The organism is Rhizobium sp. TRM96647, assembly GCF_025780115.1.
Taxonomy (GTDB): domain Bacteria; phylum Pseudomonadota; class Alphaproteobacteria; order Rhizobiales; family Rhizobiaceae; genus Mycoplana.
In genome coordinates, this window is record NZ_JAOXHF010000015.1 from 1 (window position 1) to 55,211 (window position 55,211).

General features: G+C 61.7%; 54 protein-coding genes, 7 pseudogenes and 1 other annotated feature. Of the genes and pseudogenes, 20 read left to right on the forward strand and 41 right to left on the reverse strand.

Going from position 1 to position 55,211, the window contains the following annotated elements; translation table 11 throughout:
* Nucleotides 1-164, forward strand: a pseudogene (locus OCK02_RS26250) (nucleotidyltransferase); the annotation flags it as partial.
* A 205-nt stretch (nt 165-369) separates the two neighbouring features.
* Here OCK02_RS26250 and OCK02_RS21970 read toward each other — a convergent pair.
* From OCK02_RS21970 to OCK02_RS22035, 14 genes are all read right to left on the reverse strand, one after another.
* Nucleotides 370-585: a hypothetical protein gene (locus OCK02_RS21970; RefSeq protein WP_263814881.1), complete on the reverse strand. Its 216-nt coding sequence runs from the start codon at nt 583-585 to the stop codon at nt 370-372.
* A 135-nt stretch (nt 586-720) separates the two neighbouring features.
* Nucleotides 721-1,059, reverse strand: coding sequence for an XRE family transcriptional regulator (locus OCK02_RS21975; RefSeq protein WP_318530160.1), 339 nt, complete (start codon nt 1,057-1,059; stop codon nt 721-723).
* A gap of 166 nt (nt 1,060-1,225) precedes the next feature.
* A complete protein-coding gene (gene trbI, locus OCK02_RS21980) occupies nt 1,226-2,536 on the reverse strand; it encodes an IncP-type conjugal transfer protein TrbI (RefSeq protein WP_263814882.1) in 1,311 nt (436 codons plus the stop codon).
* Nucleotides 2,537-2,550: 14 nt separating this feature from the next.
* On the reverse strand, nt 2,551-2,988 hold the full coding sequence (gene trbH, locus OCK02_RS21985; RefSeq protein WP_263814883.1) for a conjugal transfer protein TrbH: 438 nt from the start codon (nt 2,986-2,988) through the stop codon (nt 2,551-2,553).
* A gap of 3 nt (nt 2,989-2,991) precedes the next feature.
* Entirely contained in the window at nt 2,992-3,804 is an 813-nt protein-coding gene (trbG, locus tag OCK02_RS21990; RefSeq protein WP_263814884.1) for a P-type conjugative transfer protein TrbG, read from the reverse strand.
* Nucleotides 3,805-3,820: 16 nt separating this feature from the next.
* A complete protein-coding gene (locus tag OCK02_RS21995) occupies nt 3,821-4,483 on the reverse strand; it encodes a conjugal transfer protein TrbF (RefSeq protein WP_062428114.1) in 663 nt (220 codons plus the stop codon).
* Between the two features lie 21 nt (nt 4,484-4,504).
* On the reverse strand, nt 4,505-5,683 hold the full coding sequence (gene trbL / locus OCK02_RS22000) for a P-type conjugative transfer protein TrbL (RefSeq protein ID WP_263814886.1): 1,179 nt from the start codon (nt 5,681-5,683) through the stop codon (nt 4,505-4,507).
* Nucleotides 5,677-5,880 (reverse strand): entry exclusion protein TrbK, encoded by a 204-nt coding sequence (gene trbK / locus OCK02_RS22005; protein WP_263814887.1) that lies wholly within the window; start codon nt 5,878-5,880, stop codon nt 5,677-5,679. The genes trbL and trbK overlap by 7 nt, the downstream gene beginning before the upstream one ends.
* Nucleotides 5,877-6,680 (reverse strand): P-type conjugative transfer protein TrbJ, encoded by an 804-nt coding sequence (gene trbJ / locus OCK02_RS22010; protein ID WP_263814888.1) that lies wholly within the window; start codon nt 6,678-6,680, stop codon nt 5,877-5,879. Before trbJ ends, trbK begins: the two co-directional genes overlap by 4 nt.
* Complete coding sequence (locus OCK02_RS22015) at nt 6,652-9,108, reverse strand: conjugal transfer protein TrbE (RefSeq protein WP_263814889.1); 2,457 nt, start codon at nt 9,106-9,108, stop codon at nt 6,652-6,654. The genes trbJ and OCK02_RS22015 overlap by 29 nt, the downstream gene beginning before the upstream one ends.
* A 9-nt stretch (nt 9,109-9,117) precedes the next feature.
* Entirely contained in the window at nt 9,118-9,402 is a 285-nt protein-coding gene (locus OCK02_RS22020; protein ID WP_263814890.1) for a conjugal transfer protein TrbD, read from the reverse strand.
* Nucleotides 9,399-9,776 carry a TrbC/VirB2 family protein gene (locus OCK02_RS22025; protein ID WP_263814891.1) on the reverse strand — a complete coding sequence of 126 codons (378 nt, stop codon included), beginning with the start codon at nt 9,774-9,776 and terminating at the stop codon, nt 9,399-9,401. Before OCK02_RS22025 ends, OCK02_RS22020 begins: the two co-directional genes overlap by 4 nt.
* Complete coding sequence (gene trbB, locus OCK02_RS22030) at nt 9,766-10,737, reverse strand: P-type conjugative transfer ATPase TrbB (protein ID WP_263814892.1); 972 nt, start codon at nt 10,735-10,737, stop codon at nt 9,766-9,768. Before trbB ends, OCK02_RS22025 begins: the two co-directional genes overlap by 11 nt.
* A 2-nt stretch (nt 10,738-10,739) precedes the next feature.
* The gene (locus OCK02_RS22035; RefSeq protein WP_263814893.1) at nt 10,740-11,204 is read right to left on the reverse strand and encodes a hypothetical protein; all 465 of its coding nucleotides are present in this window, start codon (nt 11,202-11,204) and stop codon (nt 10,740-10,742) included.
* 355 nt (nt 11,205-11,559) lie between these two features.
* Here OCK02_RS22035 and repA point away from each other — a divergent pair, with 355 nt between their 5' ends.
* The 5 genes and pseudogenes from repA to OCK02_RS22060 all read left to right on the forward strand — a co-directional run.
* On the forward strand, nt 11,560-12,774 hold the full coding sequence (repA, locus tag OCK02_RS22040) for a plasmid partitioning protein RepA (RefSeq protein ID WP_263814894.1): 1,215 nt from the start codon (nt 11,560-11,562) through the stop codon (nt 12,772-12,774).
* Nucleotides 12,771-13,793, forward strand: coding sequence for a plasmid partitioning protein RepB (gene repB / locus OCK02_RS22045; RefSeq protein WP_263814895.1), 1,023 nt, complete (start codon nt 12,771-12,773; stop codon nt 13,791-13,793). Before repA ends, repB begins: the two co-directional genes overlap by 4 nt.
* A 155-nt stretch (nt 13,794-13,948) precedes the next feature.
* A complete protein-coding gene (gene repC / locus OCK02_RS22050; protein ID WP_263814896.1) occupies nt 13,949-15,163 on the forward strand; it encodes a plasmid replication protein RepC in 1,215 nt (404 codons plus the stop codon).
* Between the two features lie 56 nt (nt 15,164-15,219).
* Complete coding sequence (locus OCK02_RS22055; RefSeq protein ID WP_263814897.1) at nt 15,220-16,179, forward strand: 3'-5' exonuclease; 960 nt, start codon at nt 15,220-15,222, stop codon at nt 16,177-16,179.
* A 46-nt stretch (nt 16,180-16,225) separates the two neighbouring features.
* A pseudogene (locus tag OCK02_RS22060) lies at nt 16,226-17,140 on the forward strand (tyrosine-type recombinase/integrase); the annotation flags it as partial.
* Between the two features lie 98 nt (nt 17,141-17,238).
* Here the strand turns inward: OCK02_RS22060 and OCK02_RS22065 are convergent.
* Both OCK02_RS22065 and OCK02_RS22070 read right to left on the reverse strand, forming a co-directional pair.
* Nucleotides 17,239-21,843: an Ig-like domain-containing protein gene (locus OCK02_RS22065; protein WP_263814898.1), complete on the reverse strand. Its 4,605-nt coding sequence runs from the start codon at nt 21,841-21,843 to the stop codon at nt 17,239-17,241.
* Between the two features lie 374 nt (nt 21,844-22,217).
* On the reverse strand, nt 22,218-22,997 hold the full coding sequence (locus OCK02_RS22070; protein ID WP_263814899.1) for an outer membrane protein: 780 nt from the start codon (nt 22,995-22,997) through the stop codon (nt 22,218-22,220).
* Nucleotides 22,998-23,717: 720 nt separating this feature from the next.
* On the opposite strand from OCK02_RS22070, the gene OCK02_RS22075 reads away from it, so the two are divergent.
* The 3 genes from OCK02_RS22075 to OCK02_RS22085 all read left to right on the forward strand — a co-directional run bounded on the left by OCK02_RS22075 (nt 23,718) and on the right by OCK02_RS22085 (nt 24,548).
* On the forward strand, nt 23,718-23,888 hold the full coding sequence (locus OCK02_RS22075) for a hypothetical protein (RefSeq protein WP_263814900.1): 171 nt from the start codon (nt 23,718-23,720) through the stop codon (nt 23,886-23,888).
* Between the two features lie 94 nt (nt 23,889-23,982).
* Complete coding sequence (locus OCK02_RS22080) at nt 23,983-24,237, forward strand: type II toxin-antitoxin system VapB family antitoxin (RefSeq protein WP_263814901.1); 255 nt, start codon at nt 23,983-23,985, stop codon at nt 24,235-24,237.
* A 113-nt stretch (nt 24,238-24,350) separates the two neighbouring features.
* Nucleotides 24,351-24,548 carry a hypothetical protein gene (locus OCK02_RS22085; protein WP_263814902.1) on the forward strand — a complete coding sequence of 66 codons (198 nt, stop codon included), beginning with the start codon at nt 24,351-24,353 and terminating at the stop codon, nt 24,546-24,548.
* Nucleotides 24,549-25,525: 977 nt separating this feature from the next.
* Here OCK02_RS22085 and OCK02_RS22095 read toward each other — a convergent pair.
* The 3 genes and pseudogenes from OCK02_RS22095 to OCK02_RS22105 all read right to left on the reverse strand — a co-directional run.
* Nucleotides 25,526-25,790 (reverse strand): annotated as a pseudogene (locus OCK02_RS22095) (integrase); the annotation flags it as partial.
* Between the two features lies 1 nt (nt 25,791).
* Complete coding sequence (locus tag OCK02_RS22100) at nt 25,792-26,232, reverse strand: type II toxin-antitoxin system VapC family toxin (RefSeq protein ID WP_412178890.1); 441 nt, start codon at nt 26,230-26,232, stop codon at nt 25,792-25,794.
* Nucleotides 26,204-26,455, reverse strand: a complete 252-nt coding sequence (locus tag OCK02_RS22105) for a FitA-like ribbon-helix-helix domain-containing protein (protein WP_263814904.1) — start codon at nt 26,453-26,455, stop codon at nt 26,204-26,206. Before OCK02_RS22105 ends, OCK02_RS22100 begins: the two co-directional genes overlap by 29 nt.
* Nucleotides 26,456-27,225: 770 nt before the next feature.
* Between OCK02_RS22105 and OCK02_RS22110 the strand changes: the two genes are divergently transcribed.
* Complete coding sequence (locus OCK02_RS22110; RefSeq protein ID WP_263814905.1) at nt 27,226-27,417, forward strand: hypothetical protein; 192 nt, start codon at nt 27,226-27,228, stop codon at nt 27,415-27,417.
* Here OCK02_RS22110 and OCK02_RS22115 read toward each other — a convergent pair.
* The gene (locus tag OCK02_RS22115) at nt 27,404-28,321 is read right to left on the reverse strand and encodes a recombinase family protein (RefSeq protein ID WP_263814906.1); all 918 of its coding nucleotides are present in this window, start codon (nt 28,319-28,321) and stop codon (nt 27,404-27,406) included. The genes OCK02_RS22110 and OCK02_RS22115 overlap by 14 nt on opposite strands.
* 701 nt (nt 28,322-29,022) lie before the next feature.
* Nucleotides 29,023-30,690, reverse strand: a complete 1,668-nt coding sequence (locus tag OCK02_RS22120) for an IS66 family transposase (RefSeq protein WP_263814907.1) — start codon at nt 30,688-30,690, stop codon at nt 29,023-29,025.
* Between the two features lie 358 nt (nt 30,691-31,048).
* Between OCK02_RS22120 and OCK02_RS26255 the strand changes: the two genes are divergently transcribed.
* On the forward strand, nt 31,049-31,321 hold the full coding sequence (locus OCK02_RS26255; protein ID WP_412178891.1) for a GFA family protein: 273 nt from the start codon (nt 31,049-31,051) through the stop codon (nt 31,319-31,321).
* 122 nt (nt 31,322-31,443) lie between these two features.
* Here the strand turns inward: OCK02_RS26255 and OCK02_RS22130 are convergent, their stop codons facing one another.
* A complete protein-coding gene (locus tag OCK02_RS22130) occupies nt 31,444-31,701 on the reverse strand; it encodes an Ig-like domain-containing protein (RefSeq protein WP_210300445.1) in 258 nt (85 codons plus the stop codon).
* Between the two features lie 351 nt (nt 31,702-32,052).
* Here OCK02_RS22130 and OCK02_RS22135 point away from each other — a divergent pair, with 351 nt between their 5' ends.
* Together OCK02_RS22135 and OCK02_RS22140 are read left to right on the forward strand one after the other, a co-directional pair.
* The gene (locus tag OCK02_RS22135; RefSeq protein ID WP_263814909.1) at nt 32,053-32,856 is read left to right on the forward strand and encodes a hypothetical protein; all 804 of its coding nucleotides are present in this window, start codon (nt 32,053-32,055) and stop codon (nt 32,854-32,856) included.
* Nucleotides 32,857-32,867: 11 nt separating this feature from the next.
* A complete protein-coding gene (locus OCK02_RS22140; protein WP_263814910.1) occupies nt 32,868-33,683 on the forward strand; it encodes a hypothetical protein in 816 nt (271 codons plus the stop codon).
* 75 nt (nt 33,684-33,758) lie between these two features.
* Here OCK02_RS22140 and OCK02_RS22145 read toward each other — a convergent pair whose 3' ends face one another.
* From OCK02_RS22145 to OCK02_RS22170, 7 genes and pseudogenes are all read right to left on the reverse strand, one after another.
* Nucleotides 33,759-35,246, reverse strand: coding sequence for a SulP family inorganic anion transporter (locus OCK02_RS22145; protein WP_183808141.1), 1,488 nt, complete (start codon nt 35,244-35,246; stop codon nt 33,759-33,761).
* A 69-nt stretch (nt 35,247-35,315) separates the two neighbouring features.
* Nucleotides 35,316-35,371: a sequence feature (sul1 is cis-regulatory element that is thought to sense ions involved in sulfur or methionine metabolism; They are found in Alphaproteobacteria), on the reverse strand.
* 90 nt (nt 35,372-35,461) lie between these two features.
* A complete protein-coding gene (locus OCK02_RS22150) occupies nt 35,462-36,832 on the reverse strand; it encodes a chloride channel protein (RefSeq protein WP_263814911.1) in 1,371 nt (456 codons plus the stop codon).
* 104 nt (nt 36,833-36,936) lie between these two features.
* A complete protein-coding gene (locus OCK02_RS22155; RefSeq protein WP_412178892.1) occupies nt 36,937-37,422 on the reverse strand; it encodes a DoxX family protein in 486 nt (161 codons plus the stop codon).
* Nucleotides 37,412-37,846, reverse strand: a complete 435-nt coding sequence (locus tag OCK02_RS22160; RefSeq protein ID WP_318530149.1) for a hypothetical protein — start codon at nt 37,844-37,846, stop codon at nt 37,412-37,414. Before OCK02_RS22160 ends, OCK02_RS22155 begins: the two co-directional genes overlap by 11 nt.
* A 67-nt stretch (nt 37,847-37,913) precedes the next feature.
* Nucleotides 37,914-38,054, reverse strand: a pseudogene (locus OCK02_RS26170) (DUF2063 domain-containing protein); the annotation flags it as partial.
* 9 nt (nt 38,055-38,063) lie between these two features.
* The gene (locus OCK02_RS22165; protein ID WP_263814912.1) at nt 38,064-38,918 is read right to left on the reverse strand and encodes a DUF692 domain-containing protein; all 855 of its coding nucleotides are present in this window, start codon (nt 38,916-38,918) and stop codon (nt 38,064-38,066) included.
* A gap of 73 nt (nt 38,919-38,991) precedes the next feature.
* Complete coding sequence (locus tag OCK02_RS22170) at nt 38,992-39,219, reverse strand: DUF2282 domain-containing protein (protein WP_183808137.1); 228 nt, start codon at nt 39,217-39,219, stop codon at nt 38,992-38,994.
* A gap of 41 nt (nt 39,220-39,260) precedes the next feature.
* Between OCK02_RS22170 and OCK02_RS22175 the strand changes: the two genes are divergently transcribed.
* Nucleotides 39,261-39,662: a DUF1109 domain-containing protein gene (locus OCK02_RS22175; RefSeq protein ID WP_263814961.1), complete on the forward strand. Its 402-nt coding sequence runs from the start codon at nt 39,261-39,263 to the stop codon at nt 39,660-39,662.
* On the opposite strand, the gene OCK02_RS22180 is transcribed toward OCK02_RS22175, so the two are convergent.
* The 3 genes from OCK02_RS22180 to OCK02_RS22190 all read right to left on the reverse strand — a co-directional run bounded on the left by OCK02_RS22180 (nt 39,634) and on the right by OCK02_RS22190 (nt 43,022).
* On the reverse strand, nt 39,634-40,893 hold the full coding sequence (locus tag OCK02_RS22180) for a mechanosensitive ion channel family protein (RefSeq protein WP_412178899.1): 1,260 nt from the start codon (nt 40,891-40,893) through the stop codon (nt 39,634-39,636). The genes OCK02_RS22175 and OCK02_RS22180 overlap by 29 nt on opposite strands.
* An 81-nt stretch (nt 40,894-40,974) precedes the next feature.
* Nucleotides 40,975-41,346, reverse strand: coding sequence for a helix-turn-helix domain-containing protein (locus OCK02_RS22185; RefSeq protein ID WP_263814913.1), 372 nt, complete (start codon nt 41,344-41,346; stop codon nt 40,975-40,977).
* A gap of 92 nt (nt 41,347-41,438) precedes the next feature.
* Nucleotides 41,439-43,022 (reverse strand): BCCT family transporter, encoded by a 1,584-nt coding sequence (locus tag OCK02_RS22190; protein WP_263814914.1) that lies wholly within the window; start codon nt 43,020-43,022, stop codon nt 41,439-41,441.
* Between the two features lie 66 nt (nt 43,023-43,088).
* Between OCK02_RS22190 and OCK02_RS22195 the strand changes: the two genes are divergently transcribed.
* Nucleotides 43,089-43,388: a hypothetical protein gene (locus OCK02_RS22195; protein ID WP_263814915.1), complete on the forward strand. Its 300-nt coding sequence runs from the start codon at nt 43,089-43,091 to the stop codon at nt 43,386-43,388.
* Between the two features lie 560 nt (nt 43,389-43,948).
* On the opposite strand, the pseudogene OCK02_RS22200 reads toward OCK02_RS22195, so the two are convergent.
* Nucleotides 43,949-44,952: pseudogene (locus OCK02_RS22200) on the reverse strand (IS110 family transposase).
* A gap of 225 nt (nt 44,953-45,177) precedes the next feature.
* Between OCK02_RS22200 and OCK02_RS22205 the strand changes: the two are divergent.
* The 3 genes from OCK02_RS22205 to OCK02_RS22215 all read left to right on the forward strand — a co-directional run bounded on the left by OCK02_RS22205 (nt 45,178) and on the right by OCK02_RS22215 (nt 46,464).
* Nucleotides 45,178-45,630 (forward strand): hypothetical protein, encoded by a 453-nt coding sequence (locus OCK02_RS22205; RefSeq protein ID WP_263814916.1) that lies wholly within the window; start codon nt 45,178-45,180, stop codon nt 45,628-45,630.
* Between the two features lie 127 nt (nt 45,631-45,757).
* Nucleotides 45,758-46,033 (forward strand): hypothetical protein, encoded by a 276-nt coding sequence (locus tag OCK02_RS22210; protein ID WP_230804326.1) that lies wholly within the window; start codon nt 45,758-45,760, stop codon nt 46,031-46,033.
* Nucleotides 46,034-46,209: 176 nt separating this feature from the next.
* Nucleotides 46,210-46,464 carry a DUF1488 domain-containing protein gene (locus tag OCK02_RS22215; protein WP_263814917.1) on the forward strand — a complete coding sequence of 85 codons (255 nt, stop codon included), beginning with the start codon at nt 46,210-46,212 and terminating at the stop codon, nt 46,462-46,464.
* 748 nt (nt 46,465-47,212) lie between these two features.
* Here the strand turns inward: OCK02_RS22215 and OCK02_RS22220 are convergent.
* Nucleotides 47,213-47,395: pseudogene (locus OCK02_RS22220) on the reverse strand (ATP-binding protein); the annotation flags it as partial.
* Between OCK02_RS22220 and OCK02_RS26260 the strand changes: the two are divergent.
* Nucleotides 47,375-47,546: pseudogene (locus OCK02_RS26260) on the forward strand (IS5/IS1182 family transposase); the annotation flags it as partial. The pseudogenes OCK02_RS22220 and OCK02_RS26260 overlap by 21 nt on opposite strands.
* A gap of 453 nt (nt 47,547-47,999) precedes the next feature.
* Here the strand turns inward: OCK02_RS26260 and OCK02_RS22225 are convergent.
* The 5 genes from OCK02_RS22225 to OCK02_RS22245 all read right to left on the reverse strand — a co-directional run bounded on the left by OCK02_RS22225 (nt 48,000) and on the right by OCK02_RS22245 (nt 52,544).
* The gene (locus OCK02_RS22225) at nt 48,000-48,617 is read right to left on the reverse strand and encodes a class I SAM-dependent methyltransferase (RefSeq protein ID WP_263814918.1); all 618 of its coding nucleotides are present in this window, start codon (nt 48,615-48,617) and stop codon (nt 48,000-48,002) included.
* Nucleotides 48,618-48,667: 50 nt separating this feature from the next.
* Nucleotides 48,668-49,309, reverse strand: a complete 642-nt coding sequence (locus OCK02_RS22230; RefSeq protein WP_183808130.1) for a DedA family protein — start codon at nt 49,307-49,309, stop codon at nt 48,668-48,670.
* A gap of 136 nt (nt 49,310-49,445) precedes the next feature.
* Nucleotides 49,446-50,240, reverse strand: a complete 795-nt coding sequence (locus tag OCK02_RS22235) for a MipA/OmpV family protein (protein WP_183808129.1) — start codon at nt 50,238-50,240, stop codon at nt 49,446-49,448.
* Nucleotides 50,241-50,472: 232 nt separating this feature from the next.
* Nucleotides 50,473-50,943, reverse strand: a complete 471-nt coding sequence (locus tag OCK02_RS22240; protein ID WP_412178893.1) for an SDR family NAD(P)-dependent oxidoreductase — start codon at nt 50,941-50,943, stop codon at nt 50,473-50,475.
* Nucleotides 50,944-51,227: 284 nt separating this feature from the next.
* Complete coding sequence (locus OCK02_RS22245; protein ID WP_263817263.1) at nt 51,228-52,544, reverse strand: MFS transporter; 1,317 nt, start codon at nt 52,542-52,544, stop codon at nt 51,228-51,230.
* A gap of 164 nt (nt 52,545-52,708) precedes the next feature.
* On the opposite strand from OCK02_RS22245, the gene OCK02_RS22250 reads away from it, so the two are divergent.
* Entirely contained in the window at nt 52,709-53,632 is a 924-nt protein-coding gene (locus tag OCK02_RS22250; protein WP_183808127.1) for an AraC family transcriptional regulator, read from the forward strand.
* Nucleotides 53,633-53,761: 129 nt separating this feature from the next.
* On the opposite strand, the gene OCK02_RS22255 is transcribed toward OCK02_RS22250, so the two are convergent.
* Both OCK02_RS22255 and OCK02_RS22260 read right to left on the reverse strand, forming a co-directional pair.
* On the reverse strand, nt 53,762-54,577 hold the full coding sequence (locus OCK02_RS22255) for an NAD-dependent epimerase/dehydratase family protein (protein ID WP_183808126.1): 816 nt from the start codon (nt 54,575-54,577) through the stop codon (nt 53,762-53,764).
* A complete protein-coding gene (locus OCK02_RS22260) occupies nt 54,574-55,035 on the reverse strand; it encodes a MarR family winged helix-turn-helix transcriptional regulator (RefSeq protein WP_263814919.1) in 462 nt (153 codons plus the stop codon). The genes OCK02_RS22255 and OCK02_RS22260 overlap by 4 nt, the downstream gene beginning before the upstream one ends.
* Nucleotides 55,036-55,211: the final 176 nt, after the last annotated feature.

Genomic DNA, 55,211 nt, shown 5'->3' on the forward strand with positions numbered 1-55,211 from the left:
TCAACGTGATCAACGAAGCCTATGTGAAGGCACGCTATTCGCCGCATTTCGAGATTTCCGGGGAAGCGTTGCAATGGCTTGTCGAGCGAACCGAACTGCTCATCTCCAGGATCGAGAAGGTCTGCCAGCAGCATCTGATACAGATTGCTCCCGCGGAAGAATGATCGAAAACGTCACAGGGGAAGGCCCAAGATCTTGAGGCACGGCAAGATGTAGCGTGTCTTCTCGACAACCCGGCCCTCGCATTGCATGCAATTGCTCCGCGGAAATGCTCGCGCGGTCGCCAGCTATTCGCACGCGAATCTCGCGGCCCACCCTCGACTGATACCTGTCTGTCCGAATGGCAAACTTGTCAGTATGCTGCGATCGTCATTCGTCGCCGGGCGGCAGATATTTTCGTTCCATCTCAATCGCCATGCTTTGGCCGACGCAGGTTAGGGGTTTTGTACTTGCAGAGAGCCCCCAACGCGCCGAAACAGTGCGACAAACAAAAAACGCACAGACGACCGGCGCGAGACCGTTCTGAAGGTGAGCGTCGAAGCCAAGGCCGACGGCACCGGCTCCGGCTGCGAACAGAAAGCACATATTCGCATCCAACCCAGGGCGGCGGTACGCGGATGACTGCGCAGCACTACAGGGGCAGAGAGGCTCGCCCCGGATCTGCGATCTTGGAGACCGCATCGTTTCTTTCAGGAAGCGCCGTTCTGTTCGACCGGGAGTTCAAGGAACATCGTCGCTTGCCACAACGCCGCCTTCGCCTTCAAGGGTTGCGATCCGACGCGTCTCCGAGCGATTGAACTTTAGCCTTACGCCTATCCCGCCAGTGTCGTCATCGGCCATGAACACGGCACCGGCCTTCTCCAAGGCAGACTGAATCCTTGCGACCGATTCCTGGTCAGGAACGTCCAGTTTCCCCTCGAATTTTGCAATGACATCAACGTCAATGTGGGAAGATGCGGCCAATCGATCCCTGCCAAATTCGACAAGCGCCCGTGCGGCGCGGCATTGAGACCCTGTAATCATGTGCTTCTCCAATGCTTCTGCAGAGGTGACGGTCAAACAAACCTGATCCCTTTGCCCTTGGCAAGACGGGGAGTATTTGCTGTCGGGCAGCCTGGACACGCCGTTCGGGACAAGTGAAAGCGCGTTCTGGGATGCATGGCTGGCGTTCGCATATCGTTTCCCCAGATTGAGGATTGTCGTTCTCAGTCGGTCGAACCGCCGCCTATCGAGACACATGACTCTCTCGATTGGATGGAAAAATGATATCCTGGTCCACCAGCACGTTGAACTTGTAGCCTGGGCGGATCCTGATTGTCGGCTGAACATTCAGATTCTTCGAGATGGTCTGCTCCGCCACCCGGCCGAATGATTCGGCAAAATTTCGCCGCGCGGCGTCTGAGGCCGTATCCTGTGTTGCGAGGGTCGAGCTTTCAGGCATCGACATGTCGATCCCCGTGCCGATGATGGCGACGAGCGCCGCAGAGCCGAAGGTGCGCCAGAGTTGTCGATCGACCTTATCCTTGAAACCTCCATATCCCTCGGCATCCGTGCCGGACATGCCGCCGATCTGAAGTCTCGACCCGTTCGGGAAAATCAGGTCGGTCCAGACGACCAGCACGCGCTCCTGCCCGAACGACACCTTGGAATCGTAACGGCCAAACAGCTTCGCCCCCTGCGGAATGAGCAGTTGGTAGCCGGTTGCGCTGTCATAGACATTCTGGCTGACCTGTGCCGAAATCCTGCCTGGAAGGTCGGAGTTCAATCCCGTGATCATCGTCGCCGGAATAACGGATCCCCGCTTCAACTCGTAAGGCGAGAGTTGCGGAACGACCTGGTTCGGCAGGTAGCCAAGATCCTTGATGTCCTGATTAAAGAAGTCCTCCTTCGACGTCTGGCCGTTTTGGTCGCCGTTCTGTCCGAGCAGCCCGGACTTCATCGCAGCGCTGTAGAGGTCGGATGCACTGTTCGCCGTGGCATTGAGCGGTTGGCGGGGGTCGGCCCTTGTTTCGGAAGCGCTCTTCTGGACTTCGGAAACGTCGACCTTGAGCGGGGAATCAAGGGCTGTCGCCCGCGCCTGCAGACTTGCCATCCTCTGACGCTGCGCTTCGCGGAGAATCTGCTCGTGCTGTTCCCGCTTCAGCCGCGCCTTCCACTCGGCTTCTGGCTCGAGTTGCGATCGCCGTTCCGTCCGGACCTCGTTCTGCCGCCCCACGACGGCCTCTCTCGCCGGCTCGCGCTCGACAACGACAGGCGTCGGCTGAAACACTTCGCGTTGCTCCGGTTCGCCTATGATCCCGTCCGACACGCCTCTTTTCAGTTGATCGCCAAACGTGGTCGCGGGTGACGCGGAGGTGGTGTCGAGTTCATTTCCACGGTTGAAGGAAAGACCACGCCACGACAGGCCGATGATGACGACGCCGAAGAACAGAACGATGATGACGATCGCGACGATGATCGGTAGGCGATTGAGGCGTCGCATGCTCTGTTGGTCGTCAGCATTGCCCGCCGTGCCGAGCTGGAGCGATTGAACCATGGTCTCCCCTCCCCTCAGTTTCGCTGCATGATTGAAAGTGGGCTGGCCGGTGTCGCACCCGCCAACGTCACGGTGTAGGCACGACCGAGCGCAATGGCAGGTGTGGTGACCCGTGCCAGGACCTGTCCGTCGAAACTGTCGATCGACCACGTGACCTCGACAGGTTTCTGATCCTTGCCGATTTTGCCATCGGCAATGACCGTGTATCCCCACCCCTTCAGTGCGGCCTCGAGCGCGGCCGCGTATTCGGACGTGTCTTTGTCCATCTTGAGGGTTGTATTACCGGCTCGTCCGATCTGTTCGGCAAGTCGGCTCGCCATGTCGCCGGCGATGGCGCTGGCGGTCGCGCCGGTGACGGCAATCGGGGTGGAACTTGTGGTCAGCGTCTCATCCGCGGTCTGGCAACTGGAAAGGATGGAGGTGATGATGATGGCGGCGATGGTCTTTCTCATCGGTCAGCCTCCCCGCCGGATCGCGATTTTCTGCTGGCGCCAGCCAACCCCGGAGACGAGCACGGCCTTGTCGACAGCGTAGTCGACGATCATCATGTCGTTCTTCATGCGATAGTTGACGATGCGGTTCTGGCCGCCGCTGACCACGAACAGGACCGGTGCGTCCTGCCCGGAGATGGACCGGGGAAACTGGATATAGGTCTTGGCGCCATCGGAATAGACGCGTTTCGGCCGCCATGAGGCGCCACCACTGACCGAATAGGAGAAGTTCAGCCTGTCCGGAGCGGTTCCCGGAATCCCACCGGTCTCGAGACGTGCGTTGATATCGGCCAGCTTGGTCGATACATCCTCCGGATACTCGAAACCGATCCGGGCCATGTACTGATTTGGATGGGATTTGAGCTGCATATGGTAGGTCCGCCGAGAGGTCGTGACGACCATGGACGTGACGAGGCCGGCCTCCGACGGCTTTACGATCAGGTGGATCGCCTGCCCGCCGGTCGCCCCTGACGTCGCCGGCTCTACCTTCCAGCGGACCGTGTCACCGACAAGCACGTCGCGGACGATCTCGCCGCCCTGCAGCTCGATGTCGCAAACCTGAAGCGGTGAGCAGACAACGGAGGGCTGGGTCTCACCGAACAGGAAGATCACTTTCCCGTCTGGCCCGGTCGTCACCAGACCTGGTGTTCCCCGCCACTTTCGCGAGATGTTGGTCCCCTTCACCTCGTTCGATGTCATGCTCTGTGCCATCGCGCAGTCCGCAAGGACGAGCCCGGCCATGCAGCCGACGGCCGCGATCAATCCTGTTCTGTGCATGTAAATTCCCCTGCCCTTAAAGCTGTGCGGTCCAGTCGAAGTCCTGGACATAAAGACCGATCGGGTTGAGGCGGATGATCGCCTCGTCCTGTGGCGCGGTGAGCGCGACCGTCGCGATGCCACGAAACCGGCGTGTGCCGGTCTCCTTGCCCTTGCGGTCGCGTTCGTATTCGGTCCAGTCAATCTGATAGGTCTGGTTGGAGAGGGCGACGATGTTGTTGACCTCGATGGCGACGGTCGACGTCTTGGCCTTTTCAAACGGCGAGTTGCCGCGGAACCAGGCATTGATTTTCTGGGTCGAGGGATCGGACGTCCTGAGAAGCGCGTAGGTCCGGTCGATGTATTGCTTCTGCACGACCGCGTCGGGTGTGATCGACTTCAGGCTGGTGATGAAGTTGCCAAGAGTTGCGCGGACGACGCGAGCATCGGCATACTCGATCTGCTGGGGGAAGCCGGCCGTAACCGACGTCCCGAGCTTGTCGACCTCGACGATGTAAGGCACCAGCTTGACCTGCGTGCTGAGATACATGGCATATGTGAAACCGATCACGGCCATCGATAGTCCGAGAATGCCGACGATCCGCCATGCGCGGGCGGCCTGGACATAGGAACCATATCGTTCCGTCCATTCCTGCCGCGCGGCAAGGTAAGGGCTGTCGGGTGGCCGGTTTGCTGCCATCGTTTTCTGCCTTTCTGAGGATTATGTGTCGTGTCGTTCTGGCGGTGTTTTGGGGCCGCTTTGTCCGGTGCGGCTCTGATCGAGCTTGGCGTTGGCGAGCCCCATGATCGAACCCGCATAAGCACCGGGTGAACCGATCGCCTTCTCCTTGGCAGCCGAGCCGGCGGCCTTTCCGGCTGATCCTATCCCGGCGCCCATGCCGCGAAGCGCTGCACCCGCCACAGAGGATCCTGCTGCGCGTGCCGACTGAGCAGCAGCGGCGCCGGCCCCGACGGCGCCGGCCGCGAGCGACGCTGCGCCAAGCGCAAATGATGCGGCCTGCCCGCCATGCCGGATGGTTTCCATTCCGCCAGAGACAGACGCCCCTTGAACGACGCCTTGGATGATCGTCGGCACGTACATGGAGATGATAAATACAACCACCGATATGCCGGCGATCGCCAGTGTCGTGATGAACTGATCGTTTTCCGCTGACGGCGCTTGCGCCAGGCCGAGAAGGACCTCCGAACCAATTTTCGCGATCATGACCAGTGCCATGAGCTTCATTCCGACGCCGAAGGCGTAGACCAGATAGCGGACGGCAAAATCCTTCGTAAAGGACGAGCCACCCAAGCCGAGCATGATCATGCCGGCGAGGAGCCCGACATACATCTCGACCATAACCGCGACGAAGATCGCTGCGACCAGGGAAAAGCATATGACGACGACGCCCATGGCAAGGACGGCGGCGATCGCAAGCGCGTTGTCCTCGAATAGGCCGAACTTGGCTTGCTCGGACATCTGCGATGCGACCCGAATACCAGCATCGAACACCTCGGCCGGTGAGGCGGATCCGCCGCCGGCGCCGATCTGGTAGAGACTGTTGACGACGTCCCTCGCAAGCGTTGGTCCCTGGGTCAGAACGAACGCGAAGAAGCCGATGAACATGATGCGTCGAACGAGTTCTGCGAACCAGCTATCAAGGGATGCGGCCTGTATGGCAAGCCAGACGGCGGCGATCCCGACCTCGATCCCGGCGAGGATCCAGAACAGCGACCTCGCAGCGTCCATGATGGTGGTCTCCCATCCCTTGGCGGCCGCCGAGACTTGGTTCTCAAGCTCTGTCAGGACCTGACCCTGCTCTGCGATGGCTGGGGTGGCCAGGATCAGGCAGGCTATTCCCCCAAGTATGAAAGCCTGTTCAAGATTTCGCTTCACCATCGCGGGCGCATCTCCTGGCCTTTTTCGATCGGAGGCAGCTCCTTGGCTGTGCCGAAGAATTTCTCACGGGCGATGCGTTGCTCTTCGCTCATCTCGGGTGATGCCGGGGCGTTCACCGGGACGAGATAGAAAGTGACGCCGGAAGCCGCCGCAGCTACTATGGCCAGCACCACGACGATCAGGACCGGGCGGCTCACCAGCGTGGCTCCATCTTCTGACCGCTCGGGATCGTGGAAACGTCGGCATTGAAGAATTTTTCTCGCCGGGCCTGCGCGAGATCCTTGTCCGTCTGCTCGGTCTGCAGCCATGTTCCCATCATCGTCATTTGTTGGGAGACAAGACCACGCAGCTTCTGCATCTGGGAAACCTGCTGTGCAGCGATCTGGTGTCCGACTTGCAGCGCCTTCATCTGGCCGTCGGCCGACTCCGACATCGTTCGCAGCGAACTCATCGTTCCCTCCTCCGTGTCGAACTGGTCCGCTGTCAGGCGCGCCGCCTTCAGCGTGCTACCGATCGTGTCGCGGTTCGTGTCCGACCAGCTCTGGTAGGTGCTCGAGAAGGTCTCGGCGTTGGGCAGGTTCGTCTTCAGGTCAGCATAGCTCTTGAACCGCTGCTGCAGGACGTCGTCTGCATTGCTCATCGAAAACGAGATGCTCTGCCCTTGATCGACAATGCTTCGCAGACGGTTGAGATCGCTCTCGACCTGACCCCAGATATGATCAGGGAGCTGCGCCGTGTTCTGCAACATGTTCTCGTAGATCTTCAGCTGGTTCTGGATCTGCTCGGCTAGCTGAGTGATCTGCGTCAGCTGGTTATCCACCTGCAGGCCGGAGCTTTTCAGAAGGTCGATGAGCTGCGCGTTATTGGCGAGCTGTGTCCATTCGGTAGCAGCGCCCGTCGCGGATCCCGCGCGGGCGGAGGCAATCGGCGAGAGCGCAATCGCAGCGCTCATCGTGGCGATGATCCAGTTACTGGACATTGAGGTGCGACGTGGCATCGTGAACTCCTCTCGATTCAAGCCAATGGGCAGGCCAGTCCTGGCCGTGTTCCGCCTTCAGCGCGCGGATCCGCTTCAGGTCTTCCTTTCCGGATGCGCCGACGAAGCTCAGCGCCACCGGCCCGAGTGACATATCGAAGAGCCGCCGTCCGTCTGGCGTGGCGACGTAATATTCGCGCTTGGGGATGGCGCCCGAGACGATCTCGATCTGGCGCTCGTTGAACCCGATCCGCTCGTAGAATTCTCGCGTTCCTGGCTCGCGTGCGGCGCCGTTCGGGAGGCAGATCTTCGTCGGGCAGGATTCTTTCAGCACGTCGATGATGCCAGAGCGCTCGGCGTCTGAGATCGATTGGGTCGCGAGTACCACAGCGCAATTTGCTTTGCGGAGCACCTTCAGCCACTCCCGGATCTTGTCGCGGAACACGGGATGCCCGAGCATCAGCCAGGCTTCGTCGAGGAGGATGAGGCTCGGAGAGCCATCGAGCCGCTTCTCGATCCGGTGGAAGAGATAAGTGAGGATGGGCACGAGATTGCGCTCGCCCATGTTCATGAGTTGCTCGATCTCGAAGCACTGGAACGCACGAAGCGTCAGACCGTCCTCTTCCGCGTCGAGAAGCTGACCCATAGGACCATCGACGGTATAGGGATGGAGCGCATCCTTGATCTCGCGCATCTGTACGCCGCTGACGAAGTCCGACAGCGACTTTCCAGGCGCCGTCGCCATCAGCCCGATCTGGCGTGAGATCGCATTGCGATGGTCGGGCGTGATCGTAACGCCCTGCAGGGCGACCAGCATTTCGATCCATTCGGTCGCCCAGGCCCGATCACCATCTGTCGAAAGATCGAAAAGCGGGCAGAATGCCAGCGCTCTCCCCTCCCCGCTCTGTTCGTTGCCGATCTCATAGTGATCGCCGCCGGCAGCGAGCGTCAGGGGAAGGAGCGAATTACCCTTGTCGAAGGCAAAGATCTGCGCGAACTCATAGCGCCGGAATTGTGCCGCGATCAGCGCGAGAAGCGTCGATTTACCCGAGCCCGTTGGTCCAAAAATGAGCGTGTGGCCGACATCGTCGACATGCAGGTTGAGACGAAACGGCGTTGATCCCGAAGCAACCTGCATCAGCGGCGGTGAGTTCGGCGGATAGAAGGGGCACGGCGCCACCGGATTGCCCGACCATACCGAGTTCAACGGAACGAGGTCCGCCAGGTTGCTCGTGTTGATCAGTGGCTCACGGATGTTGGCGTACCAGTTCCCGGGCAGGCTGCCGAGAAACGCATCTGTCGCGTTCAGGGTCTCGACGCGTGCACCGAAGCCCTCCGCCTGGACCAGTCGACGGATGGCTTCCGCCTTCTCCTGCAGGGCGTCGCGGTCTTCGTCGAACAGGATGACGACCGGTGTGTAATAGCCATAGGCAACAAGCTGGGACGAAGCCTGAGCGATGGCGTCTTCGGTCTCCGCCACCATGGTCATGGCGTCCTGATCGACTGATCTGCTCTGCGTCTGGAAGAGCTGATCGAAAAATGGCCGAACCTTCTGTTGCCATTTTTTCCGGGTGCGCTCGAGCTTCTGGCGCGCCTCTTCCGCATCGAGGAAGATGAATCGCGATGACCAGCGATAGGTCAGTGGCATCAGATCGAGATTGTTGAGGATGCCGGGCCAGCTCTCGGCTGGCAGGCCATCGATAGCGACGACAGCGAGAAACCGGTTCTCGACCTTCGGTGTCAGACCATGCTCCAACTCCGCTGTCGCCAGCCAGTCGAGATACATCGGGACATCAGGCAAGCGGATTGGATGGCTCTCCCCTGTAATGCAAAATCGAACGAACTGCAGGAGATCGTCATAGCGTGCGGTGCGCTCCCCTCCCCTCTCGCGGACCTCGCGGGTCAGCATGCGGGCGATCGACAGGGTGTTGGCCAGGTACTGTTCGATTTCCCGGATCGCGTTGCGGAAAACGAACAGCACTGTGTCCGCATAGGATTTCTTCCGGCTTTCCTCGTCCGAATAGATGTATTTGCTGAGCGCCGTCTTCTTCGACTCGAGCGGTCGATAGGTGAGGATGATCGCGTGCTTGCTCTCGAAATGCCCCTGTTCGCGCCCGAAATGGCTCCGGCGCTCGTCATCGATCGCGCGGGTGACAGAGTCCGGAAAATGGCACTGGTCCGGTGTGGGATAGTCGATCGTCGGCACCCGGATGGCTTCGACCTGAATCATCCACCCCGTTCCCAAGCGCGACAGGATCGCATTGATCTGCCGGGACAACTCATTGCGTTCGAGGTCGGTGGCGCTTTCGGAGTCAGGACCGGCAAAGTACCAGCCGGCCATCAGGCTTCCGTCCTTCAGAAGCAGAACACCGTTGTCAACCAGGCCGGCATAGGGAACGAGTTCAGCGAACGATGGACCGGTCGCGCGGAAACGTTTGAGGGCAGCCATTGGACACCTCTAGTATCTACGCCACGGCGCGGCCGTCGGCCGGTAGTGGGGCTTGTAGGAAATGTGACGGGCATAGACCTGCCGCATCAGTGGATCGGCCTTGGCCATCATTCGGAGTAGACCGACGATGACAATCCAGATGGCCACGCCAAAAAGCGCAGAGTAGACGGTCAGCACGACAAAGATCAGGATCACGGCGGCAAGCCCGGTGATCAGCACCAGCTCGCGGTCAGCACCCATCAAGAGGTTCGGCCGCGACAGCGCGCGATGGATGCGGTTGCGGTGGAGGCTCATGACGCCCCCTCCCCTTCCCTGTGCTGATCGAGTCGTGTGACCGGCTCGGCCGGCAAGCCGATCGAAGCACCGGTGGCGCCGAACAGGCCGACGATTGTGGTGGCACCAAGCAGGATGCCGGCGACCAGGACCACGTACATCAGCCTTCGAGCGAAATCGTTGAGCTCGCCGCCGAAGATCAGCATGCCGCCGGCAATTGCGACGGCGGCCAGTGCGATATAGCCCGCGACAGGACCGGTGATGGATTCCTGGATCTGCTCGAGCGGCCCTTCCCAGGGAAGACTTCCGCCGGAGCTGGCGAAAGCAGGCGATGCTGCCGCGATCGCTGCGACAGCGACAACGGCAATTGTCAGGAACGATCGCTTATGCTGCATCGCGGGTCTCCTCTGCGTAGGGTTCCGTCTGGTACTGGCCGCCTGCAAAGCCGGTCACGTGAAGGATCTCGCTGATCCGCCGGCCTTTGGCCGTTCGTTCGATGGAGATGATCAGATCGACCGCATCGCCGATGACCGCCTGCATCGGCTGATGGCTGGCCTCGGCGGTCAGTTGCTCGAGACGCTGAAGTGCGGAGTGCGCGCTGTTCGAGTGGATCGTTGCGACACCTCCCGGGTGTCCGGTGTTCCACGCCTTCAGCATGGTCAGCGCTGCGCCGTCACGGACCTCGCCGACGATGATCCGATCCGGCCGAAGGCGCATCGTGCTTTTCAGGAGACGCGACATGTCAACGGCATCGCTGGTGTGCAGGCTGACTGCATTGTCCGCGGCGCATTGGATTTCAGCCGTGTCTTCGAGGAGGACGAGCCGATCGTCAGGCGAATGTGAAACAATCTCGGCGAGGATCGCGTTGGTCAGGGTGGTTTTGCCGGAACCGGTGCCCCCAGCAACCAGGATATTGAGCTTGGAGGCGATAGCACTGCGGATGACTTCAGCTTGGCGTGTGGTCATGGATTTGCTGGAGACGTAATCATCGAGAGGGATAAGACGTGACGCGCGCCGGCGGATCGTGAAGGAAGGGCCGGAAACGACCGGAGGCAGGAGACCCTCGAAGCGATGCCCCCCAATTGGAAGCTCTCCTGAAACGATCGGGCGATCGTCGTCGACCTCCGAGTTCAGGACGTGAGCGACGCTCCCGATGACAGTCTCGGCGGCAGAACGCGTCATCTCGCCAGCTGCCGACATCCTTTGACCAAGTCGCTCTATGAACAGTTTGCCGTCAGGATTCAGCATGATCTCGACGACGCCCGGATCGTCGAGCGCAACGCAAAGCTGGTCCCCGAGGGCGTTCTGCAATTTGCTCACAAGCCGCGGCAGTGAGCGGCTTTGGGTGCCGAGCATGGTCAGGCTGCCTCCCCCGGGGCGCCCGCAGGATCCGACGAAGGCGGGTTGGGGCGAGGCCGCGCGATACGGAGCCTGTCGGCGGCAGGAATGCCTGCCACATTTCGCATGCCGTTGATCAAGGTTGACCAGCCGGACCAATGCAGCATGTGCTCGCGCTCTACGGCCGTTGCAGTGACGATCGCCCGACAATCTAGGTGCGTCCACTTGACGATACCGGCAAGCATGACATGGGCCACCCAATGCAACTCCATGTGCTGGTGCCGGTCGCGTGTCCGCCGATGGACCGTCGCGCCTACCTGCGTGAGCACCTTCTGCAGCGTCGTCCCGTCGACCTCATTGCGGGGGGTGCACCTGACGTTCCATACTGTCCAACCCCGGGCTATTGGTGATCTCAGGCGGTGCATTCCCTGGAACGGGCATTCCTTACCATTGCTTCCCGGGATGTTGATCGCGACGACGTCCATCGTGCAAATCTCCGTTGCGTTGTCTCAACGAGGTTTGCCGAGGCGCCGGAATTCAATCTACTGGCAAAAGTGTGAGGTCGTGATTCTCCCGATCGGGCACGGCGACGCTTTCTTCCTGGAGTTGTCGTGCTCACAAAAATAATAGTACTGGTACGGCGATCTATGCACCGAAAGGCGCGGTAAGATATTGTTATTAAACAATATGAATGCCGGTTGGCATTGAGCGCGTTCGTCGCGTTAACGTCTCGTTAACCTAAAACCCCTTGCCCGAATCTCAGAATCGGCACTATCGTCGGTGGCGAAATTTTGTAGCTTTCGCGCAAAATATCGCCACTGATAGGAAATGGGTTTTGAGATGGCGAAGACCGCCGTAAAAGAAGCATCTGAAATTGAAGGCTTGACCGCCTTGATGGAGCGTCATGCCGACGCACTCTCAACTCAGCTGCAGGCACATCACCTCAAGGTATTTCCTCCGACAGCTGAGAAAGGCATTCGAACCTTCGGGCCCTCGGAGGCTTCAAGGCTTCTCGGAATCGGCGAGTCATATTTGAGGCAGACGGCGTCAGAAATGCCGGAGCTCAACGTGAGGATGAGCCCGGGTGGCAGGCGGAACTTTTCGATCGACGATATCCATGCCATCCGCACGCACCTGGACCAGATTGGCAGGGGTACGCGTCGCTACCTTCCCCATCGCCGAGGAGACGAGCAGCTACAAGTCGTCTCTGTGATGAATTTCAAGGGTGGCTCTGGGAAGACTACCACAGCTGCGCATTTGGCTCAGTACCTGGCGATGCGCGGCTATCGTGTCCTTGCGATTGATCTCGATCCTCAGGCGAGCCTTTCTGCGCTCTTCGGCAGTCAACCCGAGACGGACGTTGGCCCGAATGAAACCCTTTATGGTGCGATACGCTACGATGACGAGCAGGTCCCCATCGAACATGTTGTCCGCGGAACCTATATTCCCGACCTTCACCTGATCCCAGGCAACCTCGAACTGATGGAGTTTGAGCACGACACGCCGCGCGCCCTGATGCAGCGCAAGGAGGGTGACACGCTTTTCTACGGCCGGATCAGCCAAGTGATCGAGGATATTGCAGGCAACTACGACGTCGTCGTCATCGACTGCCCTCCTCAGCTTGGATATCTGACGCTTTCCGCTCTGACTGCGGCAACATCGATCCTTGTGACGGTTCATCCGCAGATGCTGGATGTGATGTCGATGAATCAGTTTCTAGCGATGACGTCGAACCTGCTGCGGGAAATCGAGAACGCTGGCGCCCGGTTCAAATTTCACTGGATGCGCTATCTCATTACCCGCTTCGAGCCAAGCGATGGACCGCAAAACCAGATGGTCGGCTATCTGAGGTCCATCTTCGGTGAGAATGTCCTGAATTTTCCCATGTTGAAAACCACCGCCGTGTCAGACGCCGGCTTGACCAACCAGACCCTTTTTGAAGTCGAACGCGGGCAGTTCACGCGCTCGACCTACGACCGGGCCCTGGAGGCGATGAACGCGGTTAACGACGAGATTGAAGGCCTGATCAAGAAAGCATGGGGTAGACCGACATGAGCCGGAAGCACATCCTTGGCGTCTCATCGGATGCATTTGACGCGTCTCCTGCCGACAGCCGTCCGCCGAAAAGCCGCTCCATGCCGTTGCTCGGTGTGGCGAGGAAGGAGCGCGATCCGGCGACCAAACTGACAGCGAACATTGGCAACGCCCTGCGCGAGCAAAATGATCGTCTCGGCCGCGCCGAAGAGATCGAGCGTCGTCTTGCTGAAGGTCAGTCGGTCGTTGAACTTGACCCTGCCACGATCGAGCCCTCGTTCGTGCGTGACCGCATGCCCGGAGATATCGATGGACTGTTGGCTTCAATTCGCATGCAAGGCCAGCAGGTTCCTATTCTCGTCCGCCCTCACCCGGAAAAATCCACGCATTACCAGGTGGCCTTCGGGCACCGTCGACTACGAGCTCTCTCAGAGCTCGGGCTTCCGGTAAAGGCGGTTGTGCGTGATCTGACCGACGAACAGCTTGTCGTCGCGCAGGGTCAGGAAAACAACGAGCGAGAAGATCTCACTTTCATCGAGAAAGCGCGCTTCGCACATCATCTCAACAAGCAGTTTCCTCGTGAGATCGTGATTTCCGCGATGTCGATCGACAAAAGCAACTTGTCAAAGATGCTCTTGCTCGTTGACGCTCTGCCCCCCGAGTTGATTGACGCGATCGGCCCTGCTCCCGGTGTGGGACGGCCGAGTTGGCAACAACTGGCAGAATTGCTCGAGAAGGCGTCGACTCCGACAGGTGCATTGCGACATGCGATGTCGGCTGAGGTTCAGGCGCTGCCCTCTGCGGATCGGTTCAAGTCAGTCGTTGTCAGCCTGAAGCCGGGTCGCGTCGCCCGAGGGCTTCCGGGCGTCATGGCCACTCCGGACGGCGCCAGAATTGCACAAGTAACGCAGAGCAAGGCGAAGCTCGAAATCGTCATCGACAAAAAGGCAACGCCCGATTTCGCGGCTTTCGTGCTCGAGCATGTGCCCACCCTCTACCAAGCCCACCGAGACAAGGTTCAACGGAAACAGGGAGAGTAACCGCAAAAGAAAAGAGCCCCCACAACGTCGCCGTCGCGGAAGCCCTTCTGTCTCTGTAGCAAGGATAGAATCGCATTTCCACGAATCGCAGTCAAGAGTCATTTGGCGCCGTTTTGGTGAGCGGATTTCTTTTGCCTTCTGAAAGGTGAAGGAAGATGCAAAGTGGAAGTGTGACGACGCCCTTCGGGCGGCGGCCGGTGACGCTTGCCCTAGTGAAGGGGCAGTTCGAAGCGGCCAACATCAAGGCGGGTAAAATCGCCGACAAATGGAAGATCTACCGGGACGCCTGTGACGCACGCTCGCTGCTCGGCCTGCGCGATCGGGCGCTGGCAGTGCTCAATGCGCTGCTGTCTTTCTATCCGGAGACGGATTTGAGCGAGGAAGCCAATCTCGTCGTGTTTCCTTCCAACGCGCAGCTGTCCGCGCGTGCAAACGGCATTGCCGGCACGACGCTTCGCGAAAACCTCGCGCTTCTCGTCGATGCGGGGCTGATCCATCGCCAGGACAGTCCGAACGGCAAGCGTTACGCGCGTAAGGGCAAAGACGGATCGATCGAAGCGGCCTACGGTTTCAGCTTGGCGCCGCTGCTGGCGCGTTCCGAAGAGCTGGCGCAGATGGCACAACAGGTCGCCGAAGACCGCCGGCGCCTCAAGATCATCAAAGAACGGATTTCGATCTGCCGCCGGGATATCCGCAAGCTGATCTCGGCCGCGGTTGAGGAAGGGGCTTCCGGCGATTGGAGGGTGGCCGAGGCTCACTATCTGGCAGCCATCGCCCGACTCTCACGGGCAAAATCGGAGCAGGAGCTGACCGAATGCCACGAGGAACTGGCTCTTCTGCACGACGAAGTGCTCAACTTGTTGGAACATCAGCTGATTTCGCAGAAAACCGATACCAATGGTGCCGAATACCGTCAGCACATACAGAATTCAAATACCGAATCCCTTAATGAACTTGAACCTAGCTCTCGACAAGAGCAGGGGACGCCGGCGGTGCAAACCAACGAGCCTCTGCGGGAGGCGATCAAGGCGTTTCCGCTTGGCATGGTGCTCCGGGCCTGCCCGGACATCGCGATGTATGGTCCTGGGGGTGCCATATCGAGCTGGCGTGAGCTGATGACAGCGGCGGTGGTTGTCCGCTCGATGCTGGGGGTCAGCCCGTCGGCCTATCAGGAGGCGTGCGAGGTCATGGGGCCGGAAAACGCTGCGGTCGCGACGGCCTGCATGCTGGAGCGGGCAGGGCACATCAATTCGGCCGGCGGTTATCTGCGGGATCTGACGCGCAAGGCGGCGAGGGGCGAGTTTTCGCTTGGACCGATGCTGATGGCATTGCTGAGGTTGAACGGGAAACCGGTGCACAGTACTGGCTGACAGAGGAAAGGTCTGGCCTATGGCCTGCATGCGCCTTGAATTCGAGGGAACTGCTGATGACCATCCAGTTTGATATGTTCGGCGATGAAGCACTAGCGCCTGCCGGGCGCACACGCCCGCTTGCCGACAGCCCGTCCGAAGTCGGGGAAGATGAAATGGTTCGTCGCCTGGAAATGACAGGGCGCTATCGGGTTCTGCAGAAGCTGGATCCAAGGCCGGTTGCAGCAATGCCGAAACCAGGCTTTCCGCTTCGCGGCGTGATCATCGACACGGAGACGACAGGTCTCAGTTTCCGCAAGAACGAGGTGATCGAAATTGGCGCGGTGGCCTTCAGCTTCGATGCTTTTGGCGCAATCGGTGACGTTATCGACGTCTATGGTGGATTGCAGCAACCAAGCGAGGCCATTCCGGCCGAGATCACAAGGATCACCGGTATCACTGACGAGATGGTGGCAGGACAGGTCATTGATTGGGCTAGGCTGGAGGCGCTGGTGGCCGATGCCGAACTGATCGTCGCCCACAATGCCGCGTTCGACCGTCCTTTTTGCGAGGCGCTATCCGCGGCCTTTGCGGACAAGGCATGGGCCTGTTCGGTCTCTGAAATCGATTGGTCCGGGCGCGGTTTCGAGGGGAGCAAGCTTGGTTATCTGGTCGGGCAGGCAGGATTGTTCCATGAAGGCCACCGCGCCGTGGACGATTGCTTTGCACTGCTGGAAGTCCTCGATCGCAAGGTTAGGGGGGAAACGAACTCACCCTTTGCCGAGCTCTACACGGCCAGCAAACAGTCGCGTGTCCGCATCTTTGCCGAGAACAGCCCCTATGATTCCAAGGATCAACTGAAGGCGAGGGGATATCGCTGGTCGGACGGTAGCGATGGCCGGCCGAAGGCCTGGTGGACGGAAGTAGCCGAATCGATGCTCGAAGAAGAACTGCTCTGGCTTCGCGGTGAAATCTATCGCTATGAGGCCACGCCCTTGACGCGCCGCCTGACGGCGGCGGACCGGTTCAAAGCTTGAGTTCGGTTGTCTCCGCGTGCCGAAAGCGGAGCGACGGTTCTAGTTAGCTCCAAACGTTCAGCTGCTGAAGTTGGTCGCCCACCAGCTCTGGGATCCGATTCGACGCGAGAACGAACTGTCGCATGGGATGCCGTCGGAGGTCGAGGTTGGATTGCAAAGCCAAGGACTGCTGCGATCGGAGGGGCCGCATGCGCCGGCGACGGTACGACGACGGCTGACCTCCTGGTCGATCCTGACCCGCTGGCGGGGGGTCACCGGCGGCTTCGCCGCCCCGTCGCTGAAGAGCGCGACGCGGCTGGCCGTCCGCGCCACCGGGCGCCCGCGGCAACGCAAGAGCATGAGCGCGGTTACCTCAGATGTGCTCGCCCAGCTGCTGTCCGCCTGGGCAGGCGACCGGCTGGTCGATATCCGCGATCGCGCCATTCTGCTGACCGTCTTTGCCTCCGGCGGCCGCCGGCGTTCCGAGATCGCCAACCTGCGCGTCGAAGACCTGGTGGAGGAGGAGCCGGTGCATGCCATGCCCGACGATCCGGGCTCGCCTCCCCTCCCCTGTCTGGCGATCTGCCTCGGCCGCACCAAGACCACCGGCCCGGACGACGATGCCCGGTCGTTGATGATCGGCCGTCCCGTGGAAGCGCTGAGAAGCTGGCTGGAGGAAGCCCGGATCGACAGCGGCCCTGTGTTCCGCCGCATCGACCAGTGGGGCAATGTCGATCGCCGGGCGCTGATGGCACAGTCGATCAACCTGATCCTGAAGTCCCGCTGCACCAAGGCCGGGCTCGATCCGCAAAATTTCTTCGCCCATGGCCTGCGCTCCGGCTATCTCAGCGAGGCTGCCAATCGCGGCATTCCACTGCCGGAGGCCATGCAGCAGTCGCAGCACAAGTCGCTGAACCAGGCGGCATCCAACTACAACAATCCTGACCGCAAGCGCGGCCGGGCGGCGCGGGTGATTGTCTGACGAAGGACCGATAGCGTGAGCGGGTGAACCTGTTGCAACTGGATCAAGCCCGCCAGAGATAGCAATGCCTTCGCTCTGCTGAGAGCGAAGGCGGCTCTCTACAAAATGAAATCGCCCTTGGTCAGGCCGATGATGCCGGTCAGTTCGATCTGGAAGTCGGCCTGCTGGTCGCGGTCGGTGTCGCCGTAGACGATGGTGCGGTCGTTCTTCGTGCCCTTCTCGTCGAAGATGCGGAAGATCACTTCGCCGGCCTTGCCGGTGAAGTCGTTCTTGCCGCGCCAGACGAAGTCCTGGTTGCCGGAGCGCGTGCTGTCGGCGTCGATCTTCGACAGGTCGAGCTTGTCCTGCGCGTGGACGAAGTCGGTGATGATGTCGCGCTTGTCGCTGCCCGAGAGCGGGTTGTAACCGCCGTTATTGACAAGGCCGGACTGGCCGGGGGCGGAATCCTTGATCGAGGTGAAGACGAAGGTGTCGCGGCCGGAGCCGCCGGTCATGATGTCGACGCCGGAGCCGCCGGTCAGCCGGTCATTGCCGGAGCCGCCCGAGAGGATGTCGTTGCCGCCCCGGCCCTCGAGCACGTCGTTGCCGCCCTTGCCATCGAGCACGTCGCCGGCGGAGGTGCCGGTCAGCTTGTCCTTGCCGGAGGTCCCCGTCTTCGTTTCCGCCACGTCGGTCACGGCGACCTTGAAGCTCTGCCAGTCCTCGTGTTTCGTGCCGATCGAGGGGTCGTCGAGGCGCACGGTGACGTTCAGCGCGGGGTTGGTCTCGTAGTCGAGCTTGGCCCCCTTCTTCAGCCACAGCGCGCCGTTCTTGATCTCGAACAGCTTCGCGTCGCTGCCGGCGAGCGACAGCTTGTTGTTGCCGCCGTCGGGGTCGGAGATCGACAGCGTCGCCACCTTGCGCGCCGAGGCGGTCGAGGCGTCCTCGGCGATCTTTCGCAAGGTCTGCGTGGCGACGAGCTCCGGTGCGTCGTTGACCGGGGTGACGGCGAGGCTGAAGGTCCGGGCGACCGGGGTCGAGCGGTCCTCGTTGCCGTCCTCGACGGAGACCTTGAAGGAGGCCTTGGTCGATTCGGCACCGGAATGGACGAAGCTGACCTTGCCGCTCGCAAGCTCGGCGCCGGTGAAGCTGGTCGCAGCCTTGCCGTTGACCTGGATCTTGCCGTTCGAGGCGGCGGAGACGGTGAAGCGGACGCCGGCGGCGCTGTCGTCGGGATCGGAGAAGTTGAGGTCGGCGGTGGTGATCGTGTAGCTGCCGCCTTCCTTCACCGTCGCCTTGAGATCGCCGGCAAGCGTCGGCGCGTCGTTGACCGGGGTGACGGCGAGGTTGAAGGTGCCGGCGACCGGGGTCGATCCGTCCTCGTTGCCGTCCTCGACGGAGACCTTGAAGGAGGCCCTGGTCGTTTCTGAACCGGAGTGGACGAAGGTGACCTTGCCGGCGGCGAGCTCGGCGCCGGTGAAGCTGGTCGCGGCCTTGCCGTTCACCTGCACCGTGCCGTTCGAGGCGGCGGAGACGGTGAAGCGGACGCCCGCGGCGTCGTCGTCGGGGTCGGAGAAATTGAGATCGGCGGTGGTGATCGTGTAGCTGCCGCCTTCCTTCACCGTCGCCTTGAGGTCGCCGGTAAGCGTCGGCGCGTCGTTGACCGGGGTGACGGCGAGGTTGAAGGTGCTTGCGACCGGCGTCGAGCCGTCCTCGTTGCCGTCTTCGACGGAGACCTTGAAGGAGGCCTTGGTCGTTTCCGAGCCGGAGTGAACGAAGGTGACCTTGCCGGCGGCGAGTTCGGCGCCGGTGAAGCTGGTCGCGGCCTTGCCGTTCACCTGCACCGTGCCGTTCGAGGCGGCGGAGACGGTGAAGCGGACGCCCGCGGCGTCGTCGTCCGGATCGGAGAAGTTGAGGTCGGCGGTGGTGAGCGTGTAGCTGTCGCCCTCCGCCACTGTCGCCGTCAGGTCGCCGGTGAGCGTCGGCGGGACATTCGGGGGCGGACCGGCGTCGACGGCGTAGTTGGCCGAGACCGTCGTGCCGGAGCCGGCATTGCCGGCGACATCGGTGATGCCGGTCATGTCGAGCGTGATGACGTTGGTGGGGTCCGTGACGTTGGGATTGGCGGTGAGCGTCGCCGTCCAGGTGATGCCGCCATCGGAGGTTGCCAGCCCCGACAGCATACCGTTCGGAACGGTGAAATCGGCGGTCGTCAGACCGGTGACGGCCTCGCTGAAGGTGATCGTGACGGTGGTGGTCTCGAGCGGCGCCAGCACCGCTTTGGAGATGGCGATGGCGGCCGTCGGCCGCACCGTGTCGACGGTGTAATTGTTGGAATCGGTGGTGCCGGACCCGGCGTTGCCGGAGATATTCAGCACTCCGGAATTGTCCAGCGTGATGACGTTGCTCATATCAGCGATGCCGGAGGTGGGCGTGAACGTCGCCGTCCAGGTAGTGCCGCCGTCTGACGAGCTCACCGCGCTGAGCGTGCCGTTGGCAATGATCAGGTTGGCGTTGGTGAACCCGGTCACGGCCTCACTGAAGGTGAAAGTCACCAGCGACTGTTCGCCCGCCTTCAACGCGGTATCGGCGACAATGATGGTGGCCGTCGGACGCACGGTGTCGATGGTGTAGTTGGCGGAGTTGGTGGTGCCCGTCCCGGCATTGCCGGCGAGATCCGCAAGGCCGGCATTGTTCAGCGTGATCAGATTGGTCGTATCCGTGATATTGGCCGTGGGCGTGAACGTAGCCGTCCAGGTGATGCCGCCGTCGGACGAACTCAAGGTACTCAGAGTGCCGTTGGCAATGCTCAGGTCGGAATTGTCGAACCCGGTCACGGCCTCGCTGAAGGTGAAGGTGACCAGCGAGGTTTCGCCTGCCTTCAAGCTGGGGTCTGCGAGAACGATAGTGGCCGTTGGACGTTGGCTGTCAACCGCGTAGTTGTTGGAAGCGGTGGTCCCGCTCCCGGCATTGCCTGCGGCATCGGCCACGCCGGTATTGTCCAGCGTGATGAGGTTGGTCGTATCCGTGATGCCGGCGGAGGGCGTGAGGGTTGCCGTCCAGGTGATCCCGCCGTCGGACGAACTCACCGAGCTCAGCGTGCCATTGGAAATTGTCAGATCGGCATTGGTGAACCCAGTTACGGCCTCGCTGAAGGTGATGGTGACCAGGGAAGTCTCGCCAACACCGAGCGCGCTATCGGCGACGACGATCGTGGCCGTCGGGCGCATCGTGTCGATGGCGTAGTTGTTGGAATCGGTCGTGCCGGACCCGGCATTGCCGGCCCAATCCACAACGCCGGAATTGTCGAGCGTGATGAGGTTGATCGTATCCGTGATATTAGCGCTCGGCGTGAACGTCGCCGTCCAGGTGACGCCGCCGTCGGACGAACTCACCGCGCTCAGCGTGCCGTTGGGAACGATAAGGTCGGCGTTGGTGAACCCGGCAACGGCCTCGCTGAAGGTGATGGTGACGCCCGTCGTTTCGCCAACCGTCAATGCGGTATCGGCGACGACGATGGTGGCCGTCGGACGCACCGTGTCGATGGCGTAGTTGTTGGAATTGGTCGTGCCCGACCCGACATTGCCGAACAAATCCGCAAGGCCGGTGTTGGCCAGCGTGATGAGGTTGGTCGTATCCGTGATGCCGGCGGCGGGCGTGAGGGTTGCCGTCCAGGTGATCCCGCCGTCGGACGAGCTCACAGCGCTCAGTGTGCCATTGGAGATTGTCAGGTCGGCACTAGTGAACCCGGTTACGGCCTCGCTGAAGGTGATGGTGACCAGCGATGTCTGGCCGACACCGAGCGCGCTATTCGAGACGACGATCGTGGCCGTCGGACGCACCGTGTCGATGGCGTAGTTGTTGGAATTGGTGGTGCCCGATCCGGCATTACCGGCGAGATCCGCAACGCCGGTATTGTCCAGCGTGATCAGATTGGTCGTATCCGTGATATTGGCCGTGGGCGTGAACGTAGCCGTCCAGGTGATGCCGCCGTCGGACGAACTCACAGCGCTCAGCGTGCCATTGGAAATTGTCAGGTCGGCATTGGTGAACCCGGTCACGGCCTCGCCGAAGGTGATGGTGACCAGCGATGTCTGGCCGACACCGAGAGCGCTATTGGAGACGACGATCGTGGCTGTCGGACGCACCGTGTCGATGGCGTAGTTGTTGGAATTGGTGGTGCTCGACCCGGCATTGCCGGCGGCATCCACAACGCCGGTATTGTCCAGCGTGATCAGATTGGTCGAATCCGTGATATTGGCCGTGGGCGTGAACGTTGCCGTCCAGGTGATGCCACCGTCGGACGAACTCACCGCACTCAGCGTCCCGTTGGAAACGACAAGGTCGGCGTTGGTGAACCCGCTCACCGCCTCGCTGAAGGTGATGGTGACGCCCGTCGTTTCGCCAATCTTCAATGCGGTGTCGGCGACGACGATCGAGGCCGTGGGGGGCGTGGTGTCCAATGTGGTCGCACCCACGGCAATATCGTCGATAAGGAAATAGAAATCCCTTGTTCCGTTTTGCTGCACGATGCGAAATTCGTCGATGCCGTCCCATGCCGCTCCGCTGAATGTCACCGTGATCGGGCTGCCGTTAGTTGGGAGCGAAAAATCCTGCAACGCGCCGGCAATCGGCGAGCCATCCCGGTAGCCGACCACGCGGATATCAGGATCCATGCTGTCGGAGCCTGCTTCATAGCGCATGATTGCGAAACTCTGGAGCAAGAACTCCTCCCCGGACGTCCCGCCGAAGCTCACCGCATCCCCCCCCAGACCGGGAGCATCACCTGTTACGAAAAGGGCATGGTCCGATCCCGTCGAAATTGGCGCTATGTTGTTGTTGACCTCGATGTATTCGATCGACGTACCGTTCAGAAAGGAAACCGTCCATCCACCTCCCTGCCAGGTAGGGACGGCATCATTTTCATCCACCAGTCCGTCGAAATTGATGCTTGTCGGTGCGGACATGTTCGCTGCTCCAGCGGTATCTTAGTTGTTCATTTTCGCCGTTGCGCAGATCGTAGGTACGGCAACAGGGGTCAGACATTGAGGTTGTATTGGCGCTGCAACGGACTGTGGGACATCCAGCCGGCGCTTTCCTACATCCGCCACTTCAGCCCGATGCGGATCGTGTCGAAGCTGACGTCGTTGTCGAAGCGCGGATTGGCGTCGGCCGGAAAGGTCGCAGGTCCCGTCGCGGTCACCGTGCCGAAGTCGTAGTGCAGGTATTCGAGGCCAACCGACCAATCCGGCTTGAAGCGCCACTCGACGCCGCCGCCGGCGACCCAGCCGCTCTCCGTACCGCCGCCCGTCACGTCCATCCGGGTCGCGCCGGTGCGGTCGTAGGCGCGCACGTCGACATCGGCGAGCGCATAGCCGCCGGTGACGTAGAAGAGCAGGTCGGAGGCGGCGATGCCGGCGCGCAGGCGGGCGCTCGCGGCCCAGTCGACGTCGAAGCCGGTATGGGTGTCGGCGTTGATCGCCGAGGTGCCGGTGTCGCCGAGGTTCATCAGCGAGAAATCGGCGACACCGCCGAGCACGAAGGCCGTTCCGCCGAGATCGAACTGGTAGTCGCAGCCCGCCTCGAGGCCGCCGGAGAGGCCGCCGTCGTCCATGTCGATCGTCTCGTAGGGCGCGCCGGCGCTGTTCCAGGAAATGCCGCTGCCGCCGAAGGGGCCGTTACGGAAGGGCGCGTCGGTCGCATCCACGTCGGCGCGGGTGTAGCCGGCATTGGCGCCGAGATAGCAGCCGGACCAGGTGGGTGCCGTTGCTGCCGAGAAAAATGGATCAGCGGCAGAAGCAGATTGCAGGCCAAGCATCAAGGATGCAGCCATCGCGATGCAATGGATGTTGCGCTTCAAAAAAATGCCCCCCAGCATTCGAATCCCCAGCGTACGCAAGACGCCTCAGATCGAGGCTATAGAGGACATGATCGTTGTGCGCCAGTTGACCCGTTAGCTGAAGTTGTACAGTACGTTGCAATGTCATCGGATGAGGTAGAAATATCACACGTCGTAGCCCAACTGTGGCCCATTCGCAGGTGGAGCAAGGCACAAGTCGAAACTCCACGTTCCGAACGACCGTCGTGTCGCAAGCGATTCTTACCTACTAGGGTGGCTGGCTGACAGTCACAGCGCGCGGCGGCGATGACGACGAATACGCTGGTATTGCGAATACTCGGGGTCAGACCCTCGTCGAGGTGGTGTTGGCAAGCTTCGACAGTCTTGTGGCAGAAAGCTGACATTTTTCACAAAGCCTGCCCCCACTCCACAAAGAGCTGACAACCGCGGCTCCCGTCCCCATGGCACTTTTCAGTCACACTATATGGACGTGGCTGAGGCTTGACTCACCTCATCTCAAATGAGAACATAAAGAGAACACACGGGGGTTCTCGTCATGGCCGACACCGACAGAGTCATGGCGAATGTCCGCGCTGCAGTCGCAGCCTCAAAGGCGCTTCGCGAACGCCTCCTTGCGCGTCGCGTGGACGCACAGAAGCAACTGGAAGCATCGCGTCCCATCTATGTGTTGCGAAGGGCTGGCGCTCAACTCCGCTTGCCACTCCAATGAACGTCGCAACAGCAGACGAACCGCCCCGAATGGACCAGGCAGCCGCGATCCTCGAAATGCACGACGGCAACGCGCTGGAAGCTTTCCGGACGCTGCTGGCCGAGCGGGATGCCGTGGAGGAGAAGCTCAGGGTCGCAGCTATTGCTATGGCCACGGCTTCACCCGTGGCTGGCGAAGAGCCACCGGACCTCAGTCCTTGAACCGGTGCGCCGCCGTCAAGGTGGCGCATCAATGACGTGACCTGCTGTGCTACTGAGGTAGAATGTAGACAATCAGCAACGTTGGACGACAAAGATGGCGCTGAGTATCAAAGACCACGACACCGAACACTTAGCCCGAGCCCTTGCCGAACGGACCGGTGAAAGCATCACGATGGCAACCAAGCGCGCGCTCGAAGAGCGCCTGCGTCGGCTTGGCTCCGACTTGCGCAAGGCCGCTTTGCTCGAGGATCTCGAGGCGATCCAGCGACGCTGGAACGCCCTGCCTATCCTCGACAACCACATGGCCGACGAGATTCTCAGCTACGACGAAAACGGACTGCCATCTTGATGGTCATCGATTGCCGTCATCGCCTTCAATTAGCCGGAAGCGGCAGCTTTCTACGAGCGCATCGCGGACGACCCGTCCGGCTCATCTCTGCCGCAACCGTCATGGAGGCTGCCATGGTGATCGAGACCCGACGCGAGAACGAACCTTCGCATGGGATGCCGGTGGAGGTTGGGAGCGGATTGCGAAACCAGGGACTGCTGCGCGTCGACGAACCGCATGCGCCGGCGACGGTGAGACGGCGATTGACCTCCTGGTCGATCTTGACGCGTGGGCGTGGGCTTTCCGGCGCCATTTCCGCGCCATCCTCCTGACCGCCTTCGCCTCCGGCAGCGGCCGCCGCTCGGAGATCGCAAACCTGAGAACCTGGTTGAGGAAGAACCGGCGCATGCCGTGCCCAACGTTCCGGCCTTCCCTCCCCTGCCCCTGCCTGGCAATTCGCTTCGGCCGCACCAAGACGATCAGACCCGACGAGGCGCTCGCTGATGATCGAACGGCCGGTGGAGGCGCTGAGACACCGGCTGCAGCAGGCCCGGATCGACACCGACCCGGCGTTCCGCCGCATCGATCAGTGGGGCAATGTCCACCGCGGGCCCTGACGGCGCAGTCGATCCACCTGAACCTGAAATCCCGCTGCTGCTCGGCACGGTCGCGTTTCAGACCTATGCCGGCGTACGGCTCCCCGGCCCTGCGATCCTGATCAGCGACGCCGATATCGCCCAGGATTCGCAGTCAGTCGTGAAGCACACAGCAGCGTGCCCCCAATCATCGAACTGCTGCGGTCGGTCGACCTAACATTCCAGTCTGTGCCCGGAACAAGGACGGCTACAATGTCGCGTTGCTGATCCGCCATCCGGTCAAGGCAGTCCTGCTGCACAAGAGCGGCCTCCAGTGACGGAAAAGCCAATCCTCAATGAAAGTACGAGTGGGAGCGCTAGCTGGCGTGCATGCAGTTTGGCAAATGTTGATCCAGTCGGGTTGCCTCTTTGATCACGCACCTCCGCTCACCCCCACGAATCAGGCATCCGAACGCCCAGAGAACCGATCCCGGCAAGAGGTCTTTCCAGAAAACCGATAATTTTCAGTAAGTTACACCAGTGGTCAGCTGACCACCGAGCATAGCCGAGCGGGGTTGGCTCGATCACGCTCGCGAATTTCCTGTCCATCGTCTTCGACAACGCCATGATAGTAGGTATTGGCCGGCGCAGACCTCACCGACCCACTGCGCTCGGCAACCCCCCGGTAGAATTGGCTCCTACAATTGGGCTCGCCGCAATGGCGTACAGCGCCTCGGGGCAGGCCAGGGAGGGAGTGCCGGTAGCCAGCGCACACCAGGCCTCGAGGTAGGCGAGGTCGGAGGCAAGCGTCCGCAACGTGTTCGCGCCCGTGCCTTCCTTCGCCAGATGCTTCAGCGTGGCGACGTCGTCATCGGTCAGCAGCACCGCCAGCTGGTCCCGTCGGTCGAACGGCAGGATGGCGTCGAGCCCATCCAGTTGCTCGGCTCGGTTAAGGATTTCTTCAGCTGGGACGCTCGGTGGTGTGCGGTGTCCAGCCACCTCAGCGGACCTCCCAAGGGTTTATGATGCTCAGACCGACTTCTTCAAAGTCGACAACATTCCGCGTTGCCAGCACTCCACCGCGAGAAAGCGCGATGGCGGCGATCTGAGCATCGAACTGGCTGATGGGGCGGCCAATTCTGCGCCTATCGGTGGCGATCGAGCCGTAGAAGTCGGCAGCGTCGCAGTCGAACGGCAGAACACGACCGGCGAGGTCCTGCGCAAAGATCGGAAGGATGGCCGCTTCGAGGTCGCGTCGGCGCCGGCCATCGGGGAGTAAACGCAGTCCGTAGAGGATCTCGGCCTCGGTGACCGCGGTCGTAAAGATGGCGGCTGGCTGTTCCGCGGGCCAATCGACTACGGAAGGCTCCGGGACAGGCAGCAACAACTCGGAGATGACGTGTCCAGTACGATCATGCGGCGGAAAAGTCCGGGGCGTCACGGATCGGCTCGCGCGCGGGGATTTCAAACTCGACGCCGCCGAGCGGCTGTAGGCGGGCGCGAATGGCGCCGGCGAAATTGCCCGACGTCGGCTCCTGCAGGGCCAGCACGGTTTCGAGGATATCGCGGGCTTCGTCCTTCATCGAGCGGCCGTGCGTGGCGGCGCGAACGCGCAGCCTCTGCTTCAGCCGATCGTCGATGTTGCGAATCGACATGCTGGCCATGGTCCGTCTCCGGCGCTTAGTCATCAATGATTGCAACATAAGCAATGATGTAAACAATCTCAAGGTGACATGGGCCTGTATCGGAGAAACCAGACGGACATCACCAAACGGGCCACCCCAACTGTCGGTTTTCTAGGATGACCGGATCGGACTTTACTGTTTTTTAAAGACTTGGCACCGGCGAAGATCGGTTCGGCGGATTTTTATCACCTTTCTGTCGTCGGTCTGTAACGATGAACGGTCACCCTCCTGACCCGGGAATTGCCTTCGCGCCTGCGGCAGGAACGAGAACGTGTTCGATGACCGACGGAGCGGATAAGCTTGCGGTGAGTGACCCGGCCTAGCAGAAGGCCGTGGCACGCGAGGCCATCATACGGCCTTTGATCTTGGCAACGCGCATATCTCGGGGAGATATCGCTTCGGCCTGCCGACAGCTCGGATTGAAGCGCACGCGGCACTATAAACTCGTCGCCAAGTTTCGCAAAAAGCCTGTCACCAGTTCGCTTCTCGACGAAATGCCGGGTCCAGAGAAGGGGAGGCGCCTGCTCTCGGCCGATCAGGAAGACGGGGTCAGGCTTGCGATCGGGGCAATCTTGTGCGCTCGCGAACTCCGACCATCAGCGCGGTTCACGACCAGGTTCTCCGGGACCGTCACCAGCAGAACCTGCGCCCGCCGTCCTGGAAGGCAGTCAAAGCGCGGATGGACCAGAGCGACAAACGGCCCGCCCTTCCTGCATGCGGCCTTCCGGAATTTTCGGGGAGCGGATTCGGTGCCGGAAGAACCCACCGCCGCGGCCCAGGATGAAGGCGCTTGGCTGAAACTGCGAGACGATGGCGACTACCGTCGCCTGGCGCTGCAGATCGTCAAGAGCCAAGCCTGGAAGACCCTGCCGGCCAACAGCGGCAGCAAGAGGAAGCGCGCAATCAGTCGGCTGATGAGCCGCGCCCTCAGCGGCGAATGAGGCCAAAGCGGTGGGCTTCGTCCAGCAGGTCGCGGACGGAAGAGGGCTGCCATTTCTTGCCGCCGCGCACCGGCCGTTCGCCCATCTGATCCAGTTGCGCGGCAATGTCGCGTAGCGACAGATCGGGATCGGCAATGGCGATCGCCGCAACCAGCTTCATCAGATGGTCCTCGGGAGCGCGGCGAGGGGAGCGGGTGAGGAGCTCCTTTTCCGCGAGCTTTTCGCGGACCAGTCGATGAACGGCGCGACGCAGGCGCTCGACGGTCCAATCGTGACCGCGGCGATTGAGGACCCGAACGACATTGTCCCAGCTATGCTGAGGCCGCAGTTGCCGTACGAGTGGTAGCCATGATTGCGCCGACGCTACGAGTTCATCGAGATAGAGCTTTTCGCGTGCTTGTGAGACTGCCTTGATCGCCTCCGGTCGCCGTTCTCGCAGACCCGGGTTTCCAGGAAGCTTGCCGCGCGCCCTCGCCGCCTTGATGCCGGCTTTGGTGCGTTCGGCAATCAGCGCCCGCTCGAGCTGCGCGACCGCACCAAGAACCTGAAGCGAAAACATGCCCTGCGGGGTCGAGGTATCGATCGGATCGCGGATCGAGCGGAAATGGACGCCACGCTCTTCAAGATCCTCGATCACTGCCAAGAGATGGCTCACCGACCGGGCCAGCCGATCGAGGCGGACGACGACGAGGACGTCGCCGGCGGTGAGCTCGCCGAGCAATTTGGTCAAGACCGGGCGAGAGCGAGACGCCCCGGAGCCATGCTCCTGATAGATCCGATCGCAGCCGGCGACCCGCAGCTCATCGATTTGGGCATCGTGGACCTGGTCGTCCGTCGAGACGCGGGCGTAGCCGATCTGCCGCTTGAACGGCTGTGGGACGTTAACGGTTTGTCGCTTCGCCATCGCGCTTCTAACGGCCTCGTTTCGAGGTGCTTTGTACAAATAAGGAATGCGCGAGAAAATGCTCAGTTGCAAGCGTGTGTTATGCGTTGAATAGAGGCCCACTAGATTCAAATCGTGACCCGAGACGAGCAACGGAGCATCCATATAGGCAAACGCGCGTCAGCGGGCTTCTGTGGCGGAAATGTCGGAAAATCAGCGGTTTTGGAGATGGCTGCGGAAGCACGAGTCTGCAGGCGGGTGCGGGAAACCCAATTCTGGAGAAGGCGAGGGGCCAGGCGCGCTGCCGGTGGCGGTCGAATTCTGTGTCGTCGAGTCCGGTTGTCCCGGCCGAAACCGCCCTAGAAGCCCGGAAAGCCGGGCTTTTCTGACGATTCAGCACGGCCGACATACCGCCTTTGCGCCGCCAAAGTTGTCACTATCGATACAGGGTACCTATCGATAGTTATGGGTTCGCTGCAAGTCCCAGTCAGTGATGAAAGAAAAGGCCGAAATAGTTTTCATGTAGCAATTTATTAACCATGATTTCAATGCGTTGCAACGCGGCTCACCCAACCAGACGGGTGCAATTCGCGGGTAGGTGGGGCAGATTCGGTGGCACTGCTGAATGAACGAGCAAACCAGCCAGCCTGATGCGCGCCGCGCGCGCTGATCAAGGAAGCTCGCTCGTTAATGTTCGCGGGTTCGAGAGGGGAGGGGCGTTTTCAGGCCTGCGCCGCGATTAACGTCGCCAAGGGCGGGATGACGTGCTGACCGCCGATTCCCAGCCGATAGCCCAGATAGTGCCAAAACGATAGGCCTAGCTTTTGACACGTCTTCATCAAGCCGAGCAGCGTGTCGCGGGCAACGAGATCGTCACGGCTCATCGTGCCGCCAGAGATCTTGCGCTTGATGACAAGGCTGCGCAGGTCATTTTCTGATGCGTTGGTGTTCAACGGGATCTCCGGACGCTCCAATACGCGCAGCAATTCGGCTTTGCGGCGCGACAGGCGCAACAGAAGCTTGTCGAGGTCGTCATATCCGGTGCGGATCGCGACGATGCGGTCGAACCTCACTTTGAGACCGACGGCGTGCCGTGCACCCGGTCTTTGCCGATAGGCTTTCAGCGCCTTGTAGAAGCGCCAGATCAGGTCCCGAACAGTTTCCACCTGTCGGACCTGTCCGGGCGTCGCTGGCATCAGTTTCTGCAGCAGACGTTCGGCATGAACCCAACACAGTGCATGGTTTCCCACCCGGAACTGGCCAGCATCGTCGGAGACGATTACTGCATTGCCGACCAGGCCATGATGGCGGATCGCACCCCAGATACCGGCCTCGGCCAACGGCCGGATCACCTCCTTGTCGAAGATGTCGATGCCATTGGCGGCCAGATGCTCCAGAAACAGAACCTGGTTGGCGAACTGCTGCGTCTCGCGCCAATTCAGTCGGGACAGAAGAACAGGGTCTGTCCGGCGATCCTGCAGGTAATCGAATGCAGCATCATTGAGCACATAGTCCCGATAATTACCGCGCAGCAGCGACAAAAAGTTCAACCGCGACTTCGACGGCGTGGTGCGGAAAACGGTAAAGTTCGGGCCGCCAATTTGTGTCGCGTAAGCGTTCTTATGGAAATGCCGCGCGCCAGTATCGTCGACGGTCACGTAATCGGACGACACCAGGCCGGCATGCAGAACCGCTGCGTCCTCGGCAGCCAGGCCGTTCATTCCTCTGGTCAGAAGCCTCACGACCTGACGCTTCGACACGTCGATGCCGATATCGTTCAGCAAAATCGTCAATCGCTGCGTCGTGACCTGACCTTGCGCATGCAGCATCAGGCAAAGTCGCCTGAGGTTGGCGCCATAGCCGCCGGCGACACCGGCGGGAAGCGGTGCCAGAACCGTCCTTCCCTCCGGGGTGATCCAGCACTCGCGGCGGTACCGCACGATCTCGGCCATCAGCACGAGGTCGCGCACCATGCAACTCCGGTATCCCTTGAAGCGTGACCCGGCCGGCGGATTGATCCGCAATATCTCTTCCCGGCTGATCCGCTTCACATCGAGCTTTGATCCGCGAGGTCTTCTCTTCGGTCCCAGTTTGTCGACGGGCGCGGCATCCGTCGCCTTGTCCATGCCGGACGGGCGAAACGGTGGCCGAGGCGGCAGATCCTTGAGGCGGGCAACCTCGTCGCGCAGCCTCTGGTTATCCACCTTCAGCCGCGCATTCTCGAGCCGCCGGGTCTCGTTCTCGTCGCGAAGAGCCATGTTCTCCGCACGCAGTTCCGTGACCTCCGCGGACAGAACCTCGACCCGATCGACAAGGCCATTCACCAAACTGCGCAACGCCTTCAGCGAAAGCGTGTCGGCATGCTCGGGGGAGGGGAGCCGTTTGGTCATGACTGAATCGAATCATGATTTGCCCCGGCTGAGGAATCCCCACCGAGTGCCAGCTGATTTCGAAGGCGATGTTATGCACACATCAATGCCGACGATCCGGGCTGCCTGCCAACGAATTTGCCCCACTTACAATTCGCGCTCAAAAAAGCCTCTGATCGGCGGCATCAATCGCTCACGCCATCGACAAGCCTTGCCGCGTCCTGCCGAACAAACGCGTTCGCCCGAGTGTGCAGTTCTGTCCCGCCCGTGACGAGCCGATTGAGATGATGCGGGAAACTCACTATCTGCCGGTCAGCACTGTTGGTTTCCACGCGGAACTGAGCCGGTTTTTCCACCGAGAAGTGAGCCAGCTCTGAGTATGGCCGGGTCAGTTCTCAGTGGCAAACAACACCTCCACCTCGACAGAGGAGAACGGGCCGTCCGGAACATTCGTGAGAGTGGGAGACAGCGCAAGCGGATTGCATTTCATTTCTGCATGGCTTGCGGCTCGACCGTCTTCTGGAAGCCGGATTTCAAACAGGGGGCGACGGCGGTCGCTTTTGGATGCTTCGATGAGAAGGAGGGACTGGAACCGACCCAGAGCGTCTACGATGAACAGCGTCATTGCTGGGTTTCGATCCACCCGGTTTGAATATCCGGATGGAGCGAGCCGCCCAGCGTCGTCTTGGATTGCCGAATGCTCCCCGCCATGGGGAGCACGACGGGGATGCTTGATCAGCTGTCGGTTGGCGACGGGGAATCGGTGGGTTTCGCCTACCGGACTGTAACGGTGATGCATCCGGAAAGGGATTTGCCCTTCAGCTTGGACGACGTGTTCCGCGTGCAGAACCTGTCCTTTCCCTTGAAGCCGGCACTGGGCGTGTAGACCAGGCCCCTTCCTGCGACGACCGAAATCTTGCCGCTCTTCGGCTTGCTGGTGACCGTGACATCCGTGGCAGGGATGCGGGTTTTTCTGACGTCATCCACGAAGCCGGGAAAGCTGATCTTGCAGCTCTTGTCGTGGGCGGTCATTTCGAACTTGCCTGCTCCCCTACCGCTGGCCCACCCCCGTCCATTGCTCCCGGTGCATGCAGCATGGACAGTTGAAACAGAAAAGCATCCGATAAGAAAGGCGGTAGCCAAAGTCGTCGCCAAGGCGCGCATGTTATTACACTCCCGTGTTGGTTTCCTTGCAAATGATCCGGCAATCAAGCGGGGCGCCGCCGCTTGGTTCCAGTGCTTGGAGGGAAGCAGAATTCCGGAAGTTGGCCAGCGCAAAATTGGGTAATTTCAGGAAAAATCGGAAAAACAGCAAGCGAAGCCGGTTCATCTTTTAATCCCTCCCGCTAGAGTATGGCTACACGCCAAAGGGGAAGGTTTGTCTTGATTTCGGACGAGTGGGAACGGTTCAGAAGTTGGCACCTGCTGTTCGACAGGTTATGCCGCCTGCGCGGATATCCCGAGAATGCCGCGCTGGCGAGTGCGCTGTGCCGGCAACTGGGCCGATCCGGGGAAAAGGATTTCCAGGCGGCCGAGAAGAACCTGCGCAGCTGGCGCCGCGGGCGGCGCATCCCGCTCCGGCGAAATGCTGCCATCCTCGCTAGATTGCTCGATGTCGAAACCGACCCCGTCCTCAAGAGGATGTGGAACAAGACCTACCGCGCCCTTCAGGATGGTGACGAGGGCGGCCGCACTACCGATCTGCATTGCGAGGCTCCTGCCGCCGACAGTATCGCGCCGTCCCGGCCAGCGACACTGTCGCCGCGAATGGCGCTTCTCCTGTCGGCGACTTTGCCGTTCGGGCTCCTGGCCGCGGTCGGGTTGCCGGGACTGACGGTTTCGGACGTCGTTTCGATCGACACGGCGAAGCTCCCGACCGTTGCCTATAACGCCAGGGCTTTCCTCTCCGTCGGGACGGAGAAGCTCATTCATGGCGCGGTTGAAGGATGCGACGGTGGACCCTCCGAATGGGCCGCCATCGTGGATCACCTACCGACGAGCGAGACCGGCATTTTCGCCGATGGCGGCCTCGCCACCAAGATGAAGAACGGCTGCGGAAAGGAGATGGTCGTGCGCGCCGTCAGGTTCATTGCCATCCGTCCGGGCGTCGAGGAGCTGAAGGTGCTCAACGCCTACTTCAAGATCGAGGTGACGTCTGCCTCGATCGAGCCTGGTCAAGGTCTCTGAGGGAAATGCCTATGATACGGGATACCGAGCAATTCAATACCTGGCACAAGCTGTTCGATGCACTGTGCGAGGAAAGCGGATTTTCCGACAATATGTCGTTGGCAGCACGATATTGCGAGATGACGGGCAGCCACGGGCAAAAGCAATTCGATACGGCTGTCCGCAATCTCAACAACTGGCGCACCGGCCGCCATCTTCCCCGACCGCGCAGCGTGCGCGTCCTGTCACGGCTGCTGAAGGTCGAGACTGACCCCGGATTGATGGTGCAATGGAATACGCTCTACGATCAGGTACGCAACGCCACGGAAGGTCCCGTGGACGAGGCCGCCGAGGAAACCGTGATGCCTGTTTCGACACCAAGGCGGACGGCTACCGCTGGGCGCTCGCTCCTGATGGGCCTTGCCGGCATCGGTCTCTTCTCGCTGGGCGTGGCAACCGGGCTTCTTTGGGAGTCGCAATGGCGACCGTGGCGGACGAGCGTCGATGATGCTCCTCTTGTCACTTACCTGCCCGAGGTCCGCCTGGTCGTCGGCCAAAGCCGCATCATTCATGGCGAGCGGGGCGATTGCGGCCGGTTGCCGCGCGAATGGCGGGATGTATGGGACAATCTTCCATCCTCCCGCATCGGCGAATTCTCCGATGCGGGCGTCGTTCGGCGTTATTCGATGTTTTGCAAGGGCGTGACGCCAGCGCGCGGTATCCGCTTCACGGCGAAAGCGCCCGGCACGGAGGAAATGTACGTGACCGGTGATTATATGAAGATAACGGTCGTCGACGAGGCCTCGCTGACGGTCGCGTCCCCCAACGTCAACGAAAATGAGCGTTAATTCCGTTCCTATTCCTTCGGTTTGTCACCTGGCATGAAGGAAACCCAAAGTGATCCTCCGGGCTTCGCTGCTGTGTCAGTGTCCGCTCTGCGCGGAGAACGCCGCATGCTCCTTGTCGTGCAGGGCGAAGCGGTCGAGCATGTGTGCGCTCGCTGCATTGACGCCGATAACGGCGACATCGACGCCCTGGCGGCGGTATTTGAGGACGATCTTGTCGAGCGCGCCGACGGCGGTGATGTCCCAGAGATGTGCCTCCGTGACGTCGATCGTCACCTTGCGCAGCGTCTCGGTGAAATCGAAAGCCGCAGTGAAGCTCTCCGCCGAAGCGAAGAATATCTGGCCATCGACATGATAGGTGCGCTCGTCGCCATCATCATTCAGCACGGAACGAACGTGGAAGAGCTTTGCCACCTTGCCGGCAAAGAACACACCGGAGAGCAGCACGCCGACGAGCACGCCCTTGGCGAGGTCATGCGTGCCGACGACGGTCGCGACCGTTGCCAGCATGACGATGGAAGATGACGGCGGATTGCGGCGCAGGTCGAGGATCGAGCGCCAGGAGAAGGTGCCGACCGAGACCATGATCATCACGGCGACCAGTGCGGCCATCGGGATGATGCGCACGAGATCGTCCAGCACGAGGATGAGGAACAGCAGGAAGGCGCCGGCGACGAAAGTCGAGAGCCGTCCACGGCCGCCCGAGGTGACGTTGATCACCGACTGGCCGATCATAGCGCAACCGCCCATGCCGCCGATGAGGCCGGAGGCGATGTTGCTGGCCCCTTGCCCGATGCATTCCTGGCTCTTCGAGCTCGGCGTATCCGTCATGTCGTCGACGATCTGGGCCGTCAGCAGCGATTCGAGCAGGCCCACCGCAGCAAGGGCCACGGAATACGGGAAGATGATCTGCAGCGTCTCGAAGGTCAGCGGCACCTGCGGCAGCGCGAAGATCGGCAGCGCGGAGGGCAGTTCGCCGAGATCGCCGACCGTGCGCAAATCCAGGCCGCCCCAATAAGCGATGCCGGTCAGCACCAGAATGGCGACGAGCGGCGACGGGATGGCCTTGGTGACGTATGGAAAGAGGTAGATGATCGCAAGCCCCCCAGCGATCATGATATAGGTCGGGCCCGGTACGCCGATGAGTTCCGGCAGCTGCGCCATGAAAATGAGGACGGCCAGAGCGTTGACGAAGCCGGTGATGACCGAACGCGACACGAAGCGCATGACGCGGCCGAGCTTCAGAAAGCCGGCGCCGATCTGGGTGAAGCCCATCAACAACGTGGCGGCGAAGAGATATTCGAGGCCGTGTTCCTTCACGAGCGTGACCATCAGCACGGCGGTCGCCGCCGTGGCGGCCGAGATCATGCCGGGCCGGCCGCCGACGAAGGCGGAGACGCAGGCGATGGCGAAGGAGGCGAAGAGCCCGACCTTTGGGTCGACGCCGGCAATGACCGAGAAGCCGATGGCTTCGGGAATGAGAGCCAGCGCCACAACGATGCCGGAGAGAATGTCGGCGCGAATGTTCGAGAACCACTCGCGCTTGTAGGTCGTCAGATTGAACATGGAAAAGTCCGCAAAGAAATGCATCCAGACCGGACGTCGTCCGGCTTTGTAAACAGGTTTGATGCTTTGCGTTGTCTGGCGGATCGGCGGCCAGAAGAGCCACCCGGAGTTTCACCGGGTCCGGGGTGAGTGGACCCGTTATATAAAAGGTGCCGCGCGCGTCAACGGCGATATCCTTGTTTCCGAAAACTCCAGATGTCTAGCAGATGCAGCGGCTAAGCGGAATCCTGCGGCGGGAGCGCGCTTCCGCCGGCCTTCTCGGAGGCGCGCCGCGCTCTGATCGCAGCGGCGATGAAGACACGGGACAGGCCGTGATAGAGCGGTTCGCGGGAGAGAATGCGCGAGGTCAGATAGCCGAGCATCGAAACGGCCATCAGCGGAATGACGGCCTCGTGGTCGCCGGTCATCTCGAGGATGATGACGAAGGCGGTCATCGGCGCCTGCACGACACCGGCAAAGTAGCCGGCCATGCCGAGGATCGCCGCAAGCGCGACACTGGTACCCAGTAGCGACCCCACGGTGCTGCCCAGCCCCGCGCCGACCGCGAGCGACGGCGCGAAGATGCCGCCGGGAATGCCGGACAGCATGGAAAGGAAGCTGGCGGCGAGTTTTTCGAGGAAGAAGAGAAGCGGAAGGGCTTCACCCTGGACGGCGCCCTGGGCCTGTTCGTAGCCGGTCCCGAAGGTCTTGCCGCCGGAGATGACGCCGATGGCGGCGACGGCCAGCCCGCACGCCACGGCAAGCATTACCATACGTTTCAGCGGTTCGGGCTGCGCCCAGCGGCGGATGCGCTGGCCGAAATGCAGCGCCATGCCGCTGAAGGCCGCGCCGAGCGCCCCGCCGCCGATACCGCAGACGAGGACAAGGCCCCAGTCGCGCAGTTGCGTCGGTGCCACGGTGGAAGAGCCGAAATAATGATAGCTGCCCGATAGTCCGAGCGCGGCGAGGCCCGACAGGATGACGGCGGCCAGCACGAAGCCGTTGGCGCGCGCCTCGTAGGTGCGGCTCATTTCCTCGATGGCGAAGACGATGCCTGCGAGCGGGGTGTTGAATGCGGCGGCAATGCCGGCGGCTGAACCTGCGAGGATCAGGCCGCGCGCCTGCGCCATGCCGCCGAAGCGGGCGACGGCCAGCATGATCGAGGCGCCAACCTGGACGGTCGGCCCCTCACGCCCGATGGAGGCGCCGGAAAAGAGACCGAGGACTGTGAGCAGGATCTTGCCGAAGGCGATGCGCAAGGAGAGCAACCTGCCGCGATCCTCGTCTTCCTTCAGGTGCCGTGCCGCAATAGCTTGTGGAATGCCGCTGCCCTGGGCATTGGGAAAGAAACGTATCGACAGATAGGCAGACAGCCCAAATCCGATCGGCGCGAGCAGGAGCGGCAACAGAAAAGCCCAGTCGCCCGCCGTGGTGACGCGCGTGAACAGGTGCTGCGCGAAATCCGCCAGTTTGGCGAAGCCGACGCTGATCACACCGGTCGCAAGCGCGCCGCACCAGAAGACCAGCCGGGGTCGCCAAAGGGAGAAGGAGCCCCAGAACACGCGGGAACGGCGGAGTAGCTTGGACTTTCTGTAGAAGGCAGACATCGTCTCGTTTCGGGTGGCGGCGGGAACAGGCGGCGGACCGGACGAAGGCGTCACGCAATCGCGAGCCGCTCGCTGATCTTCCTACACCATTTCTGCCGATTTCCTTAATCCGCCCGCGTTTTCCATCGTCGGGAGAGAAGATGGTCGAGGGAAAACCGGCCAGATCCCCGGGCGGCGATGAGAAGAAGGCAGGCGGCCCAGGTGCCGTGTGTCGGCCAGACGTCGGGATAGACGAGGATCTCGATCACCAGCGTCATCCCGAGAAGCGCCAGTGCGGAGAGGCGGCTGGCAAGGCCGATGACGAGGAGCACCGGGAACAGATGCTCGGCGAAAGCGGCAAGATGGGCGCCGATCCAGGGGCTGACGAAGGGCAGCCGGTATTCAGTCTCGAAGAGATAGAAGGCTGTGTCCGTGACATGCCAGCCTTCCACCTTCGTTTGCCCGGAGCGCCAGAAGACGCCGGCGATCGACAGGCGGGCAACGAGGGCGATCAGGTCATACGGTATGCGGTCGAGCAGGCGTGTTGCCTCTTCGAGACGATGCGTGAGGCGGTGCGATGCGGCCATGGCCGCGCTGGCGTCAGTGTCCATTGGTATTGTCCTTTCGGATGGCGGTGAAGGCCCCGGATTGCAGGAGACGCACGAGAGCTGCGGCAAGATCGAAGCCCCGCAGGGCGCTGGCGTCCTCCGCCGCCGCGCCGAGCGTGGCGCCGCCGGCCAGCGCCTGGAGGAAGGCCGCCTCGGCGGGTTCCAGCCGCAGGACATCGACCAGCAGGCGCGGCCGCACCACGAGCGCTGTCTCGCCTGTCCAGGGCTTGATCGGTCCGGGCTCGAGCGGCACGGCGTCGGCGGCGTGATAGGCGTGTCCGCGCGCGGCCTCCAGCCGGATGACGTCGGGCAGGTAGGCAAGGTCGCGCGCCGGCTCGAACGTCGCGACAAAATCGGCGAAATCGTCGCCGTAGAAGAGAAGGAGCGGCGAGCGTGGCGGATGCCGTTCGGCATAGGCCAGCGCCATGGCCGTGAAGAAATCCCCCCCCGACGATACGGCGGGCGGCGGGAAAGCGGGTGGCGAGCGCGCCGGTGAGGCCGCTTGCGACATCGTTGCGGTAGACCGCGGAGCGGCGCTCCGGCCGTGGTCCGCTCCAGGCCGATGTGCCTTGCGGCGGGGGCAGCGCGCGGTCGATGAGCGCTGCGGCGAACCTGTCCTGGATCTCGCTCGACATGGCTGGCCCTCACGCCGCGCGCCGCGCCAGGGCGGCATCGAGCAGCGTTTGCGCCGCCCCGGCCTCGGCGCGCAGCACCGGCCAGGCGGGTATGTCGTTGTCCCATTCGACGAGGGTGGCGACCGGTCCGGTGCGGGCAAGGACGGTCTCGTAAAGCGCCCAGACGGGATCAGTGACGGGGGTGTCGTGGCTGTCGATGAGAAGGGGGAAACCGGCATCGTCGACGGTATCGCAATGGCCGCCGAGATGGAGTTCGCGAACCCTGTCGAGCGGAAACCGGTCGATATAGGCGGCCGGGTCGAGCCGGTGATTCGTCGCCGCCACGAAGACGTTGTTGACGTCGAGCAGCAGGCCGCAGCCGGTGCGGCGGGACACCTCCGCCAGGAAGGCCGTTTCCTCGATCGTGCTTTCGTCGAAGAGAAGGTAGGTGGCCGGGTTTTCCAGCAGCATCTGCCGTTTCAGCGTTTCCTGCACCTGGTCGATATGCTCCGCGACCCGGGCGAGCGTGGTTTCGGTATAGGGCAGCGGCAGGAGATCGTTGAGAAACACCTCGCCGTGCGACGACCAGGCGAGATGTTCGGAAAAGCTCTCCGGCTCGTAGCGGTCGCACAGGGTTTTCAGCCGCGTCAGGTGTTCGCCGTCGAGCGGCTGCATGGCGCCGATCGACAGGCCGACGCCGTGGATGGAGCGCGCATAGTCTTCTCGCAACCGGGCGAGGCGCGCATGCGGCGGGCCGCCGGCACCCATGTAGTTTTCGGCATGGACCTCGAAGAAGCCGAGCGGCTGCGGCCGCGCGTCGATCTTGGCAAAATGCTCGGGCTTGAAGCCGACGCCGGCGCGGCGCGGCAGGCGGGATGCTTTCATGGCGAATCTCCTCGGTTCGGGACGGACGGCGCGGGGCGCGCCGTCCGCATGCCTGTCAGGCCGGGGCTGCGCCCTAGACCAGCGAGCCATGGCCGTTCGGCGTCTGCATCGCCTCGCAGGTGCCGGCGGGCACGAGTTTCCAGGCGTTCTGCTGGTAGTCGATCTTCGACGTGCCGGCGCAGGTGGTGCCGGGGCCGGCGGCGCAGTCGTTTTGCCCCTTCAGCGCGATGCCGTAGCACTTCTCCTTCGCGTCGCTTGCCGCGACGGTCTGAACGGCGCCGATGAGGCAAGATCTGCGCAACCCTGCTCCTAGCGCTCCTCGCCTCCCGCCTCGTCTTCCTGATCGGCCGCCCCGGCGTTCCGTGGCAGGCGGCGGCGCTGGCGCTCCTCCTGCTGGCGGCGGCCGTCGTCGCGGCGGTCTTGCTGGAACTGTTCGCGGTGCCCGCGCAGGGCTGGATGCCGGCGCTGGTCGGTCGGCATGCCGCCTTCTGCGTCTTCTTCATCCCGGTCCTCGCCGTCTCACCGCTTGCGGGGTTCCTCTTCGCGCTGAGGAACGGCGCCCCCGACGATCCGGGGCAGGCGGGAACGGTCGCCGGCTTTGCCGCCGGGGCGATCGCCGCGGCGATCTACGCCTGGCACTGCCCCGACGACAGTCCCTTGTTCGTCGCTGTCTGGTATACGGCCGGGATCGCCGCCGTCACCGCCTGCGGCTTCCTTATCGGACGCCGCTTTCTGCGCTGGTGATCGCCTCGGCGAAGGCTTTGCCCGGTGAAAGAGCCTGCAGGTCGCGTCCGCTCGGGTTTTGGAATACCCGCAGATCGAATTCGGGCAGGATCGCCAGGAGATGATCGAAGATGTCCGACTGGATGCCCTCGTACATTGCCCAGGCGGTCGTGTTGGCGAAGCAGTAGATTTCCAGCGGCAGGCCTTCTGGCTGGGGCGGCAGTTGCCGCACCATGATCGTCATGCCCTGATGGACGCCTGGATGATTGCGCAGGTAGTCCTCCACATAGGCGCGGAACGTTCCGATATTGGTGGCGCGGCGTGTGTTGGCCGGAATGCGGGCGCGCTCGCCGAGCTTGTCGTTCCATTCGGACAGTTCCGCCTGCTTGCGCTTCAGATAGGTCTCCAGACGCTCCAGCTTCGACAACCGTTCCTCTTCCTCCGGCGCGAGGAAACGAATGCTGGTCTGATCGAGATAGATCGCACGCTTGATGCGCCGCCCGCCCGATTCCTGCATGCCGCGCCAGTTCTTGACAGGATCGGTCACGAGCTTGCGGATGGGGATCGTGGTGATCGTCTTGTCGAAGTTCTGCACCTTCACGGTGTGAAGCGCGATCTCGACGACGTCGCCGTCGGCGTTCTGGCCCGGCATCTCGATCCAGTCGCCGACGCGCACCATATCGGTGGAAGAGATCTGGATGCCGGCAACAAGCGACAGCAGCGTGTCCTGGAACACCAGGATGAGCACGGCCGCCATCGCGCCGAGGCCCGACAGGAGGATCAGCGGCGACCGGTCGATCAACGTGGCGATCATGAGCAGCGCCGCGATGACATAGACGGCGATCTTCACGACCTGGACATAGCCCTTGATCGGCTTGAGCCGCGCATCCGGCCGGCGATGATAGAGGGTGTCGACGATGTTGAGGGCGGCGCTGACGGCCATGGCGACCGTCAGGATCATGAACGCACTGGAGACGTTTCGAATGACGACGACGACGAAGGCCGGCAGGTTCGGCACGAGGGCGATACCGGACGAGATGACCAATGCCGGCATCACGTTCGCCAGCCGTTCGACCAGTCCGTGCCGGCGCAGTTCCGGGTCGCGGCCATAGGCGGTGAGGGTCAATACACGGTTGAGCGCACGTACAAGCAGCGCTTTCACCACATAGTTGGCGAACAGTGCGGCGAGCGCGAGCGCAAGAAGTGCGATTCCCGTGGTGAGAACCGGGTGTACGTCGGGGAAATTGGCGATCATAATCCTGTCCGTGGAACTTGGATGCATTCGGCCGGCGCAAGGAACCTCAAGAGCGCCGGCTTGCGGCAAGGTCCGCCGTTACCGGTCGTCCCGGGCGTCGAGGTGTGAGGCGATCGTCCGCAATCGACGGTTCAGCACTTCGACATCCACCGATGCCTGACGGAGTTCCTCGCGCAAGGCGGCCTGCCCGTCCTCGGATTTTTCTTCCAGCGGTCCATGTCCGAAGCCGGTCAGAAGCCAGGACGGGCTGACGCCGAGCACACCGGCCATCATCGTCAGCCGGTTGGCGCGCGGGACATCCCGGTCGCATTCCCATGCGCTCCAGCTCGTGGCGAGGACGCCCAGTCGCTCTGCGGCTTCCTCAGCGGATAGTCCGCAGGCCTCGCGAGCAAACGATATGCGACCGCCAAGCGTGTCATCGTTGTGCGGTGCGGCGTTGTCGCTGAACATGTTCATTCTCCAGTTTCATGAATTTCGGGAAAGCAGCAGGGTGCGATCGCCGTGTCGATGCACGGCGATCCGATCGGATTTTGCTGCTGTTCTCAGGCGCTTTGCAGTCTCGCTCGCTCCGAAGCGAGGCCCTTCCAGAGGGCGACGCACATGCCGAGCAGCACGAGTGCGAAGGGAATGCCGGTGGTGATGGCAGCTGCCTGCAAGGCGGCAAGGCCGCCGGCCAGCAGGAGGACGACCGCCACCAGTCCCTCGAAGACCGCCCAGAACACACGCTGGGGAACGGGTGCATCGACCTTGCCGCCGGCAGTGATCGTGTCGATGACCAGCGAGCCGGAATCGGAAGACGTCACGAAGAAGACGACGACCAGGACTATCCCGAGGAAGGACGTGATGGCGGCGAACGGCATCGCCTCCAGCATGACGAAGAGTTGAAGTTCCAGCGTCGCTTCCGCGACCGCGTTCGAGCCCTGCTCGACGATCTGGTGAAGGGCTGCGCTGCCGAAGGCGGTCATCCAGAGCACGCAGACAAGCGAGGGGATGAGGAGGACGCAGATCAGGAATTCCCGGACCGTCCGCCCGCGGGAAACGCGGGCGATGAACATGCCGACGAAGGGCGACCAGGAAATCCACCAGGCCCAGTAGAAGGCCGTCCAGCCGTCGAAGAAATGCTGGTCCGTGCGGCCGAAGGGGTTGGCGAGCGCCGGCAGGTTTACGACATAGGCTCCCAGATACTCGAAGAAGCCGGTGAGGATGGCGAGCGTCGGGCCGACCAGGATGACGAAGAGCAGAAGCAGGGCCGCCAGCGCCATGTTGATTTCGCTGAGGCGCTTCACACCCGCATCGAGCCCGGCCACCACTGAAAACAGTGCGATCCCGGTGATGCCGATGATGAGCATGATCTTCGAGGTCTCGGAGACGGGAAGACCGAAGAGGTGGTTGAGGCCGGCATTGGCCTGTTCCGCGCCGATGCCGAGGGACGTCGCCAGGCCGAACAGCGTCGCGAAGACCGCCAGCACGTCGATGAGGTGGCCCGGCCACCCCCAGACGCGTTCTCCGAGCAACGGATAGAAGGCGGAGCGGATGGTCAGCGGCAGGCCGCGATTATAGGCGAAGAAGGCAAGCGCCAGACCCACGACGGCATAGATCGCCCAGGGATGGAGGCCCCAATGGAATATGGTCGCCGCCATGCCGAGCCGGCGCGCAGCCTCGACATCGCCCGCAGCGCCCGACAGCGGGGCCCAGCTATCGGCCGTTCCGGCGTCAGTGGCGAAGGAGGCGCTGAAATGCGAGACCGGCTCCGAGACGCCGTAGAACATCAGGCCGATGCCCATGCCGGCCGCAAAGAGCATGGCGAACCAGCCCGTATACGTAAAATCCGGCTGGGCGTCCTTGCCGCCCAGCCGGATGCTGCCGAAGGGACTGAAGATCAGAACGATACAGAAGAGGACAAAGATATTGGCGGCGGTCGCGAGGAACCAGTCGAAGGACTCCGTGACGGCCGGCCTGAGCCAGCTGAAGAATTCGGTCATCGGCGCCTGGAAAGTGGCGGCGAAGAACACGAAAAGAACAATGATGCCGCCCGATATGAAGAAAACCGGATTGTGGATGTCCAGTCCCAGAATATTGACGTTGTCCTGCCCGACTTCATAGTCGGTTTCGTTCTCAATGGTCACGAAAAGTCCTTTCAATTTGAGTCCGGAGGCCAATCCGGACACATTTCCTCCAATACGGAATGTTGAGTGCTCGTTATTTCACGGATTTCCGATCATGGCAAATTCGTGGCGGAAAAGGAACTTCCTCCGATCGCGTTTGCGGAGTGCGGCGATTTAGGTCAGACGCTCTTGTCATGCGCCTGCGGGCTGGCTCATATCGGGGCAGCACTTTTCACCCTACAAGCGAAACGACTGCACTTTTTTCAGGAGAGTCCGATGAAAGCGTCCGAACCGAAAGCGGAGAGAGTGGCTGTCTGGGCTGCCAACGTTGCCTGCGTGATCATCTCTTTCCTGCTGGTCTTCCCGCTGCTCGCCCATTTCGTTTGATTGGTTCTCGCAAAGACAAGGGGCCAAACGCCGCGAGAGCAAGCTGGTTTCTCGCGGCGTTTTCATCGGAACTATCGGACGTCAAGCCTTGATCGATTGGTAAGGGCGCTGAACTGATGGGGTGGATGCCCCCTCCGGCCGGCGTCAGCGTATGATGCCTGCTCAGCGCCATGGTGGCGCACAGGGAGGGAAGGCAGATGTATATCCTCGCGATCGATCTCGCAAAACGGAGTTTCCAGGTCTGCGCAACGGATCGCGGCGGGGCGTGTGTGGATGCCCCCGGTTTGGCAAGAAGAATTTTCTGACTGCTGTCTGCGAACGAGGAATTCTATCGGTCGTGTGTCGGGCCTCATGGAGTGGCCTGAACGGCCACGGGCCGGGATGCAGTTCGAAGAACAGGGTCCACATCGGTTCAGAGAGCTTGGTTGACTCGAGCCCCGGGACTGGTTTGCCCCATTCTGAACATTGAAGTCCTTTCCGCATCGTACCGTCAGTCGATCTTCTCACCGGGGCTGATCACCCCAAGCGTCACCGCATTGCCCTTCGACAAAGGCAGCGGATCACGCCATCCTGTAGTTCTGCTCCCTTGTCATCATTGCCCATATGATGCGCGCCATCTTGTTGGCGAGCGCGACAGCGGCGACCATTCGAGGTTTGCGGCCGGCATGTGCCCGAGCCAGTTGTCGGGAAAGGTGCCCTTGCGGACGATCCATCGAATAATGCTCATGGCCCCGACGACGAGCAACCTGCGAATATCAGTCTGTCCCATCTTGCTGACACCGCCAAGGCGGGTCTTCCCACCCGTCGAATGCTGTCTTGGAACAAGACCGAGCCAGGCGGCAAAGTTTCGACCACTCTTGAAAGCATGGAGGTCAGGCGCAAAGGCGAGGATCGCGCCGGCGGTCACAGGGCCGACTCCAGGAACGGTACAGAGCCGGCGCATCTCAGCGTTCGATGTCGTCGCCTCGCGCAGTTTGAGGCTCAGCTCGTCGACCTTCTCGGAGAGCAACCTGATCTGGTCCAGGTAAAGCCTGCCGATCTCCCGCACGCCGTCCGGCAGATCAACGCCTCCATCATCCAACATGCCTGCAACCGCACCGAGATTGGCCGGGCCTTGCGCAACGACTATCCCAAACTCGGCTAGATGGCCGCGTAGTGCGTTGATGAGCTGGGTACGTTGGCGCACAAAGCATTGGTGGGTTCGGAATGCCACCGCACGCGCCTGATGCTCGGCGCTCTTGACCGCGACGTAGTGTATATTCGGGCGTAATGCGGCCTCCGCGATCGCGGCTGCATCAGCCGCGTCGTTCTTCTGTCGCTTGACGAACGGCTTCACGTAGATGGGCGGGATCAGTCGAACGTCGTGGCCTCGACTTTGCGCGAAGCGGCCCCAAAAGTGGCTGGTGGCACAGGCTTCCATCGCGACAATGCAAGGCGATTGCTCATTCAGAAACTGCTGCAGTCGGGTCCGAGATAGGACGCGATTGAATAGAACCGCCCCGCCGCGATCCGTTGCGCAGACCTGGAAACTCCGTTTTGCGAGATCGATCGCGAGGATATACATCTGCCTTCCCTCCCTGTGCGCCACCATGGCGCTGAGCAGGCATCATACGCTGACGCCGGCCGGAGGGGGCATCCACCCCATCAGTTCACTATTTGTGAGCCCGAATGAAACCTGCACTCGCTTGCGTTAGCGGATATTTAAGCGCATCCTTAAATTGTCGGTAGCAATGTCACGGGCTCTACCGCTTGAGGGCTAGTACCCTGGCCCCAATGAGAGGAGGACGACATGTCTTCCGATCCCAGCTTCACCGACATCTCCTCTGAAGAAATGAAGATGATCAAATCCATCTTGGACAGCGCGGGCTATGACGCCAGTTTACTGAGGGATGATCAACGACAATTCAACGCGGCAGCGCTTCTCTTGATGAAGCTATTTCTGGCGGGGGAGACGTCTCCGGACGCTCTCTCAGCGCAATTGGAGTACAACTTCGGGAAGGCGAGTGTGAACAAGCTTCCCTACAAATCGCCATTTGCGCGCTATGCCATTCAAGGGCTGCCCATCAATCTGAGAGAACTCCGTCCTGTCGTCAGCAAGGCGAGTTCCCGATCCATTCAAGCAGACGAACAGTCCTGGGAGAATGAGGGCGGCGCGGTCGGGCATCCCCGTGCTTCCTTCTCCATGGCCGTCAGGAATGTTCTGACGCGAAAAGGTGACCGACTATGTCTAACCGAACACTGACAGCGACGTTGCTGGTGCTGCTATCAGTCGCGATGGTCTGGACATTCCGACCTGAGCCTGGAGACCACCAAAATCCGGCGACAATGAGTGAGCAAAATTCATCGCAGTAGAACGGCGGATACCGGACATGATAGAGAGAACGACAAACAGCGAGATTACTTTCGCACATCCCTTTGTGCTCAGCGTCTTGGTGGTGCCTTTGCAAGCCGGAACTTATCGTCTCGTCGTGGATGAAGAGCTTATCGACGGGGCCAGTTATGTGGCCTACAGGCGCGTGGCGACCCACCTTGAAATCCCCGCAATTTCCGTTGAGGCGGGCACCCGTCAGTTTCTGCAGGTGTCTGCGGAGGAGATTGCGAGCGCACTTCGAAACGACGCCGAGTTGGCAATGGGCACGTGCTAGGACAATGCGTCATGCTTGATGGAGATGGAAAGACCATCTCCCGTCGCGTTCATTGGCAGCCTGCGATTGCTTTCGTTATCGTCCGCATGGTCGAGGTCACGCCCCGACCCCACTTCGATCGTTTTCGGTCCGACTGCCTTCAACCGGGCTGCTTCCCTTAGCGAAAGACAAAATCCATGACTCTGATGTTTCCAAACCGCAGTCGTAGCTACGATGATGCGAGAAACGCCGTCCGCTTTCTGGGCTACGACGGCATGTTCGAGGTGCCATTCTTCATTGAGGCTGCCGCACTCATAAAGCCAAAATCTTCGGAGGTCCTTGCTTCTGACTATCTGGTGGCATTCGATGCGGCACGAGGGACGATTCTCGACGTGGCGACCAAGGTGTATGCGCGTGGCCGCCGGACTCTCTACGTGCACGATTTCAGATAGTTTTTGCCGCGCAAGCCCGATACCTCCGGGGGAGCAGGGCGGCACCAATCGGCCGATGGTGGGCGGACCGACGCTCAAATATGGCGCACCACCGAATGTCCTCGACTTACCACCGATACACGCGCATGCTGAGGCATGAAAAATGCTCTCAACATCACGTGGTGGCTGTCCGTACTGACCCTCAGCGGAGTTTTTTGCTTTATGATGTTCGTGGTGCTGGACAATATGAACTGGTGATACCAACCGCCACCTATATCCCCAGCCTACTCCTGCGGTTCAGGTCCTTGGCATTCAGGATGGCGCAGAACGTGGTTGATTCGTCAAACGTTAGGTCCACCAAATACCAGCTCGAAGGTTTCGCCGGATCGCCTGTGAAAACGTCATAGACCGTCCACGACTGATCGGCCTCGCAGCGAACCGCGTATCGTATCGTAGAGGCCGCCATAGCCATCTCCAGGAGGGATGGCGAGGGGTTTCTCGCAGCATCGATCAAAGGAAGTCTAGCAGCGCTGCAAGACGCGAACAACGGCACGCCCGGAACAAAAAAGGCCGGGGCGAAAACGCACCGACCTTCCTTGTTGATTTGCACTGAGAGCTGACCTGGGATTGGAGTGAACCCCTCGGGCTGGACCACGGGACACGGAAAAACTGATACGGTCTGCGGGCCTCAATCGGAGAAGGCTCATGAAGTCCCGAGGTCCAGCCCGAGGGGTTCACTCCACGTTTCCACCGAGAATTGACCCGCCTGTTAGGTATGTTTCGGGTCTGCGGTCGTGGTCAAGTTCCTCGTTTTCTCCTTCGCCGTTTTGGTGTCGTGCGCTGAGCTGTTCTTGAAGCGGAAGCTGTCGTTTCCGGCTTCAAGGATGTGGCAGTGATGCGTGAGCCGGTCCAATAGCGCTGTGGTCATCTTGGCATCACCGAAGACGCTGGCCCGGCACTGAACAGATGCTTCTCACAGGTCCTCTACCGCGAACAAATGCGATCGAGCGCATGTCCGCCGCGTCGCCACGCGATACGACCGCCTTGTCGTCTATTTTCTCGCCGTCGGCTGCATCGCAACGACCGTCAGCTATTGTTTATGATTCCGGACCCTAGATTTGACCTGGAGCGCGTCGTTCGACGCCGATCATCGGCAATCCGGAAGCAAAGCTCGATAGCGCGCTTAAGTGCCGGGTTCTCATTGCTTGAACTTTATAACGGTGTCCGATACCTCGCGAGTGGCCGGAAGGTCACACCGGTGTAGATCGTTCCAAGGCTGGGTTCTGTTGTCAATGAAAGCCCAGATCGCTTGGCAACCAGGCCCATCAGGTTTTCTCGCCCCACTCCATGCACAACGATGCTCGGCCGGAAACCGATCGCCCAAAGCTGCTTGATGAGAAAGTCCTGGATTTCAGGGCCGGGGCCGCCGGCGCTGACAATGAAATCCTCGTGGCGGATGTCATTCCGAGCAAACCGTTGCCCATCCAGCTGAACTCCTTCTGCCCCGCCTTACGGCGCTGCTGTATTGATATTGGGTGTATCGCGCCTCCGTCATCTCACTCGACGGGCACATGCTGCCGCGACGAAAAGCGGACGAAGTGGAAAGGGATAGGATGCCTGCGCCTGATTCTATAGACCGCCGCAGGAGGGAGGTTGGCGAGCGTGCCGCCGATCCGTTCCGCCTCGAGGCCAAGATGGTCCAACAGTCTGAGCGAGACCGGACAACGCGGCCCGTAGGTGAACTGGTAGAGCGCGCCGTCCGGCTCCATCTTGCGGAACGCGCCGGTCAGGATGGAGATCACCTTGCGCGGCGGCATCGACAGCAGCGGTAGCCCGCTGACGACGGCGCCGGCCGCCCTTCCGTCGAAGAGGTCGACCGCCCGCAGGCGGGCGGCGTCCATCCAGAGCGTACGCGCGCGCGGATAATGGAAATGAAGCGCGGCGGCGAACTCGGATCCGAATTCAATCAGCGCGAGGTCTTCCTGTCTGACACCCCGGGCGATCAGGGCGCGCGTGAACGCGCCGGTTCCCGGGCCCAGCTCGATTACCGGCCCGGTGTTGTGGGAGATTTCGGAGGTGATAAGGTTCGCTAGCGATCTCGACGATGGCGCGATTGCGGCGACGCGCAGGGGGGTCTTGAGCCACACCTGGAAGAAGCCGAGCGCTTCCGCCATACGCTGGCGTTGGGGCGACGTCGCGGCTGATCGCGCACATCTGCGAGGTGTCAGATCTTGCATAGCACGGTCCCCGCTTTGCGGTGGGCGCCAATCCGTCGCACGATCCAGAACACGGATACCTCCGCAATGAGCAGGCAGCCGAGAGCAGTCAGGGCGAGGACCGTCGAGTTCGCCGACTCGATCGAGTGCGAAGCGTAAAATCCAATGCCGATGAAAAGGCCATTCCAGACCGCAATGCCGGCCGCCGAAGCCGTCAGGACACTGCGGGAGTTCCCGCGCGAAAGGGCGGCGAAGGCCGGAGCGACGAGCCTTACCGTCGGCACGAGCTGGAGTGCGAAGGCCAGCGCGATCTGATTCCGGTGAACGGAAGCGATTCCGCGCTCAACGCGATCGACGGACATGCTGAAGAACCCGCCAGCTCTGTTAAGGAGGCGCGTCGATCGCGCGTCGCCCAGTCCCCGGACAGCGTAGAACCATGCCGCGCAGCCGAAGATGCTGCCAGCAGCCGTCGAAAGGAAGGCAGCCGGCAGTGGCCAGTCCCCGTCCGCCGCGCCGATCCCGACCGCGAGTAGCAGCCCGTAGGACGGGATCACCGGCACGAAGCGCTCGGCCAGGGCAACGGCGAACAGACCGATGAGCCCATAGGCGCCAATCCACGCCATGACTGCTCCAACGGGATCGAAATCCATAGGCAAATCCTCAATTGATGCACGCGGTCAAATTCGCTGGGGCATGGAGGTGTGATACGGTGAAGATGCCCGTTGTCCGGCTGACGGCCACGACTGCTCGAAGCGCCAGGTTTGGATCAGCGGATCTGGCGACGCTTCAGAACCGGTAGGCGATCGAGAGGCCGCCGCTCGGCTGCCAGCGGCGCCCTTCTTCGGTGACGGGGCTGTCGGCGACATCGCCGACGAGGTAGTTGGCTCCGACCCGGCCCGTGACGCCGAAGCGCTCGCTGAACCAGTATCCGGCCGTGACGCCGACACCGACATCCTTGATGCCGGACCCCGGGCTGTCGGCGGCTAGACCGCTTGCAGCGGCCCCGGCCGGGGTGACGCCGAAATAGGTGCGCGCATAGTCCTGGTTCACCCAGGTCGTTTGCGCGTCGAGCGACAGGAAGAAATCGTCGCGACGAACCGCAGCGTAGCTGGCGCTTGCTGTCGCGAGCATCCCATCGTGGACGCCCGAGACATCGTGGACGACGGAAAGCTCCATCGCCAGCGAACCTTGGCCGCTCTCGTCGCCGCCGAAGCGATAGCCGATGAACCCGCCCGCTTCGATCGCCGTGTCGATATCCGGCAACAATCCCACCGGGCCATCCACGTCGCTTCTTGGCAGGCGCGCACCAATTACAGGTCCGATCGAAAGGCTCGGATCGGACGCGAGATCGGCCCGCGCCCGAAGCCCGCGGATTTCCAGGTTGATGTCGCCCCAGTGGACGTCCGCCTGCACGAAGGGGATCGCGCGGAGATCCTCGGACCCGTCATATTCGGGAACCACGCCCGCACCGATCGCGACGACGCCGTGGGGGCCGTTGTCCGGCGGCGCTGCCTGGGCATTGGCGCTGGTGGATGACAAGGCTGCGCCACCGGTGAGCAGGATGGGAAGGACTACACGCATTGTCGAAACTCCTTATGGAGGGAGGTGGGGTCCCCGAAGGCGCCCGCCTTGTTCGGGGTGCGCCTTCGGGGGTTTTGAAGGCCGCCGGTGTAATGGGGGAGCGGCGGCCTCCGATCGGATCGGCGGGAGTGGGGCGGCTAACCGCGATCCGGGTTCAGTTCGAGGCGATCGAAGCAGCGATGGCTGGCTTCGGCCGCCCCACGGGTGTGTTGTCTTGCGGCTCGCGATCGCCTTAGAAGAAGCCGCCATTGGCGAACACGAGCTGCCCAGGAGATCTATGGCGGCCGGCGAGCTCCTTGGCGAGGCAGCCGGCATAGATCTCCCGGGCGGCCTTGGTCGCGGGATAGCCGCCATGGGTCGGCCGACGCGCGCGGATCGAGGTCGAAGCGAGCGTGATGATGCGACCGCCGTCGCGGGTGCGCCGCGCCGCCTCCCGCAGCACGTTGAAGCTGCCCTTCACATTGGTGGCGATCATCCGGTCGAAGGCTTCGTCTGTGAACTGGGCGAAGGGTGCGACGTTCATGATCCCGGCGTTGCTGATCACCACATCGACGCCGCCGAAGGTCTCGTCATTGGCGTCGAACAGGGCCTTGACCGCCGCCGGATCGGCGACATCGGTCTGGCGGAAGATGGCGCGGCCGCCGGCCGCCTCGATATCGCGCACGACCTGAGCGGCCAGATCGCGGTTGGTAAAATAGTTCACCGTCACCGCATAGCCGTCGCGCGCCAGGCGCTTGGCGGTCGCGGCGCCAATGCGCGCGACGAGCCTGTGACGATGGCGGCCCGCCCAGTGCCAGGCAGTGCGCCGGTAGCAGTCTCGGAGGTCTGTGCCGAGGCCACACCCCCGAGGGCGAGGGCTGCGGGCGCGGCGGCGGTGAGCGCCAGGAAGGTGCGGCGGGCGTTATCGGTATCGGACATTGGAAAGTCTCTCTTTCTCAAAAAACTCGCGAAAGCTTGTTGGTGCGGCCATAGGTTCGCGTTCGGTCGTTACTGCCGCCCGAGCCAGGCGGCGATGCGCTGGTTTGCGATCAGCATCGCGACGCCGGTCAGGACGCTTGCGACGGGCACGATGAGCAGGCCGAGCCCCAAGCCATTCGAAATCTCGGCGGCTGTCGCTCCATCGCTGATCATGCCTACGATGAGAGGACCAAGCGCTGGCCCCAGAAGCCCGGAGCCGATCATCGCGAGGCTCGTCGCCATCGCTTCCTTGCCCTTGCTGGCCACCAGGTGTGCAGCGCCGAAGCACCAGGGCAGCAGAAAGGCGAAGGACAGCATGCCGGGCACGAAGAGCAGGATGGAGAGCCACCCGACCGGTGCGAACAGCGCCGCAGCGGTCGTCATGCTCGCGACCATGAAGAGGATGGCGGGCGGACCGAGAACGCGGCCGGTGCCGGAGCGCACAGCGCGGTCGAACAGTCGCCCGCCAATCAGGGTTCCGCAAATTCCCATTGCGCCCTGCAGCAGTCCAAACGCCAGTCCGGCCTCGCTGGCGCTATAACCGTGGGTGCGGATCAGGAAGGGAACCGCGAAGGCGTAGAAAGGTGCTGCGGCGAAGCCGAGTGTGACCGAGCCGATGAACAGCCAGCGGAATGGCGGGGACGAAAGCAATCGCAGGCTCGCCGTCAGGAAGGGCTCGCTATTGGCGATCGAACGTTTGAGCGGCGGGGTCGGGCCGATGACGACGAGTGCCAGCAGACTGATCAGCGCGCTCATAGCGCCGGCCCCGACCAGTGCTGTCCGCCAGCCAAGGGTGTCGCCGATCGCGCCGCCGACGGCGAAGCCCACCATGGTGCCGAGCGGAATGCCCATTGAGAAGATGCCGATCGCCAGACCGCGGCGTTCGGGCGGGATCTTGCGGGCGATGATCGCATGGCTGGAGGGCGTGCCCCCGGCCTCGCCAAAGGCGACGCCGAAGCGGGTGAAGGCGAGAAACAGGAAACTCATCGCCATGCCGCCGAGCAATGTCATCGCGCTCCACAGCAGGATGCACAAAACGAGGACGAAACGGGGCGATCCGCGATCGGCGATGCGGGCGAGCGGCATCGACAGCAGCGTGTAACAGACCGCAAAGGCGATGCCGGTGAGCAGGCCCACCTCGGTATCGCTCAGATCGAGGTCTCCCTTGATCGACTCTGCCAAGACGAACGGAAGCATCCGGTCGATCTGGGAAGTGGCACTGACGAGAAACAGCGTAATAAGCAGCACCGGAACGCGCCACCCATGAACGTGTTCATCGCCGATCGTCTTCGATACAATGGGCAGTCTATTCTGCTGATCTATTGACGACGCGGCGGTTTCTGTCATGTTTGGAGCGTCCTTGGCTGTGACTGGCATCACCAAGCTAGAGGAAGTCACTAATGACCAGAATGCCGAATATCTCAAGAAACTTGCCTATTCCTACAAGCCGCGATAGACTGCCGGCTGACGGGCGAGTGCTGCGCTGGTCTCGAAACCCAATGGAGGCTCGCGTGTCGTCATCGCTTCTGGGCGGGATCACCGCTTACATCGAAAGCCAGGGCGGCGGTGAAGGGCTATTCCCGACGCCGATCGAGAGCGTTAATATCATCCGTTCCTACCAGCAGCGGATGCCGATGCGGCAGATCTACCGGCCGTCGCTCTGCGTCGTGGCCCAGGGAGCAAAGGAAATCCTCTTCGGCGACGAGACGCTCCGCTACGGCGACATGGAGTGCCTGGTCGTCAGCATGGAAATGCCGGCGAGCGGGCGGGTCGTCGAGGCGACCGAGCAGTCGCCCTATATCGGCGTCACCATCGATCTCGACGTGACGATGCTGCGCGAGGTGCTGGAACAGTTGGAGACGCCGCCCGTCCCACCTGCCGCGCCGGGTCCATGCGTGTTCGTCGGCAAGGTTGACGAACCGCTGGCGGAATGCGTGCTGCGCCTGATCCGGATGTCGCAGACGCCGAAGGCGATCCCGATCCTCTATCCGTCGGTCATGCGCGAGATCTGCTACTGGCTTCTGAGCGGCCCGCACGGGCCCGAACTCTGCAGCCTGGCCGTGCCGGAATCGAATTTCATGCGGGTCGCGAAAGCGATCTATTTTCTGCGCGCCAATTTCGCCCAGACGCTGCGTGTGGAGCAAATGGCCGAGGTGGCGCGCATGAGCCCGTCATCGTTCCATCAGCACTTCAAGCAGCTCACCTCGGTGACGCCGCTTCAGTTCCAGAAGCAGTTGCGCCTGCTCGAGTCGCGGCGGCTGATGGTGGCGGACGCTGCAAGCGTCGAGGAAGCCGCCTACAAGGTCGGCTACGAAAGTCCGTCGCAATTCAGCCGCGAATATTCCCGCATGTTCGGCGTTGCGCCAAAGCAGGACGCGCTCAACCATCAGCGGATGTACAGCCAGTACGCCAGCCGCAAGGCGCGAACTGCCTAAGCGCGTGTTGCGGGAGGCGGCTCCGTGCCGGTGCGCCCGGAGCGGCCTTTCCGATCTGCGAACAGAATTGCCAATACCGGCGCTGACGGGGAAGGATTCGTCGGGCTCTCAGTCGTCGCCGAGCGCACATCACATCAAGCCTTCCTGTGCGGCCTGGTGGACGGTCCTCACAACCGGTTGGAAGCCGAGGCTGCGGGCAAGCGAGACATCCACGTGGAGGCGCCAGGGATTGGCAAGCGGCTCCGAAGACGGTTCCATTGTTCCGCCGACCAGGGCGACGAGCTCGTATATCGCGGTCGGCGCCTCATCCGCGATGTTGACGATGCGCCCATCCATCGCGCCGGTCAGGGCAAGGTTCATGGCGGTGGCGATATCGCGATGATGAACCATGCTCATCCTTTGGGCCGGATGCATTTTGAAACTGGCGACTAGCCGGGGCAACTCTTCGAGATGTCCGTCCTTGTCGCCATAAACGAAGCCCAACCGCTGGATCGACCAGTTCAGCCCGCTTTCACGTAGCGCGTTCTCGGCGGTGAGCTTGCTGGCCGGATAGGCCTGTTGCGGGTCGGCTGCGTCGTCCTCGCGGCCAGGGCGCAGGCTGTCCGCGTCATAGACATTGGACGTGCTCGCCAGGATGAACCGCGCCTCGGGCGCATGCGCCCTTGCCGCGGCGATGAGGTTGCGCGTGCCCTCGAGGTTGCTTTTCCAGATCAGGTTGGTGTCGGGCGTGCGAAAAACTGCGGCGAGATGGATGATCGCCGATACGCCCTCTACCGCTCGCATGAGTGAAGCAGGATCGAGAAGGTCGGCCTCCACCGCCGTCACGCCTGCGGGCGCCTCTTTTCCGCCGCGCAACAACGCGCGGCAATTCAGCCCAGCTTCGACAAGGCGCGGAAGAAGACGGGCTCCGACGAGCCCTGTTGCGCCGGTTATCAATACTGTCATGACGCTGTTCCTTTCTGTAGGAGGTTTTCAAGACGCTCCGTTGCGGTTTGAAGAACCCGGACCGCGACGGCGATTTCGGCATCGTCGACGCCGTCGAAGGCGACCGAGCGGATGAAAGAGAGATCGGGCAAGTCGCCCCAAAGCGTCGCGCCGGCGGCGGTGATGCGCAGGAGCTTCTGGCGCTGATCGACGCGGTCGGCCTCTTGCTCGACGAGACCCTTGCGCACGAGCGTTGCGACGATGCCGGTCATTGTCGCCCGTTCGATCGCGAGCAACCGCACGAGATCGCGCTGCATGGTCGGCCCGACAGTCGCGAGCTGGTAGAGCACGTACCACTGCACTGAGCCGAGATCATAAGGGCGCAGGACAGAATCCATGACCGCCCGGCCAGCGAAATAGCACCGCTTTGCCCAAGCTCCGATGAGGTCGCGATCCGCGCTTTTTCGCCTCTCAACCATCGCTGCGCCTCCAATCTCGCTAGCTACCTAGCAAATATGTAAGGTGCCTAACAAGTGTCAAGGGGTCCGCTTCGCTCGACCGCGTTTTCAGATGGCTGGGTGCCGGTCCTCGAATCCTGTCCCGTCGAGAATTTGGGCAAGAACCCACCGGCCAGGACTTACCTCAATCCAGCTGG

Excerpts from the sequence above, each read along its gene's own strand:
- OCK02_RS21970 (WP_263814881.1), bottom strand. The coding sequence starts at position 585 with ATGTGCTTTCTGTTCGCAGCCGGAGCCGGTGCCGTCGGCCTTGGCTTC.
- trbI (WP_263814882.1), bottom strand. The coding sequence starts at position 2,536 with ATGGTTCAATCGCTCCAGCTCGGCACGGCGGGCAATGCTGACGACCAA.
- trbH (WP_263814883.1), bottom strand. The coding sequence starts at position 2,988 with ATGAGAAAGACCATCGCCGCCATCATCATCACCTCCATCCTTTCCAGT.
- trbG (WP_263814884.1), bottom strand. The coding sequence starts at position 3,804 with ATGCACAGAACAGGATTGATCGCGGCCGTCGGCTGCATGGCCGGGCTC.
- OCK02_RS21995 (WP_062428114.1), bottom strand. The coding sequence starts at position 4,483 with ATGGCAGCAAACCGGCCACCCGACAGCCCTTACCTTGCCGCGCGGCAG.
- trbL (WP_263814886.1), bottom strand. The coding sequence starts at position 5,683 with ATGGTGAAGCGAAATCTTGAACAGGCTTTCATACTTGGGGGAATAGCC.
- trbJ (WP_263814888.1), bottom strand. The coding sequence starts at position 6,680 with ATGCCACGTCGCACCTCAATGTCCAGTAACTGGATCATCGCCACGATG.
- OCK02_RS22015 (WP_263814889.1), bottom strand. The coding sequence starts at position 9,108 with ATGGCTGCCCTCAAACGTTTCCGCGCGACCGGTCCATCGTTCGCTGAA.
- OCK02_RS22020 (WP_263814890.1), bottom strand. The coding sequence starts at position 9,402 with ATGAGCCTCCACCGCAACCGCATCCATCGCGCGCTGTCGCGGCCGAAC.
- OCK02_RS22025 (WP_263814891.1), bottom strand. The coding sequence starts at position 9,776 with ATGCAGCATAAGCGATCGTTCCTGACAATTGCCGTTGTCGCTGTCGCA.
- trbB (WP_263814892.1), bottom strand. The coding sequence starts at position 10,737 with ATGCTCGGCACCCAAAGCCGCTCACTGCCGCGGCTTGTGAGCAAATTG.
- OCK02_RS22035 (WP_263814893.1), bottom strand. The coding sequence starts at position 11,204 with ATGGACGTCGTCGCGATCAACATCCCGGGAAGCAATGGTAAGGAATGC.
- repA (WP_263814894.1), top strand. The coding sequence starts at position 11,560 with ATGGCGAAGACCGCCGTAAAAGAAGCATCTGAAATTGAAGGCTTGACC.
- repB (WP_263814895.1), top strand. The coding sequence starts at position 12,771 with ATGAGCCGGAAGCACATCCTTGGCGTCTCATCGGATGCATTTGACGCG.
- repC (WP_263814896.1), top strand. The coding sequence starts at position 13,949 with ATGCAAAGTGGAAGTGTGACGACGCCCTTCGGGCGGCGGCCGGTGACG.
- OCK02_RS22055 (WP_263814897.1), top strand. The coding sequence starts at position 15,220 with ATGACCATCCAGTTTGATATGTTCGGCGATGAAGCACTAGCGCCTGCC.
- OCK02_RS22070 (WP_263814899.1), bottom strand. The coding sequence starts at position 22,997 with ATGCTGGGGGGCATTTTTTTGAAGCGCAACATCCATTGCATCGCGATG.
- OCK02_RS22075 (WP_263814900.1), top strand. The coding sequence starts at position 23,718 with ATGGACCAGGCAGCCGCGATCCTCGAAATGCACGACGGCAACGCGCTG.
- OCK02_RS22080 (WP_263814901.1), top strand. The coding sequence starts at position 23,983 with ATGGCGCTGAGTATCAAAGACCACGACACCGAACACTTAGCCCGAGCC.
- OCK02_RS22085 (WP_263814902.1), top strand. The coding sequence starts at position 24,351 with ATGGTGATCGAGACCCGACGCGAGAACGAACCTTCGCATGGGATGCCG.
- OCK02_RS22105 (WP_263814904.1), bottom strand. The coding sequence starts at position 26,455 with ATGGCCAGCATGTCGATTCGCAACATCGACGATCGGCTGAAGCAGAGG.
- OCK02_RS22115 (WP_263814906.1), bottom strand. The coding sequence starts at position 28,321 with ATGGCGAAGCGACAAACCGTTAACGTCCCACAGCCGTTCAAGCGGCAG.
- OCK02_RS22120 (WP_263814907.1), bottom strand. The coding sequence starts at position 30,690 with ATGACCAAACGGCTCCCCTCCCCCGAGCATGCCGACACGCTTTCGCTG.
- OCK02_RS26255 (WP_412178891.1), top strand. The coding sequence starts at position 31,049 with ATGGCCGGGTCAGTTCTCAGTGGCAAACAACACCTCCACCTCGACAGA.
- OCK02_RS22130 (WP_210300445.1), bottom strand. The coding sequence starts at position 31,701 with ATGACCGCCCACGACAAGAGCTGCAAGATCAGCTTTCCCGGCTTCGTG.
- OCK02_RS22140 (WP_263814910.1), top strand. The coding sequence starts at position 32,868 with ATGATACGGGATACCGAGCAATTCAATACCTGGCACAAGCTGTTCGAT.
- OCK02_RS22145 (WP_183808141.1), bottom strand. The coding sequence starts at position 35,246 with ATGTTCAATCTGACGACCTACAAGCGCGAGTGGTTCTCGAACATTCGC.
- OCK02_RS22150 (WP_263814911.1), bottom strand. The coding sequence starts at position 36,832 with ATGTCTGCCTTCTACAGAAAGTCCAAGCTACTCCGCCGTTCCCGCGTG.
- OCK02_RS22155 (WP_412178892.1), bottom strand. The coding sequence starts at position 37,422 with ATGGACACTGACGCCAGCGCGGCCATGGCCGCATCGCACCGCCTCACG.
- OCK02_RS22160 (WP_318530149.1), bottom strand. The coding sequence starts at position 37,846 with ATGGCGCTGGCCTATGCCGAACGGCATCCGCCACGCTCGCCGCTCCTT.
- OCK02_RS22165 (WP_263814912.1), bottom strand. The coding sequence starts at position 38,918 with ATGAAAGCATCCCGCCTGCCGCGCCGCGCCGGCGTCGGCTTCAAGCCC.
- OCK02_RS22185 (WP_263814913.1), bottom strand. The coding sequence starts at position 41,346 with ATGTTCAGCGACAACGCCGCACCGCACAACGATGACACGCTTGGCGGT.
- OCK02_RS22205 (WP_263814916.1), top strand. The coding sequence starts at position 45,178 with ATGTCTTCCGATCCCAGCTTCACCGACATCTCCTCTGAAGAAATGAAG.
- OCK02_RS22210 (WP_230804326.1), top strand. The coding sequence starts at position 45,758 with ATGATAGAGAGAACGACAAACAGCGAGATTACTTTCGCACATCCCTTT.
- OCK02_RS22215 (WP_263814917.1), top strand. The coding sequence starts at position 46,210 with ATGACTCTGATGTTTCCAAACCGCAGTCGTAGCTACGATGATGCGAGA.
- OCK02_RS22225 (WP_263814918.1), bottom strand. The coding sequence starts at position 48,617 with ATGGCGGAAGCGCTCGGCTTCTTCCAGGTGTGGCTCAAGACCCCCCTG.
- OCK02_RS22230 (WP_183808130.1), bottom strand. The coding sequence starts at position 49,309 with ATGGATTTCGATCCCGTTGGAGCAGTCATGGCGTGGATTGGCGCCTAT.
- OCK02_RS22235 (WP_183808129.1), bottom strand. The coding sequence starts at position 50,240 with ATGCGTGTAGTCCTTCCCATCCTGCTCACCGGTGGCGCAGCCTTGTCA.
- OCK02_RS22245 (WP_263817263.1), bottom strand. The coding sequence starts at position 52,544 with ATGACAGAAACCGCCGCGTCGTCAATAGATCAGCAGAATAGACTGCCC.
- OCK02_RS22255 (WP_183808126.1), bottom strand. The coding sequence starts at position 54,577 with ATGACAGTATTGATAACCGGCGCAACAGGGCTCGTCGGAGCCCGTCTT.
- OCK02_RS22260 (WP_263814919.1), bottom strand. The coding sequence starts at position 55,035 with ATGGTTGAGAGGCGAAAAAGCGCGGATCGCGACCTCATCGGAGCTTGG.